This is a genomic window from Microbacterium sp. AK009, from assembly GCF_013410955.1.
Taxonomy (GTDB): Bacteria; Actinomycetota; Actinomycetes; order Actinomycetales; family Microbacteriaceae; genus Microbacterium.
The window spans coordinates 276,781-333,524 of record NZ_JACCCG010000001.1; the positions used below are offsets into that span (position 1 = coordinate 276,781).

54 protein-coding genes (2 of these 54 only partly in view) are annotated in these 56,744 nt (G+C 68.7%); 33 read left to right on the forward strand and 21 right to left on the reverse strand.

Features of this window, described 5'->3' with window-relative positions:
• Nucleotides 1-1,229, reverse strand: the 5' portion of a protein-coding gene (locus HDC37_RS01405; protein ID WP_179558608.1) for a CocE/NonD family hydrolase. It extends 529 nt beyond the left edge of the window; only the first 1,229 of its 1,758 coding nucleotides appear in the window; its start codon is at nt 1,227-1,229; its stop codon lies beyond the left edge, outside the window.
• 155 nt (nt 1,230-1,384) lie between these two features.
• Between HDC37_RS01405 and HDC37_RS01410 the strand changes: the two genes are divergently transcribed.
• Together HDC37_RS01410 and HDC37_RS01415 are read left to right on the forward strand one after the other, a co-directional pair.
• Complete coding sequence (locus HDC37_RS01410) at nt 1,385-2,164, forward strand: MerR family DNA-binding transcriptional regulator (protein WP_179558609.1); 780 nt, start codon at nt 1,385-1,387, stop codon at nt 2,162-2,164.
• Nucleotides 2,161-2,847, forward strand: coding sequence for a GPP34 family phosphoprotein (locus tag HDC37_RS01415; protein ID WP_179558610.1), 687 nt, complete (start codon nt 2,161-2,163; stop codon nt 2,845-2,847). Before HDC37_RS01410 ends, HDC37_RS01415 begins: the two co-directional genes overlap by 4 nt.
• Here the strand turns inward: HDC37_RS01415 and HDC37_RS01420 are convergent.
• Complete coding sequence (locus HDC37_RS01420; protein ID WP_179558611.1) at nt 2,819-3,211, reverse strand: helix-turn-helix domain-containing protein; 393 nt, start codon at nt 3,209-3,211, stop codon at nt 2,819-2,821. The two genes, HDC37_RS01415 and HDC37_RS01420, sit on opposite strands and share 29 nt — an antisense overlap.
• Nucleotides 3,212-3,312: 101 nt before the next feature.
• Between HDC37_RS01420 and HDC37_RS01425 the strand changes: the two genes are divergently transcribed.
• Genes HDC37_RS01425 through HDC37_RS01440 form a run of 4 tightly spaced genes read left to right on the forward strand, consistent with a single transcriptional unit; the run spans nt 3,313 to nt 5,735 of the window.
• A complete protein-coding gene (locus HDC37_RS01425) occupies nt 3,313-3,714 on the forward strand; it encodes a RidA family protein (RefSeq protein ID WP_179558612.1) in 402 nt (133 codons plus the stop codon).
• Between the two features lie 31 nt (nt 3,715-3,745).
• Nucleotides 3,746-4,357, forward strand: coding sequence for a DUF3887 domain-containing protein (locus HDC37_RS01430; RefSeq protein ID WP_179558613.1), 612 nt, complete (start codon nt 3,746-3,748; stop codon nt 4,355-4,357).
• Complete coding sequence (locus HDC37_RS01435) at nt 4,354-5,376, forward strand: CPBP family intramembrane glutamic endopeptidase (protein ID WP_179558614.1); 1,023 nt, start codon at nt 4,354-4,356, stop codon at nt 5,374-5,376. The genes HDC37_RS01430 and HDC37_RS01435 overlap by 4 nt, the downstream gene beginning before the upstream one ends.
• On the forward strand, nt 5,373-5,735 hold the full coding sequence (locus tag HDC37_RS01440; protein ID WP_179558615.1) for a hypothetical protein: 363 nt from the start codon (nt 5,373-5,375) through the stop codon (nt 5,733-5,735). Before HDC37_RS01435 ends, HDC37_RS01440 begins: the two co-directional genes overlap by 4 nt.
• A gap of 294 nt (nt 5,736-6,029) precedes the next feature.
• Here HDC37_RS01440 and HDC37_RS01445 read toward each other — a convergent pair whose 3' ends face one another.
• The gene (locus tag HDC37_RS01445; protein WP_179558616.1) at nt 6,030-7,595 is read right to left on the reverse strand and encodes a GMC family oxidoreductase N-terminal domain-containing protein; all 1,566 of its coding nucleotides are present in this window, start codon (nt 7,593-7,595) and stop codon (nt 6,030-6,032) included.
• Entirely contained in the window at nt 7,595-8,191 is a 597-nt protein-coding gene (gene mftR, locus HDC37_RS01450) for a mycofactocin system transcriptional regulator (protein WP_218869253.1), read from the reverse strand. Before mftR ends, HDC37_RS01445 begins: the two co-directional genes overlap by 1 nt.
• Before the next feature lie 98 nt (nt 8,192-8,289).
• Between mftR and mftA the strand changes: the two genes are divergently transcribed.
• The 12 genes from mftA to mftF all read left to right on the forward strand — a co-directional run bounded on the left by mftA (nt 8,290) and on the right by mftF (nt 18,866).
• Complete coding sequence (gene mftA / locus HDC37_RS01455; protein WP_179558617.1) at nt 8,290-8,388, forward strand: mycofactocin precursor MftA; 99 nt, start codon at nt 8,290-8,292, stop codon at nt 8,386-8,388.
• A gap of 4 nt (nt 8,389-8,392) precedes the next feature.
• Entirely contained in the window at nt 8,393-8,659 is a 267-nt protein-coding gene (mftB, locus tag HDC37_RS01460) for a mycofactocin biosynthesis chaperone MftB (RefSeq protein WP_179558618.1), read from the forward strand.
• Nucleotides 8,656-9,942, forward strand: a complete 1,287-nt coding sequence (mftC, locus tag HDC37_RS01465) for a mycofactocin radical SAM maturase (protein ID WP_179558619.1) — start codon at nt 8,656-8,658, stop codon at nt 9,940-9,942. Before mftB ends, mftC begins: the two co-directional genes overlap by 4 nt.
• Before the next feature lie 66 nt (nt 9,943-10,008).
• A complete protein-coding gene (locus HDC37_RS01470; RefSeq protein ID WP_179558620.1) occupies nt 10,009-10,818 on the forward strand; it encodes a mycofactocin-coupled SDR family oxidoreductase in 810 nt (269 codons plus the stop codon).
• 31 nt (nt 10,819-10,849) lie between these two features.
• Complete coding sequence (locus HDC37_RS01475) at nt 10,850-11,710, forward strand: mycofactocin-coupled SDR family oxidoreductase (protein WP_179558621.1); 861 nt, start codon at nt 10,850-10,852, stop codon at nt 11,708-11,710.
• Nucleotides 11,711-11,729: 19 nt separating this feature from the next.
• Nucleotides 11,730-12,542, forward strand: a complete 813-nt coding sequence (locus HDC37_RS01480) for a mycofactocin-coupled SDR family oxidoreductase (RefSeq protein ID WP_179558622.1) — start codon at nt 11,730-11,732, stop codon at nt 12,540-12,542.
• A gap of 15 nt (nt 12,543-12,557) precedes the next feature.
• On the forward strand, nt 12,558-13,388 hold the full coding sequence (locus HDC37_RS01485; RefSeq protein WP_179558623.1) for a mycofactocin-coupled SDR family oxidoreductase: 831 nt from the start codon (nt 12,558-12,560) through the stop codon (nt 13,386-13,388).
• An 11-nt stretch (nt 13,389-13,399) separates the two neighbouring features.
• A complete protein-coding gene (locus HDC37_RS01490; RefSeq protein ID WP_218869254.1) occupies nt 13,400-14,338 on the forward strand; it encodes a MoxR family ATPase in 939 nt (312 codons plus the stop codon).
• 6 nt (nt 14,339-14,344) lie between these two features.
• Complete coding sequence (locus HDC37_RS01495; RefSeq protein WP_218869255.1) at nt 14,345-15,322, forward strand: VWA domain-containing protein; 978 nt, start codon at nt 14,345-14,347, stop codon at nt 15,320-15,322.
• Nucleotides 15,323-15,356: 34 nt separating this feature from the next.
• On the forward strand, nt 15,357-16,664 hold the full coding sequence (mftD, locus tag HDC37_RS01500) for a pre-mycofactocin synthase MftD (protein WP_179558624.1): 1,308 nt from the start codon (nt 15,357-15,359) through the stop codon (nt 16,662-16,664).
• 7 nt (nt 16,665-16,671) lie between these two features.
• The gene (gene mftE, locus HDC37_RS01505) at nt 16,672-17,391 is read left to right on the forward strand and encodes a mycofactocin biosynthesis peptidyl-dipeptidase MftE (RefSeq protein ID WP_179558625.1); all 720 of its coding nucleotides are present in this window, start codon (nt 16,672-16,674) and stop codon (nt 17,389-17,391) included.
• Between the two features lie 2 nt (nt 17,392-17,393).
• Nucleotides 17,394-18,866 carry a mycofactocin biosynthesis glycosyltransferase MftF gene (gene mftF, locus HDC37_RS01510; RefSeq protein ID WP_218869256.1) on the forward strand — a complete coding sequence of 491 codons (1,473 nt, stop codon included), beginning with the start codon at nt 17,394-17,396 and terminating at the stop codon, nt 18,864-18,866.
• Nucleotides 18,867-18,888: 22 nt separating this feature from the next.
• On the opposite strand, the gene HDC37_RS01515 is transcribed toward mftF, so the two are convergent.
• Genes HDC37_RS01515 through HDC37_RS01525 form a run of 3 tightly spaced genes read right to left on the reverse strand, consistent with a single transcriptional unit; the run spans nt 18,889 to nt 20,881 of the window.
• A complete protein-coding gene (locus HDC37_RS01515; RefSeq protein ID WP_179559073.1) occupies nt 18,889-19,506 on the reverse strand; it encodes a response regulator transcription factor in 618 nt (205 codons plus the stop codon).
• Entirely contained in the window at nt 19,506-20,579 is a 1,074-nt protein-coding gene (locus tag HDC37_RS01520) for a histidine kinase (RefSeq protein ID WP_218869257.1), read from the reverse strand. The genes HDC37_RS01515 and HDC37_RS01520 overlap by 1 nt, the downstream gene beginning before the upstream one ends.
• Nucleotides 20,580-20,632: 53 nt before the next feature.
• Nucleotides 20,633-20,881, reverse strand: a complete 249-nt coding sequence (locus tag HDC37_RS01525; RefSeq protein ID WP_179558627.1) for a hypothetical protein — start codon at nt 20,879-20,881, stop codon at nt 20,633-20,635.
• A 108-nt stretch (nt 20,882-20,989) separates the two neighbouring features.
• Between HDC37_RS01525 and HDC37_RS01530 the strand changes: the two genes are divergently transcribed.
• Nucleotides 20,990-21,652: a hypothetical protein gene (locus HDC37_RS01530; protein ID WP_218869258.1), complete on the forward strand. Its 663-nt coding sequence runs from the start codon at nt 20,990-20,992 to the stop codon at nt 21,650-21,652.
• Nucleotides 21,653-21,734: 82 nt separating this feature from the next.
• Here HDC37_RS01530 and HDC37_RS01535 read toward each other — a convergent pair whose 3' ends face one another.
• Nucleotides 21,735-21,998 carry a helix-turn-helix transcriptional regulator gene (locus tag HDC37_RS01535; protein WP_179559075.1) on the reverse strand — a complete coding sequence of 88 codons (264 nt, stop codon included), beginning with the start codon at nt 21,996-21,998 and terminating at the stop codon, nt 21,735-21,737.
• 81 nt (nt 21,999-22,079) lie between these two features.
• On the opposite strand from HDC37_RS01535, the gene map reads away from it, so the two are divergent.
• Nucleotides 22,080-22,874 carry a type I methionyl aminopeptidase gene (gene map / locus HDC37_RS01540; protein WP_179558628.1) on the forward strand — a complete coding sequence of 265 codons (795 nt, stop codon included), beginning with the start codon at nt 22,080-22,082 and terminating at the stop codon, nt 22,872-22,874.
• A 10-nt stretch (nt 22,875-22,884) separates the two neighbouring features.
• Here the strand turns inward: map and HDC37_RS01545 are convergent, their stop codons facing one another.
• The 3 genes from HDC37_RS01545 to HDC37_RS16995 are packed head-to-tail and all read right to left on the reverse strand — an operon-like array spanning nt 22,885 to nt 25,244.
• Nucleotides 22,885-24,183, reverse strand: coding sequence for an MFS transporter (locus tag HDC37_RS01545; RefSeq protein ID WP_179558629.1), 1,299 nt, complete (start codon nt 24,181-24,183; stop codon nt 22,885-22,887).
• Between the two features lie 39 nt (nt 24,184-24,222).
• Entirely contained in the window at nt 24,223-24,903 is a 681-nt protein-coding gene (locus HDC37_RS01550; RefSeq protein WP_179559077.1) for a cation diffusion facilitator family transporter, read from the reverse strand.
• Nucleotides 24,900-25,244, reverse strand: a complete 345-nt coding sequence (locus HDC37_RS16995; protein WP_308472047.1) for a metalloregulator ArsR/SmtB family transcription factor — start codon at nt 25,242-25,244, stop codon at nt 24,900-24,902. The genes HDC37_RS01550 and HDC37_RS16995 overlap by 4 nt, the downstream gene beginning before the upstream one ends.
• Before the next feature lie 262 nt (nt 25,245-25,506).
• On the opposite strand from HDC37_RS16995, the gene HDC37_RS01560 reads away from it, so the two are divergent.
• The 6 genes from HDC37_RS01560 (at nt 25,507) to HDC37_RS01585 (ending at nt 32,497) form a co-directional block, all read left to right on the forward strand.
• On the forward strand, nt 25,507-26,835 hold the full coding sequence (locus HDC37_RS01560) for an extracellular solute-binding protein (protein ID WP_179558630.1): 1,329 nt from the start codon (nt 25,507-25,509) through the stop codon (nt 26,833-26,835).
• Between the two features lie 152 nt (nt 26,836-26,987).
• Nucleotides 26,988-27,872 (forward strand): carbohydrate ABC transporter permease, encoded by an 885-nt coding sequence (locus HDC37_RS01565; RefSeq protein WP_179558631.1) that lies wholly within the window; start codon nt 26,988-26,990, stop codon nt 27,870-27,872.
• Nucleotides 27,869-28,705, forward strand: a complete 837-nt coding sequence (locus HDC37_RS01570; RefSeq protein WP_179558632.1) for a carbohydrate ABC transporter permease — start codon at nt 27,869-27,871, stop codon at nt 28,703-28,705. Before HDC37_RS01565 ends, HDC37_RS01570 begins: the two co-directional genes overlap by 4 nt.
• Before the next feature lie 23 nt (nt 28,706-28,728).
• Nucleotides 28,729-30,099 carry a NosD domain-containing protein gene (locus HDC37_RS01575; protein WP_179559078.1) on the forward strand — a complete coding sequence of 457 codons (1,371 nt, stop codon included), beginning with the start codon at nt 28,729-28,731 and terminating at the stop codon, nt 30,097-30,099.
• 25 nt (nt 30,100-30,124) lie between these two features.
• On the forward strand, nt 30,125-31,168 hold the full coding sequence (locus HDC37_RS01580; RefSeq protein ID WP_179559079.1) for a LacI family DNA-binding transcriptional regulator: 1,044 nt from the start codon (nt 30,125-30,127) through the stop codon (nt 31,166-31,168).
• Nucleotides 31,169-31,267: 99 nt separating this feature from the next.
• The gene (locus HDC37_RS01585) at nt 31,268-32,497 is read left to right on the forward strand and encodes a glycoside hydrolase family 32 protein (protein WP_179558633.1); all 1,230 of its coding nucleotides are present in this window, start codon (nt 31,268-31,270) and stop codon (nt 32,495-32,497) included.
• Nucleotides 32,498-32,555: 58 nt separating this feature from the next.
• Here HDC37_RS01585 and HDC37_RS01590 read toward each other — a convergent pair whose 3' ends face one another.
• The 5 genes from HDC37_RS01590 to HDC37_RS01610 all read right to left on the reverse strand — a co-directional run bounded on the left by HDC37_RS01590 (nt 32,556) and on the right by HDC37_RS01610 (nt 40,118).
• Nucleotides 32,556-36,278 (reverse strand): phosphodiester glycosidase family protein, encoded by a 3,723-nt coding sequence (locus tag HDC37_RS01590; protein WP_179558634.1) that lies wholly within the window; start codon nt 36,276-36,278, stop codon nt 32,556-32,558.
• A 184-nt stretch (nt 36,279-36,462) separates the two neighbouring features.
• Nucleotides 36,463-36,885, reverse strand: coding sequence for an organic hydroperoxide resistance protein (locus HDC37_RS01595; RefSeq protein WP_179558635.1), 423 nt, complete (start codon nt 36,883-36,885; stop codon nt 36,463-36,465).
• A gap of 70 nt (nt 36,886-36,955) precedes the next feature.
• Nucleotides 36,956-37,405: a MarR family winged helix-turn-helix transcriptional regulator gene (locus HDC37_RS01600; RefSeq protein ID WP_179558636.1), complete on the reverse strand. Its 450-nt coding sequence runs from the start codon at nt 37,403-37,405 to the stop codon at nt 36,956-36,958.
• 211 nt (nt 37,406-37,616) lie between these two features.
• The gene (locus tag HDC37_RS01605) at nt 37,617-39,068 is read right to left on the reverse strand and encodes an HNH endonuclease signature motif containing protein (protein WP_179558637.1); all 1,452 of its coding nucleotides are present in this window, start codon (nt 39,066-39,068) and stop codon (nt 37,617-37,619) included.
• A gap of 207 nt (nt 39,069-39,275) precedes the next feature.
• On the reverse strand, nt 39,276-40,118 hold the full coding sequence (locus HDC37_RS01610) for a DUF2690 domain-containing protein (RefSeq protein ID WP_179558638.1): 843 nt from the start codon (nt 40,116-40,118) through the stop codon (nt 39,276-39,278).
• Nucleotides 40,119-40,500: 382 nt separating this feature from the next.
• Between HDC37_RS01610 and HDC37_RS01615 the strand changes: the two genes are divergently transcribed.
• On the forward strand, nt 40,501-41,541 hold the full coding sequence (locus HDC37_RS01615; RefSeq protein ID WP_218869259.1) for a hypothetical protein: 1,041 nt from the start codon (nt 40,501-40,503) through the stop codon (nt 41,539-41,541).
• Between the two features lie 238 nt (nt 41,542-41,779).
• Here the strand turns inward: HDC37_RS01615 and HDC37_RS01620 are convergent, their stop codons facing one another.
• Complete coding sequence (locus HDC37_RS01620; RefSeq protein WP_179558640.1) at nt 41,780-42,514, reverse strand: hypothetical protein; 735 nt, start codon at nt 42,512-42,514, stop codon at nt 41,780-41,782.
• 311 nt (nt 42,515-42,825) lie between these two features.
• On the opposite strand from HDC37_RS01620, the gene HDC37_RS01625 reads away from it, so the two are divergent.
• Nucleotides 42,826-45,066, forward strand: coding sequence for a hypothetical protein (locus tag HDC37_RS01625; RefSeq protein ID WP_179558641.1), 2,241 nt, complete (start codon nt 42,826-42,828; stop codon nt 45,064-45,066).
• A 34-nt stretch (nt 45,067-45,100) separates the two neighbouring features.
• Here HDC37_RS01625 and HDC37_RS01630 read toward each other — a convergent pair whose 3' ends face one another.
• Complete coding sequence (locus HDC37_RS01630; protein WP_179558642.1) at nt 45,101-46,189, reverse strand: LacI family DNA-binding transcriptional regulator; 1,089 nt, start codon at nt 46,187-46,189, stop codon at nt 45,101-45,103.
• Nucleotides 46,190-46,328: 139 nt separating this feature from the next.
• Between HDC37_RS01630 and HDC37_RS01635 the strand changes: the two genes are divergently transcribed.
• The 4 genes from HDC37_RS01635 to HDC37_RS01650 all read left to right on the forward strand — a co-directional run bounded on the left by HDC37_RS01635 (nt 46,329) and on the right by HDC37_RS01650 (nt 51,441).
• Complete coding sequence (locus HDC37_RS01635; RefSeq protein ID WP_179558643.1) at nt 46,329-47,597, forward strand: extracellular solute-binding protein; 1,269 nt, start codon at nt 46,329-46,331, stop codon at nt 47,595-47,597.
• A gap of 62 nt (nt 47,598-47,659) precedes the next feature.
• The gene (locus HDC37_RS01640; RefSeq protein WP_179558644.1) at nt 47,660-48,622 is read left to right on the forward strand and encodes a carbohydrate ABC transporter permease; all 963 of its coding nucleotides are present in this window, start codon (nt 47,660-47,662) and stop codon (nt 48,620-48,622) included.
• Nucleotides 48,622-49,503, forward strand: coding sequence for a carbohydrate ABC transporter permease (locus tag HDC37_RS01645; protein ID WP_179558645.1), 882 nt, complete (start codon nt 48,622-48,624; stop codon nt 49,501-49,503). Before HDC37_RS01640 ends, HDC37_RS01645 begins: the two co-directional genes overlap by 1 nt.
• Before the next feature lie 21 nt (nt 49,504-49,524).
• Nucleotides 49,525-51,441, forward strand: a complete 1,917-nt coding sequence (locus HDC37_RS01650; protein WP_308472048.1) for a beta-L-arabinofuranosidase domain-containing protein — start codon at nt 49,525-49,527, stop codon at nt 51,439-51,441.
• 18 nt (nt 51,442-51,459) lie between these two features.
• On the opposite strand, the gene HDC37_RS01655 is transcribed toward HDC37_RS01650, so the two are convergent.
• Nucleotides 51,460-51,792, reverse strand: a complete 333-nt coding sequence (locus HDC37_RS01655) for a hypothetical protein (RefSeq protein ID WP_179558646.1) — start codon at nt 51,790-51,792, stop codon at nt 51,460-51,462.
• A 411-nt stretch (nt 51,793-52,203) separates the two neighbouring features.
• Here HDC37_RS01655 and HDC37_RS01660 point away from each other — a divergent pair, with 411 nt between their 5' ends.
• Nucleotides 52,204-53,355, forward strand: a complete 1,152-nt coding sequence (locus HDC37_RS01660; RefSeq protein ID WP_179558647.1) for an acyltransferase — start codon at nt 52,204-52,206, stop codon at nt 53,353-53,355.
• Between the two features lie 609 nt (nt 53,356-53,964).
• Here HDC37_RS01660 and HDC37_RS01665 read toward each other — a convergent pair.
• A complete protein-coding gene (locus HDC37_RS01665; RefSeq protein ID WP_179558648.1) occupies nt 53,965-55,275 on the reverse strand; it encodes a UDP-glucose/GDP-mannose dehydrogenase family protein in 1,311 nt (436 codons plus the stop codon).
• 256 nt (nt 55,276-55,531) lie between these two features.
• Nucleotides 55,532-56,744, reverse strand: the 3' portion of a protein-coding gene (locus HDC37_RS17000; protein WP_179558649.1) for an O-antigen ligase. It continues 179 nt past the right edge of the window; 1,213 of the gene's 1,392 nt are visible here — the last part of the coding sequence; its start codon lies off the right edge, out of view — the gene reads right to left on this strand; the stop codon is at nt 55,532-55,534.

Here is a 56,744-nt window from a genome sequence, read left to right on the forward strand (position 1 = left end):
TCCAGGGAGATGTCCACGGTGGCATCGACCACCGGCCAGCTGTCCTGCGCACGCCACGTGCCGGTGTTGTCCTGGATCACGAAGGCGGGGTAGTCCTCGGCCGGAGCGACGCCCTTCAGGTGCTCGTCGTAGAAGGCCATGACCTCGTCGAACCACCCCTCGCGACCGGTCTTGACCGTTCCGTCCTCATCGACCTCGTTGCCTCGGATGTGGTCCCAGGGACCGAACCAGCCCCGGACGGGGCCGTCGTGGTTCGCGAGGAACTCCTCCATCGCCTCCGACTCGGTGTTCCACTCCGCCCACCCCTGGGTGAACAGCAGCGGGGTCGTCGACCCCTCGACGCGGGCGGCGAAGTCGCGGCTCGTCCAGTACGGCGAGGCCGGATCCGCGGTCTGCGCGCTCAGGGTGTTGATCGCGACGCACTCGGGATGTGTCTGCTCGTACGCGGCGTTCTCGCGGTAGCGCTCGGTGTCATCGGGCAGCTGTTCCAGAGTCGCTATCTCGTTGTAGGTCTGCACGGCAACGGTCAGTGGCAGACGGGGGACGCCGCCCGAGCGGTTGTTGCGGTACTTGTCCCACATGGGTGCCTGCGCCACGACCGCCCGGAGGCCCTCCGGCTGAAGCACGGTGCCGACGATCCCCGTGATGGCGTCGTACGACTTGCCGTACATGCCCACGTCGCCCGTCGACCATGGCTGTGATGCCGCCCACTCGATCGCCGCGGCGACGTCGGCCTGCTCGCCGTCACCCATGAAGTCCAGGCATCCGGTCGATCCGCCGAAGCCGCGGAGGTCCACCATCACGAACGCGTAGCCCTCGTCGAACAGGTCGCCGCCCTCGATGAGGTCGGCGAATCGGTCCGACGGGCCGGCATGCGTCCAGTCCTCGTCGGTGATCTCGCCGGAGTGGCCGAAGTACGACCCGACCGAGAGGATGACCGGCACGCGCTCGCCCTCGGCGAGGTCGTCGGGAAGCAGGACGTCGGCGTGCAGCTCGACCTCCTCACCGTCCAGGCCCGGTGCCGAGGGGAAGTAGTGCTGGGTCCAGGCCGCGCCCTCGGGGACGCGGTCGTTCTCGCCGTGGGTGACGGCATCGGTGTCGCCCGCGACCTTCGCCGCGGGGGCCTCGGTGCAGGCTGCGAGACCGATCGCCAGCGGGAGCGCTGCGGCGAGGGCGATGATGCGGCGACGCCGCGAGAGGGTGCGCATGATGTACTCCTTGGAGGTCATCCGTGCCAGGCGAGGGCGCGGGCGAGGTGGGTTCAGCCGCATCCACTCCAGACCGTGCCCCTGGGGCACGGTCAAGTCCGGGCCGAGTGTTGACCGTGCCCCAGGGGCATGGTTTGGAATGGATGCTGCGCACCACCGATCGCGAAGGATCGACCATGGCTTGGAGCACACGACAGCTCGCCGACCTGGCCGGCACCACAGTGAAGGCCGTCCGGCACTATCACAAGGTCGGGCTCCTCGATGAGCCCGAACGTCTGTCGAACGGGTACAAGCAGTACCAGGTGCCGCACCTCATCCGGCTCATGCAGATCGTGCGACTGTCCGAGCTCGGGGTTCCTCTCGCCCAGATCGCGACGCTCGACCGAGCCGACGACAGGCTCGACGATGCGATCTCGGTGCTCGATGCCGAGTTGGCGGGCACGATCGAGCGGTTGCAGCGCATTCGCGAAGAGCTCGCCGTCATCCTCCAGCACAGCTCCCCCGCCTCGCTTCCCGCGCGTTTCGCTCCGCTGGCCGACCGGCTGACCGAGCCGGATCAGTCGCTGGTCATGATCTATTCGCGCGTCTTCGACGATCGCGCCATCGATGAGCTGGAGCGGATGATCCGCGAAAATCCGGTGTCAGCGGCCGAGCTGGCGCTCGCGGCGTTACCGGCCGACGCCGACCGCGCCACGCGGCGCCGCCTGGGCGAGGAGCTGGCGCCGGATCTGGCTGAGGCGCACGGGGCCTACCCGTGGCTGCGTGACCCGGGTGCGTACGCCCGCCGCGATGCGGCGCACGCCGAGGCGACCGTCGGCCAGGCGATCGGCCAGCTCTACAACGTCGCCCAGCTCGAGGTGCTCCACCGCGCGAATCTGATTGCCACCGGACAGACAGAGCAGCTCGAAGAGTTCGAGCGGGCCGTGGCAGCGACAGGAAAGGACGACGAACGATGACCACTCCGAGTACATCCGCTCCACCGACGCTGGCGGAGGACCTGCTGCTGCTCCTCTTCCAGCCCGATTCGGGCACCATCGCTGGCGAGAACACGCTGTTCTACGTGCTCGGCGGGGCCGTTCTCGCCCAGCTCGGCCTCGAGGCGCGCGTGACGACCGAGAAGACGAAGACGGGCACGGTGAACATGTCCGCCGTCGCCGACAAGGCGCCGTCCGACGAGATCCTCCGCGCTGCGTGGGCGTCCGTCCAGGACAAGCCGCGCGGGGTGCAGACGGTGCTTCCGGCGATCGGTCCGACGCTTCGTCAGCCCCTGATCGATCGCCTCGTCGCACGGGGGGATCTTCGACAGGAGAAGGCCAAGGCCCTCGGGATCTTCCCGACGACGGCGTTGAAGGACGGTCCGTCCGGCCGCCGCGACGAACTGCTCGCCGACGTCCGAGGTGTTCTCGTCGATGGGGTCGCGCCCGCTCCGCGGCTGGCCGCACTGACGGGATTGCTGTCAGCGAGCGGCACGCTGCCCCAGTTCGATCCGAGCATCCCCTGGAACTCAGCGGTCTACACGCGGGCGGAGGAACTCGAACGCGGCGACTGGGGTGCCGCGGGCGCCGGCGAGGCGGTGGAGCGCACGGTCATGGCCATGATCGTCGGCAACGTCACGATCGCCACGTTCGCTCTGCGATAGCGGCGTCCTGCCGGTCGTCGTAGGCGTCGCGAGCGCCCTCGACGGCCGGCAGCGCCGCCGTCGCCCATTCCTGCAGCGCGGTGATCGGCGCTTCGAGAGTGCGGCCGAGGTCGCTGATGCGGTACTCCACCGCGATCGGTGACGCGTCGATGACGCGACGGTGGATCATGCCGTTCCGCTCCAGTCGTCGCAGGGTCTGCGAGAGGGACTTCTGCGTGATGCCGTCGATCTCCGCCCTCAGGCGGCCGAAGCGCTGCGGCCCGTCGCAGAGCACGGCGAGCACCGAGATCGACCACTTGTCGAGCGTCTGGTCGAGCAGCTCGCGTCGTGCGCCGGTCAGGCGACTGAGTTCCTCGCGTGACATCGGTATCCCTCATTTCACCTGGTCTCGTTGAGGTATCCCGCAGATACCCGATATCACGGAGATACTACTCGGGCGTCGTCCGAGAGATCGAAGGGATTCTCATGACCGTCACGCTTTCCAACCCGGGCGACCTCCTCGCCACCGATGCCTATCACCACGTCGCGGTCGCGACCGGGAGCAGGCACGTGCACGTCGCGGGCCAGGTGGGCTGGGATGCCCAGGGCGAACTGGCCGCCCCCGACCTCGCGGGCCAGGTGGCGCAGGCGTATCGCAACGTCGCCACCGCGCTCGCCGGCGTCGGTGCGTCGTTTGCCGATGTCGTGCGCCTCACCGTCTACGTCGTGGACTGGGATGTCGCTCAATACCCCGGCTTCGCCGACGGCGTCGCCCGGGTGGCCGACGAGATCGGCTTCACCGCTCCGCCGGCGTCACTCATCGGTGTCGCAGCGCTCTTCGCGCCGGGGATCCTCGTCGAGGTGGAAGCGACGGCTGTCCTGGATTGACCAGTTGCGTCTGTCAACGTAGCCTTGACAAATGCAACTCACCGTGACAGACGCGCTCAACGCTCTTCGAGCTGAGACGGATGCGTTCCTCGCCGCTCCCGTGCTGCAGCAGCAGCCGGACGCTGCCGGGGCGATCCGGCGGGCTCTCCAGATGCGAGCAGCAGCCGACGCCGTGGTGCGTGCGGTCGTGGTCGACGCTCGCGCGTCGGGTATGACCTGGCAGGCGATCGGCGAGGCGCTGGGGGTGACGCGGCAGGCGGCGTTCCAGCGCTACGGCAGGCCGACCGATCCCGCGACCGGGCAGCCGGTCGATGCTTCTCCGATCCCGGATGCCGCGGAGCTCGCCTCCGCTGTCATCGACGACCTGGCGAGCGGCCGATGGGCCCGCGTCACCGAGCGGTTCGACCCGACCATGCGCGCCGGGCTCTCGGAAGACGCGCTCGCCGCCGCGTGGGCGCACATCCAGGCGCTCTCGGGCGTCCTCGAGCGGGTCGGCGAGACCGACGTCGTGCGTGCCGCCGCCGTCACCCTCACCACCACACCCCTGGCCATGGAGGCCGGCGATTACGCGGCGCGCATCGCATTCCGCGACGACAGGACCATCGCCGGCCTGCACCTCATCGAAGCGAAGGAGACGACATGACCATCACCGACACCTCCCGTGACCGGGCGACACGGCCACGCCTCGCGCCCGGCGACGGCCGCCTGATCGCCATCTTCCTCGCGATCTCGTTCGCGCTGGCGTGGCTCTTCGCCCTTCCCCTGTGGTTCGGAGACGGCCTCGCATCCCCCTGGTTCACGGCCGTCGCGGTGGCCACCATGATGACGCCCGCGATCGCTGCGCTCATCGTGGTGTTCTTCGTCGAGCGCCCCGCGCGAAAGGCGCGGGCCCTCGGCCTCACCCCGTTCCGCCCCCTCGGTCGCTTCATCGCCTACTGCGCCCTCGGCATCTTCGTGCCGATCGCCCTCGTGCTGGTGGCGCTCCCTATCGGGGCGCTCCTCGGGGTGTACCCGGCGGACGTCGTGAACTTCTCGGCGTTCCGCGAGGTCCTCGACGCCCAGCTCGCCGCGGCCGGCGGGGGCGAGCTGCCGATCCCCATCGGTGTCATCATCGCCCTGCAGCTGGCGATGCTTCCGCTGACGGCCTTCATCAACCTCATCCCCGCCCTCGGCGAAGAGCTCGGCTGGCGCGGCTGGCTCCTCCCGAAGCTCCTGCCGCTCGGCACGCTTCCCGCGATCCTCATCTCCGGCGTGATCTGGGGGCTCTGGCACGCACCGCTGATCCTCCTCGGCTACAACTACCCCGACGCGCCGGGCTGGCTGGCCCTGTCCGCCATGGTCGCGATGTGCATCGTGATCGGTGCGGTGTTCGGATGGCTCCGCATCCGCTCCGAGTCGGTCTGGCCCGCCGCGCTCGCCCACGCCGCATTCAACGGCGCCGCCGGATCGTTCCTGCTCTTCGCGATGGTCGGCGAAGAGATCGACACCACGCAGGCCACGGTGCTCGGCTGGAGCGGCTGGATCGTCCCCGCCATCCTCGTCGTCATCCTGGTCGTCACGGGCCAGTTCCGTCCGGCGCGTCCCGCGGTCGAGCAGGCAGCAGAACAGTCGGATGCCGCGGCACAGCCCCTCGCAGACACCACGTCGGGAGCCCGCTCGTGAGCGGCACCCGTGTCACCGTGACCGGCGGCAACCTCGTCGTCGAGCCGAAGGGCCTCGACAAGGTCTGGTCGCTCACCCGCCGCATCGTCGTGCCAATGTCGGCTGTCAAGGGCGTCTCGGTGCGCCCCGCCGCTGCCGTGCGGCCGCGTGGGCGGCGATGGCCGGGTCTGCGCCTCTTCGGCAAGGTCTCGGGCAGGTTCGTCTCCGACGGCAGGCGGCAGTTCTGGAACGTCTCCGGCCGCGGCGACGTCGTGGTCATCCGTCTGGCCTCGGAGTCGCGGTTCGACGAACTCGTCCTCACCGTGGATGATCCTTCGGCTGTCGCGGGCGAGCTGCACCGCCAGGTCTCCGCGCGCTGACGCTCACCCCGCTGACGCCCAACCCGCCGACCCTGCCACGACGGATCGAAGGCGGCCCCCTCGAGCGCAGTACCGACGAGGGATGCTCGAGGGGGCCCGACTCCACGTCACGGCCGCGGGTACGGGTGCCCGCGCGGCGCGGTCAGCCGGGGGAGCGCTGACAGCGTCACCGATCAGGAGAGTCTCCGGTCAGCGTATTGGTCGCCGCCCGGGCCCCACCACGATCGGGCGGCCGATCCCCGTGTTTCTCATCTGAACCCAGCGCCCACCGCTGGCTTCACAAGGGCCGCCTCGTCACTCCTCGCGCATCGCGCGGGCGATGATCTCGCCGACGAGCACCGCCGACGCGGCGGGCCCGCGGGTGGGGACGACGGGGAGGATCGAGGTGTCCGCGACGCGGAGGCCATCGACGCCGTGGACGCGACCGGCGCCGTCCACGACCGGGCCCATCGGCGCCGTGCCGCACATGTGGATCGCCGTGCCGAGGTGCGACCGCATCCACGCGTCGAGCGCGTCGTCGTCGAGGTCCGACTCGCTGAGCTCCGTCATCCGGCCGCCCATGTCGCGCACGAGCGCAGCAGCCTCCCGGATCCCGGCGCGCAGCCGTCGGCGGTCCTCGCTTTCGGCGAGGTAGCGGTACTCGATGCGCGGCGGTGCCTCGGGGTCGGGGGACTGGAGGGCGAGTGCCCCCCGGCCGACGGGGGACTGCAGGCCGACGATGAGCGGCAGGTCGTCTCGGTGCGCCACCTGCATCGCCGCGCGCCGCGCCGAGATGCCCGTCACCGCACGCGCGGTGCGAACCGGATGCCGCAGCGCGGCGCCGAGCCCGCCGGCGAGGGTGCGGGTGCTTCCCGTCAGCAGGTACCCCAGCGGTTTCACCGACAGCAGGATCTCCACGTCGGCGTCGGGATGGCCACCGGTGTCGATGTTGGCGGCAGCGGGGAAGGCGAATCGTTCGGCCGGGTCGATCGTCGGGCCATCCGGTCGCCACGAGAGGGAGATGTCGGGATGATCCGAGAACGCCGTTCCGACGGGAAGGTCGGCGCGGACCCGGATGCCGAGGCGTTCCAGGTCGGCTGCCGGCCCGACACCGGAGGCAAGCAGGATCCGGGCCGATCCGATCGCGCCCGCCGAGAGCACGACGTCGCCCGCTCGGATCTCGCCGCGGGAGGTCTCCACCCCGACGGCGCGGCGTCCCTCGAGGATCACGCGCCGCACGGTGGTGCGATCCTGAATTCGCAGCCCGGGGCGGGCACGCACGAGGTCGGGCAGGTACGCCATCGCGGCGTTCACGCGGATCCCGTCCTGGATGTTCGAGGGCACGGGCCCCGCGCCGGGTGTCCCCTCACCGTTCTTGTCGACCTCGTCCGCGTGTCCCCGCCCCCGCGCGGCGTGGAGGAAGGCCCTGGCGAGAACACCCGGCGCGGGCCGCCGCACCGGCATCGGGCCCGTGGCGCCGTGAACCGGAGAGTCGGGGAAATCGAGGTCGGATTCCATCGCGCGCCACACCGGCAGGGCCGCGTCGTACGACCATCGGTCGCCGCCGGCCTGGGCCCACCGGGCATGATCGCCCGAGCGAGCGCGAATGAAGTAGGCGCCGTTGATGGCGCTCGAGCCGCCCAACATCCGTCCGCGCACGACCGTGTAGGCGAGGTCGGGCGTCAGGTGACCGAGAAAAGACCAGTTCGCAGGATGTCCGGGCATCGCGCCTCGGATGCTGGAGGCGTCGCGCACCTCCGGAGCGAAGTCCGGATCGGCAGGGCCCGCCTCCACGAGGATCACATCGCGTCTGTCGTCCTCGGTCAGGCGGGCCGCCAGAGCCGACCCCGAGGATCCTGCACCGACGATGAGCGTGGTCATCAGCTGGCGCTCCACACGTCGCCGAATCTGACGAAGGCCTCGTCGATGAGAGCCAGGAGGTCGGCATCGGGGTGCGCCAGCCACTGCTCGTACGCCGCGAGCGACAGACCCAGGCACGCCCACGCGATCGCCTGCGGTTCGATCGCGTCGGGGGGATCGCCCAGCCGCTCGGCGACGAACTCGGCGATCACCTGCCGCCACTCCGCGTACCGCAGCGTCGAGTGGGCGGTGAGGCTCGGCACGTTGAACAGGAGCCACATGCGCTCCCGGTGGACGGGGATCTCGACGTCGGGGAACCGGTTGAACTCCACGACCGCCGTGCGGAGGGCATCACCGAGGGGCAGGTCGCGCGGGAGCCCGGCGAGGTGGGCGCGCATTCCCGCGAGCATGTTCTCGAAGTCGCCCCAGGGCAGATCGTTCTTGGATCGGAAGTACCGGAAGAACGTACGGCGTCCGATGCCGGCGGCCTCGACGATGTCATCGACGGTGGTCTGCTCGAAGCCGCGCTCCAGGAAGAGGGCGAGCGCGATGTGGCTGAGCTGGCCGTGCGTTGTGGCGGGGGTGCGGCCCATACGCGCGCGGGTTTCGGAGGTCACCGGCAGGACTCACCCTTCCATTCGGCACTGAGTGTCATTAGTATCGGCCTCAGCAACGGATCCGCCAACGGCGGCGGATCGCTGAGGAGGAGCTTTCCATGGATCCTGCACAGACCGAGGCCCCCGATCCGGAGATCGTCGAGACCGACTCCCTCGTTGAGGAAGTGTCCATCGACGGCATGTGCGGCGTCTACTGACATCATGGACGCGCACGCCCCGTGGCGGCTCAGTCCCCAGGTGTCGGTGCGGCCCGAGCCGTTCGGAGCGCTGCTCTACCACTTCGGCACCCGGAAACTGTCGTTCCTGAAGGACCGCACGCTGCTGGCGGTGGTCGAGCGGCTCGAGAGCTCTGACACCCTCGAGGCCGCGTGCGACGCGGCGGGCGTCGCGGTCGCAGATCGTCCGCGCTACGTTCAGGCACTCCAGACCCTCGCGTCGTCAGCGATGATCGAGAGGCGCTCGTCATGACGCTCCTGGCCGACGCTCCGGCATCGCGCCCCACTCGCCTGGTCGACCACTTCGAGCGGGGCTTGGACGCCCCGATCTGCCTGACGTGGGAGCTCACGTACGCGTGCAACCTCTCGTGCGTGCACTGCCTGTCCAGCTCCGGTCGGCGCGATCCTCGCGAGCTCAGCACCGAGGAATGCAAGTCCATCATCGACGAGCTCGAGCGGATGCAGGTGTTCTACGTCAACATCGGCGGGGGTGAGCCGACGGTCCGCAGTGACTTCTGGGAGCTCGTCGACTACGCGACGGCACACCACGTCGGCGTGAAGTTCTCGACCAACGGGGTGAAGATCACCCCCGACGTCGCCGCCCGGCTCGCCGCGAACGACTACGTCGACGTCCAGATCTCGCTCGACGGCGCGACCGCCGACGTCAATGACGCGATCCGCGGTCCGCGGTCCTATGAGACGGCGATGCGGGCGATGCGGAATCTCTCGGATGCCGGGATGCGCGGGTTCAAGCTGTCGGTGGTGTGCACGCGCACCAACATCGGTCAGCTCGATGAGTTCAAGGCCATCGCCGATCGTTACGGGGCGCAGCTGCGGCTCACGCGGCTTCGGCCGTCGGGCCGCGGGGCCGACGTCTGGGACGACCTCCACCCGACCCGCGAACAGCAGCGCGAGCTCTACGACTGGCTCGTCGCTCACGGGGACGAGGTCCTCACCGGTGACTCCTTCTTCCACCTCTCGGCCTACGGCTCCTCACTCCCGGGGCTGAACCTCTGCGGGGCGGGACGTGTGGTGTGCCTCATCGATCCGATCGGCGACGTGTACGCCTGTCCGTTCGCGATCCACGATGAGTTCCTCGCCGGGAGCGTCCGCGACGCAGGGTTCCGGGAGGTCTGGCAGCGCTCCGCCCTCTTCGCCCGCCTCCGTCAGCCGCAGTTGGGCGGCGCCTGTGCGTCCTGCCAGTTCTTCGACTCGTGCAAGGGCGGCTGCATGGCCGCGAAGTTCTTCACCGGTCTGCCGCTGGACGGGCCCGATCCGGAGTGCGTGCGCGGCTTCGGGGAGGAGGAGCTGCGGAAGACGAAAGGCGCCGTGCCGCAGCCGTCGCAGGATCACTCGCACCGCACATCTCCGCCCCGGTCCCGACCCGTCAGGGTCAGCATCGGTCGTCGCGACGACATCACGGCACCGCCCGTGAGCGCCTGTGCGGAGAGCCCGCTCGCCGGCTTCACACCGACTTCCCACCCCGCCCACGAGGGCGCTCATTCCTCGGGAGGTCGTCACTCCCGCACCGCGTGACATCGCTTCACTCGACGACCGCGCCGCGGTCGCGGCGGTGTCGTGCGCCTTGAGAAAGGAACATCCATGGCTGGACGAGTCGCAGGCAAGGTCGCGCTCATCACCGGAGCCGCTCGCGGACAGGGGCGCAGCCACGCGCTCCGGCTGGCGGAGGAGGGCGCCGACATCATCGCCGTCGACCTCTGCGCCCCCGTGCCGAATCTGCAGTATCCGCCGGCGACGGAGGAAGACCTCGCCGAGACGGTTCGGCAGGTCGAGGCGCTGGATCGCCGGATCGTCGCGTCCACGACCGACGTGCGCGACCGGGACGCCTTCAAAGCGGCGATCGACGAGGGGGTCGCGACCCTCGGGAAGCTCGACATCGTCGTCGGCAACGCCGGCATCTGCATCATCGCCGCCTACGACGAGGTGACCCCGCAGATCTGGGACGACACGATCGCGACCAATCTCACCGGGGTGTTCAACACCGTGCAGCTCTCGGCGCCGCACCTCATCGCGGCAGGTGGAGGCTCCATCATCCTGACCAGCTCGGCGGCCGGGCTCAAGGGACTGCCCTTCCTCGCACCCTACGTGGCCTCGAAGTGGGGCGTGACCGGACTGGGCAAGGCCTTCGCCGCGGAACTCGCGGTGCACAACATCCGGGTCAACACCCTGCACCCCACGGGTGTCGCCACGCCGATGGGCGAGATGGGCAACGCCTTCCCGCCCCTGCTGGAGAAGAACCCCAACCTCGGCGGCATGCTGGCCAACATGCTCCCGATCCAGGTCACCGAACCGCGGGATCAGTCCAACGCCGTCCTCTTCCTCGCCAGCGACGAAGCCCGGTACATCACCGCGATGGCGATGACGGTCGACGCCGGAAACACCCAGTACTGACCAAGAACACCCAGAACTGAAGGGACACGACATGGGAATGCTCGAGGGCAGAGTCGCCCTCATCACCGGAGGATCACGCGGCCAGGGCCGTGCGCACGCGATCACCTGCGCGCGTGAGGGCGCCGATGTGATCATCATCGACACCCTCGACCAGATCAGCACGGTCAGCTATCCGATGGCCCAGCAGGCCGACATCGACGAGACCGTGAGGCAGGTCGAGGAACTCGATCGACGGATCGTCCCGGTCGTCGGGGATGTCCGGAGCCAAGCCGACCTCGACCGGGCCGTCGCCGAGGGCCTCGCCGCCTTCGGGCGCCTCGACATCCTGATCGCCAACGCCGGGATCTTCTCCCTCTCACCCGCTCACGAACTCACCGATGAGATGTGGGACGACATGATCGCGGTCAATCTCACCGGGGTGTGGAAATCGGCCAAGGCCGTGCTCCCGCAGATGATGGAGCAGGGCAGCGGCTCGATCGTCATGACGTCGTCGATCAACGGACTCGAACCGGGTGCGAACTACGTCCACTACTGCGCAGCGAAGTACGGCGTCGTCGGGATCATGAAGACGCTCGCCCTGGAGTACGCCCGCCACGGCATCCGGGTCAATTCGGTGCATCCCGGCGCCATCCTCACCCCGATGACCAGTTGGCAGGGGGCGTGGGACATGATGAGCGGCAAACCTGCGGGCGAGGGCACCGAGGAGGACATGCTCGCGGCCGGCTACCACTTCCACGCCCTGAAGGGCCACGGATTCCTCTCACCCCAGCGCATCGCGGACGCCGCGCTGTGGCTCAACTCCGACCTCGCGTCCGCTGTCACGGGCATCGCCGTGCCCGTCGACGCCGGGCACCTGCTGATGCCGGGCGTGAACGCCGACCCCATCCGATAACCGAGAAAGGAAGATGACCATGGGAGTCCTCGAAGGCAAAGTCGCCTTCATCACCGGAGCAGCGCGCGGACAAGGTCGCGCGCACGCCGTTCGTCTCGCCCAGGAGGGCGCGGACATCATCGCGGTGGACATCGCCGCGCAGATCGACTCCGTCGCCTACCCGATGGCGACTCCCGAAGACATGGCGGAGACGGTTCGGCAGGTCGAGGAACTCGACCGCCGTATCCACGCCGTACAGGCCGATGTGCGGGATCGCGCCGCCCTGCAGGCCGCGTTCGACGGCGGAGTTGCCCTGCTCGGCGGAGTCGACATCGTCCTCGGCAACGCCGGCATCGCCCCTCTGTCGATGCATCCCACCGAGCAGGAGTGGTTCGATGTCATCGACGTGAATCTCACCGGGGTCTACCACACGGTCGAGGTCGCGAAGCGGGCGCTGATCGACCGCGGCGGAGGGGCGATCGTGCTCACCAGTTCGACCGCGGGGCTCGCCGGCATCGGCGGTGCCACGCCCGGGGGGCTCGGCTACACCGCCGCCAAGCACGGCGTCGTCGGGCTCATGCGCTCGTACGCCAACCAGCTGGCTCCGCACAGCATCAGGGTCAACACCGTTCACCCGACGGGCGTCGACACGCCCATGGTGGTCAACGACGTCATGCAGGAGTTCCTGCAGAGCGACCCCCAGCTCAGCAACGCGATGGCCAACGCTCTGCCGGTCCCGATGCTGGACGCTGTCGACATCAGCAACGCCATCCTGTTCCTCGTCTCCGACGCCGGCCGCTACGTCACCGGTGTCACCCTGCCGGTCGACGCCGGCTTCCTCAACAAGCGCTGAACAAGGGAGAACACCATGGGACGACTCGACGGAAAGGTCGCGTTCATCACCGGAGCAGCGCGTGGGCAGGGCCGCTCGCATGCGATCCGTTTCGCTCAGGAGGGCGCGGACATCATCGCGATCGATGTATGCGAACGCATCCCGGAGAACCCGTATAACCCCGCCACCGAGGAGGACCTCGCCGAGACCGTTCGGCAGGTGGAGGCGCTGGACCGGCGGATCATGGCCCGCAAGGCCGACGTCCGCGACTGGGACCAGGTGAAGTCCGCCGTCGACGACGGCGTGGCCGAGCTCGGTCGCCTCGACATCGTGTCGGCCAACGCCGGCATCTCCGGACGGCCGAACGTGTCGGAGGAGATCCCCGACGACGAGTTCACGAACATGATCGACATCAACCTCACCGGAGTGTGGCGCTCGGCGAAGGCGGCGATTCCGCACCTCCGCGCTGCCGGTGGCGGGTCGATCGTGATCACCAGCTCGGACGCGGGGCTGTTCGCCTATCCGAACATCTCGCACTACGTCTCGGCCAAACACGGGGTGATCGGACTCATGCGGACGCTTGCGCTGGAACTCGCACCGGCGATGATCCGGGTGAATGCAATCTGTCCCACGACGGTCGACACCGACATGGTGCAGAACCAGGCGATCTACAGCCTCTTCCGGCCGGATCTCGAGAATGCGACGAAGCAGGACTTCGCGGACGCGGCGATCCAGATGAATGCGCTGCCGATCCCGTGGGTGGAGTCCATCGACATCTCCAACGCGCTGCTCTTCCTCGCCTCGGACGAGGCCCGGTACATCACCGGCGTTGCCCTGCCGGTCGACGCCGGCGCAGCGGTCAAGTAGGGGAGAGCACCGTGACGATCGACGCACTGTCCCACGTGGAGGATGCCGACACCCTCCGCGACAACCGTGCGCGGATCGCCGCGCGGCTCGTCGGCCGCGAGCGTGAACTGGAGCTCACGCTCGCGGCCGTCGCCGCGGGTCGCGACATCGTGCTGGAGGGTCCCCCGGGCACGAGCAAGACGACCATCCTGCGCGCGATCACCGACGAGTGGGGCATTCCGCTGCTCTTCGTCGAGGGAAACGCCGACCTGACGCCGGCGAAGCTCGTCGGCCACCACAATCCAGCGCGCGTGCTGCGGGAGGACTACTCTCCTGACAATTTCGTTCCGGGGCCGCTCCTCGAAGCGATGCAGCGCGGCGGGTTCCTCTACATCGAGGAGTTCAACCGCGCGCCCGAGGACACCCTGAACACCCTGCTGACCGCGATGGCGGACCGCTCGATCACCGTTCCCCGGGTGGGGCGCATCGAGGCCCTGCCGACCTTCCGGGTCATCGCGTCGATGAACCCCTACGACAACGTGGGAACGACGCGCCTGTCAACGAGCGTGCACGACCGCCTCAACCGGCTCGCCGTCGACTACCAGAACGCGCCGGAGGAGGAGCAGATCGTGACGCTGCGCACCGGGGCGGCCGGACCGCTCGCCGAGCGGATGGTGGCGGATGCCGTCGCGGTGACGCGTGCCACGCGCGACCATCCGGACGTCCGGCAGGGTTCCAGCGTGCGCGGTGCGATCGACACGACCCTCGTTGCCGAGCGGCTGGCCGCCCTTCGCGGGTGCGTCGACCCGGTCGCGGCCGAGTACCCCGAGCTGATATTTGACGCCATGGTGGTCGCGCTGTCGGGGCGCATCCACCTGGATGAGGCGGTCGAGACGACTCCGGAGGCCGTGCTGCGTGAGATCTGGGAGGACCGCTTCGTGCTCGAACCGCGTCAGGCCGCGCCGGGATGAAGAGAAGTGGCCGCTGACACTCCGCTCCGCTCGGGCCGGCGACGCACGTCGACGACGCGCGGCGCTCCGCTGAAGCGGACGCCGAAGCGGCTCGACGACACGCCCACGGTGTTCGACGCGACCGGCCGAGGAGGAGTGGCCATGCGAAGCGGCGGCGGACGCGGTGCCGCGGCGCTCCCGATGCGCGGCGCGACGGCGCCGGGGGAGACCGATGAGCCGGGAGTGCTCGTCACGGCACCGGCCGAGGTCGCTGAGATCGATCCGGCGGTGCGGGCGACGGCACGTCAGATCGCCTCACGCCTCTCCATGCGCCGGGCGAGGAGGGATGTCACGACGCGGCGCGGCATCGGCGACCTGCTCAGCGTGCCCTACCGGGGCGCCTCGGACGAGATCGACCTCGACAAGACGATCGAGGTCCTCGCCGAGCGGCCGGTGCCCGAAGACGAGGACATCGTGGTGCGCGAGCGGATGCGCACCACCCGATCGGTCGTGCTCCTGGTCGACGTGTCGGGGTCGATGCGGGGAGAGCGGATCAAGACGGCCGCCGCGACGGTGGGGGCGGTGGCGTCGGAGTTGCACGCCGACGCCATCGGTGTCATCGCCTTCTGGTCGGACGCGGCGATCGTGTCGAGACTCGGCGACGTCGTCCGGCCCATGGCGCTGCTCGATGACATCCTCCGCATCCCCGCCCGGGGACTGACGAACATCGCCTTCCCCCTGGAGCTGGCGCAGCAGCAGCTCGCACGAGTGCCCGCCCGTGATGCGCGCGTGCTGCTGCTGTCGGACTGCGTGCACAACGCGGGTCCCGATCCGCGGCCGCTCGCCGCCCGCCTTCCGCGGCTCGATGTCCTCCTCGACGCGACGGGGGAGAAAGATGTCGAGCTCGGCCGGGAATTGGCGGCCAAGGGAAGAGGCATCTGCCGCATCATCCACGGCCATCGCGATGTCGCGCCGGCCGTCTCCGAGATCTTCGCGGGCACATGACCCGCATCCCTACGAGGCACAGCAGAGGAGTCCCATGAAGCTCGACGTGAAGAACCTGTGGCCCTGGCGGCAGAACCCGTGGTTCGAGACCGTCTTGGAAGCGCAGCGGCGGGCGCGCAAGCGCCTCCCGCCGTCGGTGTACGCCGCACTCGTGGCAGGGTCGGAGCGCGGCCGCACGCCCCGCGACAATCAGGACGCATTCGCCGAACTGCAGTTCGCCCCGCACGTGGCGGGCCATCAGGCCGAGCGCGACCTGTCGACGACGGTGCTGGGCATCCCGATCTCGCTTCCCGTGCTCATCTCGCCGACAGGCGTGCAGGCCGTCGACCCCGCCGGTGAGCTCGCCGTGGCACGGGCGGCGGCGGCGCGCGGCACGATCATGGGGCTGAGCTCGTTCGCCAGCAAGCCCGTCGAAGAAGTGGTCGCCGCCAACGGCAACACCTTCTACCAGCTGTACTGGACGGGCTCGAAGGAGTCGATGATCCAACGGATGGATCGCGCGCGGGATGCCGGGGCGAAGGCCCTGATCGCGACGCTCGACTGGTCGTTCTCCATCGGCCGCGACTGGGGAAGCCCGGCCATCCCCGAGAAGCTCGACCTGAACGCGATGGTCAAATTGGCGCCGGAGGCGATCCGCAGGCCGGGATGGACCCTGCGTTTCCTCCGGGAGGGGCTTCCCGATCTCACCGCCCCGAATCTCCAGCCGCCGGACGGCGCGGCCCCGACGTTCTTCGGCGCCTACTACGAGTGGATGCAGACGCCTCCGCCCTCGTGGGAGGACGTCGAATGGCTCCGTGAGGAGTGGGGCGGGCCGTTCATGCTCAAGGGCATCACCCGCGTCGACGACGCTAAACGCGCCGTCGACATCGGAGCCCACGCGATCTCGGTGTCCAACCACGGCGGTAACAACCTCGACACCACGCCGGCGACCATCCGGTGCCTCCCGGCGATCGCCGAGGCGGTCGGCGACCAGATCGAGGTGCTGCTGGACGGCGGCGTTCGCCGCGGGGGAGATGTCGCCAAGGCGCTCGCTCTCGGGGCGCGTGCCGTGATGATCGGCCGCGCCTACCTGTGGGGCCTCGCGGCCAACGGTCAGGCCGGGGTGGAGAACGTGCTCGATCTGCTGCGGATGGGGCTCGACTCCGCCGTGCTCGGACTCGGTCATCGTTCGATCGCCGACCTCAGTCCGAGCGACCTCTGGATTCCCCCCGACTTCGCCCGGGTCCTCGGCGCAGGGTCCCCCGGGGCGCCGGAGACCCCGAAGCGGCGCTCGCCGAAGAAGCCCGCGGTCCGGCCGGAAGATGCCACGCTCGACGGCGAGGTGCCGGCCGGCGCGAAATGATGTGAGGATGCCGCCGCTCGATCCACCGCTTTCCGGGCCACCCCCGCAGGCCGCGCCGCCGCACCGCCTCGCGTCGCACACGTGGGAGTCGGCGGGCGGCATCCTCCTCGTCCCCCTCGGGTCGACCGAGCAGCACGGTCCGCACCTGCCGCTCGCCGTCGACGCCATGATCGCCGAGGCGGTCGCGGACGACCTTGCCCATCGGTGGCGATCACGGGGCACGGCCGCCGTGGTGGCGCCGGTGCTGTCGTACGGGGCGAGCGGCGAGCATGAGGGCTTCGCGGGCACCATCTCGATCGGCACCGAGGCGATGCGGGCCGTCGTCGTCGAGATCGGCCGCTCGGCGGGCCGGTGGGCGGATCGCATCGTCTTCGTCAACGGCCACGGGGGAAACGTCGAGGCTCTCGCGGAGGCGGTCGCGCTGCTGCGGTCGGAGGGGCGAGACGTCCGCTCGGTGGGGTGCGGGGTGCCGGGGTCGGATGCGCACGCCGGCCGCACGGAGACCTCGATCCTGCTCCACCTGTCGCCGCAGAGTGTCCGCGTTTCACGCCAGGCGCCGGGGGAGACCCGCCCGCTGGACGAGATCTTCCCGCTGCTGCGCGAGCGCGGGGTCGCGGCGGTGTCGCCGAACGGCGTTCTGGGTGACCCGACCGGGGCATCGGCCGAGGAAGGAGCGGAGCTCCTCCGTGCCATGAGCGATGCGGCCTGGCAGGTGGTGCGACGGTGATGGTGACCGACGGAGAGGGGCGTGCCTCGTCGCCCGGGCTCCCGGACGGCTTCACCGTGAGGATCGGGCGGCAGACGCAGGTCGTCGACGACGGGGACGTGCTCATCGGTGGGACGAGCGCTCGGGTGGTGCGACTGACGCGTCAGGCCCGGTCGATCGTGTCGGCCGGCACCGTGGTCGTTCGCGATGCGGCATCCCGCACCCTCGCGGAGTATCTCCTCGACACCGGCTTCGCCCACCCGGTGCCGCATGCCCTGCCCGAGATCGGGTTCGACCGTCTGACCGTGGTCATCCCGGCGAAAGACCGGGCGGTCCTTCTCGCGCGGCTCCTGCGAAGCATCCCGGACGAGGTCGCCGAGGTGATCGTCGTCGACGACGGCTCGGATGACCCGGAGGCGATCGCGCGTGTGGCGGATTCTGCGGGCGTCCGGCTGATCGTGCACCCGCAGAACCTCGGGGTGTCGGCGGCGCGCAACTCGGGGATGCGCGCGGCTGCGACCGAGTTCGTGGCGTTCGTCGACACGGATGTGGTGGTGGATGCCGACTGCCTCTCGCTCCTGCTCAGGCATTTCGCCGACCCGCGCCTGGCGTTGGCTGCGCCGAGGGTCGTCGGCATGACGGAGGGCCCGCCGACGTGGATCACGCGGTACGAGGATGCGCGATCGTCACTGGATCTCGGTGTGGACAGCGCACCCGTCGTGCCGCGGACGCGGGTCGCCTGGGTCCCGACGACGTGCGTCGTGGGACGGGTGGAGCTCCTCGGTGACGGCTTCGACGAGACCACGCACGCCGGCGAGGATGTCGACCTCGTCTGGCGGCTCCATGCCGCCGGGCACCGGGTGCGGTACGAACCGGCCGCCGCCGTGCGTCATGAGCATCGCACGCGCGCGTCGCGCTGGCTGGGACGGAAGTTCTTCTACGGCACCGGCGCCCAGCCCCTCGCCGCCCGCCATCCCGAGAACATCGCCCCGGTGGTGCTCGCGCCGTGGAGCGCCCTCGTTCTGGGTGCAGCCCTTGCGCAGCGGAGGTGGTCGTTGCCGGTCATCGTCGGCACCGCGGCGTTCGTGTCGTGGCGGATCGCTCGGCGCATCGGTCACGTGCGACACCCGTACCGCGTCTCGGTGCGGCTCGTCGCCGGCGCGCTGGTGTCCACGGCCGCGCAGGGGATCGCCCTGTTCGTGAGGCACTGGTGGCCCCTCGCGGTCGTGGCCGCCGTCTTCTCCGGCCGCCTCCGGCGCGCTCTCGTCGTGGCGGCGGTGGCGGATGCCGCGTGGGAGTACGTGCGGCTTCGGCCACACCTTGATCCGGTCCGCTTCGCGGTCGCGAAGCGCCTGGACGATCTCGCCTACGGCGCGGGGGTGTGGTGGTCGTCGTTGCGGGCCGCGTCGGTTCGCGCGCTCCTGCCGGCATTCGTGCGCACCGCCCCTCGTCCCCGCGGGGCGCGTCCGCAGCCACCCGACGCGACCCGTCGCTGAGCGGCCCGCCCCCGCCCCGCCCTCACAGCCAGCCGCGGTCGCGGGCGGCCCTCGCGGCGTCGTGCCGGGTGGCGGCCCCGGTCTTCTGCATCGCACTCGAGAGGTAGTTGCGCACCGTGCCGGGGGCCAGGTGCAGTCGTCGTGCGATGTCTCTGACCGAGTAGCCCTCGCGGGTCTCGCGCAGGGCGTCTGCCTCGCGGTCGGTGAGGGGCGAGTCATCCACCACGGATGCCTCGAGCACGTCGTGGGCGATCCATCGCCCTCCCGCGTGGATCTTGTGGATCACCTCGACGATCTCCTCGGGGTCGGCGCCCTTGCTCATGAAGCCGACGATCCCGAGTCCGAGGGCCCGTCGCAGCACCCCCGGCCGCGCGTGCCGGGTGAGCATCAGCACCCGCTGGTCGGGCCGCTCCCCGAGGATGACGCGCACGGCCTCGAGACCGTCCAGCTCCGGCATCTCCAGATCGATGACCACGACGTCGGGGTTGTGCTGCCGCGTCGCGGTGACGGCGTCGGCGCCGTTGTCGGCTTGCGCGACGACCTCGATCGTGCCGTCGAGGGGGAGGAGCGCGGCGAGTGCGCCACGCAGGAGGCGTTCGTCGTCGGCCAGAACGATACGGACGGGTTCCGCGTCGGTCATCACGTCATCTCCTTCATTTGATCGGCGGAACTCGCCGGGATGCGGGCGGTCACGACGAATCGCTCGGGAGTGCGCGTGATGTGCAGGCTGCCGTCTGCGTTCTCCACGCGCTCGCGCAGTCGCGCCAGGCCGCGAAGGCTCATCTCCGTCGCCTCCCCGATCCCGTCGTTGGCGACCTCCACGGCGACGGGGGACGCCGTGATCGACACCGCGGTCGGGTGCGCGTGGCGGAGCAGATTCGTCGTCGCCTCGCGCAGCACCTGGGCCAGGAGCGGATGCGCGGCGGCACCCGGGTCGCCGTCGAAGCGGGCATCCACCGTCAGGCCGGCAGCCTCGCACAGCCGTTTGGCGTTCTCGAGTTCGGCGACGAGGTTCAACTCGTGGTGCGCATACGCCAGCGACCGGGTCGCCGTGATCGTCTCGTCGGCGATCCGACGGATCTCACCGAGCTCCGCGTCGGCACGATCCGGGTCGGTGCGGATCACCTTCCTCGCGAGCGCCGCCTTGAGTTTGATGACGTGCAGGGAGTGGCCCTGGATGTCGTGCAGGTCGCCGGCGAACCGCACCCGCTCGCGGGCCACGGCGAGATCGGCTTCCGTCTGCTTCGCACGCTCCAGCCGCCGGGCGATCAGCCACGCCTGCTCGCACGTGAGGATGACCCCGAAGACGAACAGCGTGCCGATGAGCGGGACGACGACGTATGAGGCGAAGAGGATCCAGGTCGGGGAGCGGAACGCGAACCCGCTGGCACCGATCGCCGCGACTCCGATCGCGAAGAACCCGACCCAGATCCTCCAGCGCCCGGTGCGGAGGAGCAGCATCCCTCCGACGAGGGCGAGGGGGACGAACCCGATGAAGGTCGTGCCCCGCAGCGCGTCGGCGGTCCAGGTCGCCGCGGTGAACGCCAGGGCGAAGATCGCGTGCCGGGGATAGCCGTCCAGGCTCCAGGCCCGCAGCACGCCGAGGGCCAGCAGATAGCCGAACGCCATCGTCAGGCCCTCCCACCACGACCGGGCGGTGAGCGCCACACCCACGATGCTCAGCGGCGCGATCGCGGCGATGGCGCTGAGCATCGACACCCGTCGCATCCGGGCATCGATCGGGGGGTCCTGCTGAACGTGTCGGATCAGTTCTGCTCCCCGCTGCGCTCTCGCCTCATCGCGCGGTCGGTGCGGATCTTGGCGAGCATCGCCGCGACGAGGAGGGCGAGGGCCACGTACATCAGGAAGGGGTTCTCGACGAAGATCCGCGTGATGGCCTCGGGGAGGGTCACGAAGAGACCGAAATCGAAGAAGTACAGACCAATGTAGGCGAGGAAGATGACCGCCGAGACGGCGATGAGTCCACCCAGGAGGGTGCTGCGAAGTCTGGTCACGGTGCCAGCGTCGTCGTGTGCGGCGGGCGGCGGTAGTGACGTGGTGTCACTTCTCGTCGTGACGTGACGCCACTGCACGAAAGCCTTCGCGCGGTGTGCCATGGATGCATGACTTCCACATCGACTGTTCCCGTCCCGACGGCGCGCGTGCCGTTCTGGCGGCGTCCCTTCCGCCTCATCCGCGAGAACGCCCGCGTGTACCTTCTGCTCAACCTCGCCATCTACGGACTCGTCCTGATCGGCTTCGCGATCGGCCTGATGTTCCCCGAGCTCAACGAAGCGCGTATCGCCGCGCTCGAAGAGAACGGCGACGCCGACCTGGTGGCCCGGGTGTTCATGAACCCGGTGCTGTTCGGCCTGGTGATCCTGGGGGTGAACGTGGTCCGGCTGAGCCTGGTCACCATCGTCCTGCCGTCCCTGATCGTGCCCTTTGCAGGGCTCGGATTCTTCGCCTACTGGGCGCTGCAGACCGGGATCACGCTCGCCCCGAGCACTCCCGTGGGATGGGTCGCTCAGATCCCGCACGGACTGACCGTGATCATCGAGCTCCAGGCCTACCTGATGCTCGCCCTGGGCGCCTACCTTCTCGGCAAGCACTGGCTCTTCCCCCGCACCGTGGGGGCGAAGAACCGGCGGCAGGGCTACGTCCGGGGTCTGCAACGGATCGGTCTCCTGGCGCTGCCGGCGCTGGCCCTCCTCGTGATCGGCGCGGTCTGGGAGGCGCTGTCGCTGCGGTACCTGGTCGGGCCGCTCAGCGAGCTGCTTCTCTGAATCGGGTGCCCTGACCTCGGACGCACAGCGGAAACGGGGCGATCGCGTGGGGGCGCGGTCGCCCCGTTTCATCGCGAGGGCGTCACGCCGAGAGCGCGACGTCCTCCCCGCGAGCGTGAGCGGCGATGTCGTCCAGCGACAGGTGCAGCGCAGCGGCGACCGCCGCGACCGTCTCGAACGAGGGGGTGGGGAGGCGCCCCGTCTCGATCTTGCGGAGCGTCTCCGCCGAGACTCCGGCGCACCCGGCGACATCGACGATCGATCGGTCACCCCGAGCCTCGCGCAGGAACGCACCGACGCGTCGGCCGCGCGCGAGGGTCTCGGGAGTGTGGGGCAGGCGCACCATCATGCGGCCAGCCTAGCGGTATTATCGTCCCGGTATTCTTATACCGCCCCGCTCGCCCCCGAAACCCCGAAGGCGCCCCTCATGATCGAGATCCTCAACGCCCGCCAACTCGAGCACGCACGGTCTGCCGGCGCCATCGTGGGGGCGACGCTCCAGGCGCTGCGCGAGCGCGTGACCGCAGGCGTGAACCTCCTCGAGATCGACGAGTGGGCGCGGCAGCTCATCGTGCAGGCGGGCGCGCAATCCTGCTACGTCGACTACGCGCCATCCTTCGGCAACGGTCCGTTCGGTCACTACATCTGCACGGCCGTCAACGACGCCGTTCTCCACGGGATGCCGCATGACTACGCCCTGCAGCCCGGAGACCTCCTCACCCTCGACCTCGCCGTGCTGAAGGACGGCATCGCCGCCGACGCCGCGATCAGCTTCGTCGTCGGGCCCGAAACCCCCGGAGCGAACGGAAACCCCGAAGCCCCCGAAGGCGCCGCCCTCATCGCCGTCACCGAGCGCGCGCTCGCCGCCGGCATCGAGGTCGCCCGTTCAGGCAACCGCATCGGCGACATCTCCCACGCGATCGGCACGGTGCTCACCGATGCCGGATACCTCGTGAACACCGAGTTCGGTGGCCACGGCATCGGCACCACCATGCACGGCGACCCGCACGTGCCCAACATCGGCCGCCCCAGCCGGGGCTACAAGCTGCGCCCGGGTCTCCTCCTCGCGCTGGAGCCCTGGGTCATGGCTGACACCGACGTCCTCATCACCGACCCCGACGGCTGGACGCTCCGCAGCGCCACGGGCTGCCGCACCGCGCACACCGAGCACACCATCGCCATCACCGAGGGCGAGCCTGAGATCCTCACCCTCCCGCGCTAGGGCTCACCCGTCACGTCACGTCGAGAGACGGGTCCGGCCCGGCATCCGAGACGACCTCCGTCGCACCGCTCACCGATGTCACCTCGTCCGCCGGATCCTTCTGAGCGCGGCTGAGAAGAACGAACGGCACCGCGACGGCACTGATCACTCCGCTCCACAGCAGCGACTGCCCGTATCCGCCGATGTCGGCGGCGCGCCCGAGCACCGGCTGCCACACCACACCGCCGCCCGAACCGAGCAGCGAGTCGAACGACAGCACCGTCGCCCGCTGCTGCGACGGGATCATGTCGTTGAGGTAGGCGCGGCGCACGGGGTCGTCGATGGCCGAGACGATGCCCCAGGCGGCGAGCAGCGCGACCGCGACCCAGAAGTTCTGCACGAGTCCGAGCACGACGAGAACGAAGATGCTCCCCACGGTCGCGATGAGGATGACGGTGGTCCGGCGTCGGAACAGCCGCCGCACCCAGGGCGCGAGCGCGCCGCCCACGATCGACGAGCCGGCGAGAAGGGCGGCGGCGAGCCCGGCGATCGAGTACGCCTCCTCGTCGCCCCAGAGCTCGAGCAAGTAGGGCTGCAGCGCGTAGAACACATACATGCCGACCCCGGCGGCGAACGGGCTGGCGAGCATGAGCCACCGCACCGGCCGGTTCCCGAGTCCGTACGTCACTGACGCCCGGAACACCGTCCGTGTCGCCCGCAGCGGCCCCTCGCTGCGGGCGGGTGTGAAGCCGAGGTCGCGCATGAGCAGGGCGGCGACGACGAGCATGACCACGAGGATTCCGCCGCGTACGAGGAATGGCACGCCGAGGTTCGTCAGCTGGGCGATGACGCCGCCGAGCACCGACCCCGCGAGCATCGCGACCCCGCCGACGATCTGGGCCCGCCCGAACACCGTCTCGAGGCTCCCGGTGTACCCGGTCGCGCGGAGCGCATCGACGAGCCACGCGTCGACGGCCCCCGAGAAGAACGTGAATCCCAGCCCCAGCAGCATCGACACCACCGCCCACGCCCAGAACGGCGACTCCATCACCCAGAGCCACCAGTAGAGCGCGGTCGTGATGGCGAGCGTCAGCGTTCCGAGGAGGTATGACACCCGGCGGCCGAGGGTGTCGGCGACGACCCCCGTCGGAATCTCGAAGATCAGCATGCCGGCGGTGAAGAACGCGTTGGCCGCGAACGCCTCGAGGTTGCTCAATCCGGCGTCGAGGAGGAACAGGGTGTTGATGCCCCAGATGAACGAGGCGGCGAGGGTGTTGCCGAGCATGAGCGTGTAGTAGGTGCCCTGCACACGCCGCGGCGATGGTGTCATGTGTTCAGTGTGCTCCTCGCTGCGGACACCCGTCGCGCATCATTGCTGGTGACGATGATCGTGGTCGTCGTCTTCGTCCTCCAGCAGCATCCCCACCGACGTCGCGCACGCATCACCCCGCCATGCCTCAATGCCCTCGCGCACGGCGAACACCGCGATGACGAGCCCGGCGATGGCGTCGGCCCACCACCAGCCCCAGAGGCTGTTCACGGTGAGTCCGAGCAGCACCGCCGCCGACAGGTATGTGCAGATGAGGGTCTGCTTCGAGTCGGCGACAGCCGTCGCGGAGCCGAGTTCGCGCCCGGCTCGGCGCTCTGCCCACGACAAGAACGGCATGATCACGACGCTGAGGGCGGTGATGAGGATGCCGAGGGGGCTGTGCTCTGCCTCGACTCCCGCGACGAGGGTGACGAGCGACGTGGCGGTGACGTAGACCGCGAGGGCGAAGAAGGCCAAGGCGATGACGCGGAGCGTCGGCTTCTCCCACCGCTCCGGGTCGCGTCGTGTGAACTGCCACGCGACCGCCGCCGCTGAGAGAACCTCGATCGTCGAATCGAGGCCGAACGCGATGAGGGCGCCCGACGAGGCGATGCTCCCCGCCGTGATGGCCACGACCGCCTCGACGACGTTGTACGCGATGGTGCCCGCGACGATCCATCGGATGCGACGGCGGAGCGTGTGGGTGCGTGCCTCGGTCGGCGAGGTGGCGTGCGTGCTCATGCGCACGTGCAGGTCGGGCCGGTGCAGCATCCCGGGTCGGTGAGGAGCACGACCTGCAGGAGTTCGCCGAGTGCGGCGGCGATGTGCGGATCGCTCAGGCGATACGACGATCGACGGCCCTCGGGCGTCGCCTCCACGAGCCCGCACCCCCGAAGGCAGGCGAGCTGGTTCGACATCACCTGTCGCGAAACGTCGAGCGCATCGGCGAGATCCGACGGATAGGCGGGGGCATCCCGCAGCGCCAGCAGGATCGCGGCGCGGGTGGGGTCGGACAGCGCGTGTCCGAAGCGTGCGAGCGCAGCCGTGTGGGTGGGGGTTGCGGACAGGATCGCCGAGGTCACGGCTGCGATAGTACAGCAAATCCTGAATAGAGCCGAGGCTTCGCCGCGTTGAGCGCTCACGGGCCGCCTCCCCGAGCGTGAGGTGCAGCAGCAGCGCGGTGCGCGCTTCGGTCGCTCGCGAAAGGGGTAGGCGAGGCCGCGCTTGACACGCGCGGTCACGTCCTCCATGATCGTGCCAAGACGTTTTGCCAATACGATTTGCCAAGACGTTTTGCCAGGAGTCTGCAACTCACCCGATCACATGAAGAATGGAGACGAAGTGATGGCGCTTCGTGACAATCACCGTGCTGCAGCAGCGCACGGACGGCGCGGACTCGCGGCAGTCGCCGCATTGGCTGCCGGCGCCCTGGCACTCAGCGGATGCGGGGCGGGCGGTTCCGGCGCGGCTCCGGCCGACGCCGACTCCCTGACCGTCGTCGTGGAAGGCGGCGGCAAGGCTGAGCTGCAGCCGATCGCCGACCTCTACCTCGAAGAGACCGGCACCGAGGTCACGCTCCTCGAGCTGCCCTACGCCGGGCTCTACGACCGGATCTCGTCCGAGCTCAAGGCGGGCACACCGTCCTTCGACATCGCTGCCCTCGACGCGATCTGGCTGACCGCGTTCGCCCCGGGGCTGGCGCCCCTGGATGACCTGTACACCGACGAGGTGAAGAGCGACCTTTTCGAAGGACTCGTCACCGAAGCGCAGGTCGACGGGACCTACGTCGGGGTGCCGGTGTGGACCAACTCGGAGATCCTCTTCTACCGCACCGACCTCTTCGAGGACCCGCAGAACAAGGCCGACTTCGCTGCGAAGTACGGCTACGACCTCGTACCGCCGACGACGTGGGAGCAGTACCGCGACGCGGCGGAGTTCTTCACCCGTGACACCGACGGCGACGGCGAGATCGATCTCTACGGCACAGACGTCAAGGGAGCGGTCGAAACCGAATGGCTCGCCACCGTCTCGCAGGCGGGTGAGGAGCACATGGTGATCGATGCCGAGTCGGGCGAGGTGACGATCGACAGTGCCGCGCACAAGGAGGCGCTGGACTACTACGTGAGTCTGCTGCCCTTCGCGCCTGCAGGCGCCGCCCAGCTCGACTGGGCCGGCTCGCAGAACCTCTTCTACCAGGGCAACCTCGCCATGATGAGGTTCTGGGGTCACGCCTACCGTCAGACCCCCGAGGACTCGCCCGTCAAGGACGACATCGGTGTCGCGCCGATGATCGCCGGCCCCGGTGGCATCGCCGGCGTACCCGGGGCGTGGTACCTGTCGGTTCCGGCGTCGGGTTCGAAGAACGAGGCGGCCACCGACTTCATCCAGTTCGCCTACGAGAACAACGATCTGTCGGCCGACACCTCCCTGGGCCTCGTGGCACGCAAGAGCGCCTTCGAGAGCAAGGCCGGCGAGGCCGGCTTCGAGAACTATGCGGCACTCCTCGAGACCCTCGAATCAGCCCAGACCCTGCCGCGGCCGGCAACGGCGGAATGGCAGGAGATTACAGATTCCGTCTTGATCCCGCTGATCCAGAAGGCCGTCGAGCCGGATGCTGACACGGCGGCGCTCCTCTCCGAGGCCAAGACCCAGATCGAGCAGATCACTCAGTAGTTCCGGCTTCGGACGACAGACGCGAGGACACATCCATGCACACACGAACCACGGGAGGGGTGGCCTCCGCCGCCCCTCCCGCGGGGGTGGCGTCGAATCCGCCGCAGCCCGCACCCCCGGCGGCGGCTCCGCGGCGTCGGCGGCAGAGCCGGATGAGCGATCGGCGTTTCGCGCTCCTGCTCATGCTGCCGGCGGGAGCCTTCCTCGCCGTCTTCGTCCTGTGGCCCCTCGCACGCTTCGTCTACGACAGCTTCTTCGTCATCTCGCCGTTCGCGGGGGCTCCCCGCGAGTTCGTCGGCTTCGCCAATTACGCAGCTGCCTTCGCATCCGAGGCATTCCAGAACGCGTCGGTGCGAACCGTCGTGTACACGCTCATCGTCGTGGTCGCCGAGTTCACCCTCGGGTTGGCGGTCGCCCTGCTCTTCACCGCTCTCGGTCACCGCTCGGCGGTGTTCCGCACGATCTTCATGTATCCGCTCATGATCGCCCCGGTGGTCGCGGGCCTGCTGTGGCGGTTCCTGCTGATCGACAACTTCGGCATCGTCAACGAACTGCTCTTCCGCGCCGGCATCCTGTCGAGCCCGGATCAGATCCAGTGGCTCAGCGACCCGAACATCGCCCTCTTCGCGGTGGCGCTCCCCGACATCTGGCTGACGACGTCGTTCATCACGCTCGTCCTGTTCGCCGGCCTGCAGAACATCCCCGGCGAGGTCGTCGAGGCCGCGCGCATCGACGGCGCCCGCTACCCGCGACTGTTGTTCAGCATCATCATCCCGCTGCTGCGTCCGGTCATCGCCGTCGCGCTGATCGTGCGCGGTATCGACGCGGCGCGCGCCTTCGACATCATCCTCATCCAGACGGACGGCGGTCCGCAGGGGAGTACCACCACGCTCAGCCTGCTGATCTACCGCACGATGACCCGTTTCGGCGACCCCGGCCTGGCGAGCGCCATGGGCACCGTCTACCTCTTCGTCATGCTGGCCGTCGCAGTCGCCGCCATCATGCTCATCTGGCGACCCGGGAGCACGGTGCGATGAATCCCCTCGAGACGCGCGGCCGAAGCCGCATCCTCCTCTGGGTGCTCCTCGCGGCCACCCTCATCCTCTACGGCTTCCCTTTCGTCTACCTGCTGCTGACCTCGTTCAAGACGCCGCTGGATGCGATTGCGGTGCCGCCCACCGTCTGGCCCGCACAGTGGACCCTCGAGAACTACGTCTCGGCCCTGAGTCGCGAGGGCGTTCCCGCGGCACTGATCAACAGCGTGGTGACCGCGGCGATCTCCACGGTGCTCTCCCTCGTGCTCGCGGTGCCCGCCGCCTATGCGATCACCCGTTTCCGCACGCCGAGCGGCCGGGTCTTCATCATCGCGGCCCTGGTGACACGGATGGTGCCGACGATCGCGGTGGGTGCGCCGCTCGTGGAGATCATGCGCAGCATGGGGCTGACCGACACCTCATTCGGGTTGGCACTCGCGCACACGACGATCTCACTGCCCCTGTCGATCTGGCTCATGGCGAGCTTCTTCGAGGCGGTGCCTGATGAGCTCGACGAGGCGGCGAAGGTCGACGGATGCAGCCGCCTGCAGGCTCTCTGGCGTGTGGTGCTCCCCGTCGTCACCGGCGGGCTCGCCGTCACGGCGATCTTCGCCTTCCTCGCGTCGTGGAACGAATTCCTCTTCGCCCTCCTGCTCACCTCGGTGCGGGCGCAGACCACCCCGGTGGTGATCGCGAACTTCCAGACCCAGTTCGGTCTGGACTGGGGTGGGATGACGGCGCTCGCCGCCGTCTACTCGATCCCCGTCATCATCCTGACCCTTTTCCTTCAGCGTCAGATCGTCGCGGGGCTCACCCTCGGCGCGGTCAAGGGCTGAGACCGATGAACGAACCGAGAAGCATGCCGAGCAGCAACACGTACGACGTCACCACCTGGCCGCATGGCGACCCCCACGGCGACATCGGCGCGGTGATCAACAGCATCATCGCCGACGTCAAGGCGCGGCAGTCCGACGTCGACCGCGACGGGGGCGGAAAGCCCGGCGCCGTCATCCACATCCCGCCGGGAGATTATCGCCTTCGTACTCAGGTGCGGATCGACCTCAGCTTTCTGCGGATCCAGGGCGCCGGACACGGGTTCACCTCCTCCAGCATCCGGTTCAACACTCCCCACGAGGAGTGGCCGGAGCTTCATGAACTCTGGCCAGGAGGAAGCCGCATCATCAACGACCTCCCGGCGCCGATCCCAGGCGCTGAGGCCGACGGCGCGGCGTTCCTCGTCGCGCGTGCCGGGAGTCCGCGGATCAGCTCGGTCGAGTTCGCCGACTTCTGCATCGACGGGCTGCATTTCGAGTCCGACGGAACAGGGGCGCACCCCGAGAACACCTACCGCAACGGCAAGACCGGTGTCTTCGTCGCCGACGCCAACGACTCGTTCCGCGTCACCGGCATGGGGTTCGTGTACCTCGAGCACGCGCTGACCGTCTACAACGCCGACGCCCTGTCGATCCACGACAACTTCATCGCCGAGTGCGGCACCTGCATCGAACTGCGGGGGTGGGGTCAGGCGTCGAAGATCACCGACAACCTCATCGGCGCTGGGCCGTGGGGTCGTTCCGTGTATGCCGAGCACCACGGCGGACTGCTCATCACAGCGAACAACGTCTTCCCCCGTGGCGCGAGCAGCGTTCACCTGCACGGCGTGACGAGGTCGAGCGTGACCAACAACCGGCTTCACTCCTTCTATCCGGGCATGGTCGTCTTGAGCGGCGGCAGCTCGGAGAACCTGGTCGGTTCGAACCACTTCCTCCGTGACCGCGAGCCGTGGACACCGTTCCTGAACGTCGACAACGGGCTCGACGACACCTATGGGCTGCTCGTCGTCAGCGGCGACGACAACTCCGTCATCGGCAACCACTTCTCCGAGATCGTGTCGACCGATGACATCCGCCCGCCGGGGGCGTCGCCGGTGATCATCCGCATCGCTAAGGGGACCGAGAACTACGTCGCGACGAACCACATCGTCGCCACGGATGTCGCCTCTGCACCCAGCGACTCGTGTTTCGAGGCGCAGGTGGATGCGCTCCTGACGACGCGGGGATCGCGGCGACTCGAGATCGTCGCCGTCCTCGTCGACGACGACGCATCACACACTGTCGTTCTCGACTCCGGCACCGATGACGAGGTCGTGATGGACAGGCACCGCAACGCCTTCCGGGCCACGCCGGCCGTCGCGATGGCCCCGGGGGCCGGAAAAGTGGTACGAACGTGAGGGATCGATGACGACGGGGAATCGCATGGCGGAGAAGACGGCGGGAATCCGCGATGTCGCGGCTCACGCCGGCGTCTCGCAGACGACGGTCTCGCACGTTCTGAACGCGACGCCTCACACTCGGGTGGCCGAAGACACGGCCGCGCGGGTCCGCGCTGCCGCAGAGAAGCTCGGGTACAGGCCGAACCGGTTCGCGCGGGGCCTTCGAACCCACGCTTCCGACATGATCGGTCTCGTCACAGAGGAGATCGCGACGACTCCGCACGCGGGACGGATCATCCTCGGCGCTCAGGAGGAGGCGACACGGCGCGGGCTCACCCTCGCCATCATCAACTCCGAGTTGAATCCCGACCCCGAGGTCGACTCCGCGCAGGTGCAGACGTTCCTCGACCGTCAGGCCGACGGCATAATCTACGCCACGGTCTACCACGACGAGATCGTCGCACCCGAGAATCTGCGCGCCCGTCCCGCCGTGCTCATCGGCGCACGCGACTCGACGGGAACCATCCCGGCGGTCATGCCCGATGAGCAGGCCGGGGCCGTGTCCGTGGTCGAGATGCTCCTCGCACGGGGGCACCGGCGCATCGCCTTCGCCGCGAGTGAGGAAGACGTGCCCGCGACGCGGGGGCGTCTGCTCGGGTACCAGCACGCGATGCGCGCCGCCGGCCTGCCGATCGACGATCTCGTGGCGTTCGGCACCGCCGATGCCCGGGGCGGCTACGCGGCGACGCTCCAGCTGCTGGATCACGAGCCGACCGCCGTCTTCTGCTACAACGACCGCATGGCCATGGGGGCGTATCGCGCCGCGGGGGAGCGGGGCCTGACGATCCCCAGAGATCTGTCGGTCGTCGGCTTCGACGATCAGGCCCCGATCCCCGAGAGCCTGTTCCCGACCCTCACCACGGTCACACTTCCGCACTACGAGATGGGTGCGTGGGCGGTATCGACCCTCGATGCGCTCTTGAACGGGAAGGGCGAAGATGCGCTGCTGGCGGCGCATCCGACCCTGCTCGCCTGCCCGCTGCTCGAGCGCGAGTCCGTCGCGCCGCCGCGCGTCGCCGGATCCTGAGCCAGACCCCCGACGGCGCCTTCGCCAGAGACCGGAGGGGTCCGGCGCGCGAAATGCAGACTCCGCGCCCGGACTCCTCCCTCACAGAGAGGACTGCGGATGAGACCCGCCTTCCATTTCACCCCGACGTCGGGGTGGATCAACGACCCCCATGGCATCACTTACCGCGACGGCGGCTACGACACGTTCTTCCAGTACGTCCCTGATCGCACGACCTGGGCGCCTTCCTGCCACTGGGGCCATGCGCGCGGTGCGGACCTGTTCTCACTGACCGAGCTGCCCGTCGCGATCGCCCCGGGCGAGGGTGACGGCGGCATCTGGACGGGCTCGCTCGTGACTGACGCCGCCGGTGTGACGAGAATCTTCTACACGTCCGAGTCCGAGTACGACTTCGGGATCGGACGGGTGCGGGTGGCCACGCCCGACGACGGCGAGTGGCTCTCCTGGACCAAGGGCGACGTCGTCGTCGACGCCCCGAGCGACCTCGACCTCGTCGCGTACCGTGACCCCTTCCTGCGATCCGACCCCGACGGCTGGCGCATGTTCATCGGCGCAGGCGACACCGCGGGTACCGCGATGGCGCTCAGCTACCGCTCGGACGATCTGAAGACATGGGCCTACGAAGGGCCTGCCCTCCAGCGGTCGACGAAGGAGACGGCCGACGTCTGGATGGGCGCGCTGTGGGAGTGTCCTCAGATCGTCGACGTCGACGGCCGCGCGGTCATGGTCTCGTCGGTGTGGCAGGACGACGTGCTGCACTACTCCGGCTACGCGCTCGGCACCTATGAAGCGGGGCGCTTCGTCGCAGAGCACTGGGGCAGGCTCACGTGGGGCGACAGCTACTACGCGCCATCCTTCTTCCGCGACGACGAGGGAAGACCGTGCGTGGTGTTCTGGATGCGGGGGGTCGCCGACCTCGACGAAGGCTGGGCTGGCGCGCACAGCATCCCGTACGTCCTCCACGTTCAGGATGCCGCACTGGTCGCGACGCCGCATCCCGACATCGAGCGCTACCGGTCCACCGGTACGGCCGGCGCCGCCCTCGACATCGTCTGGACCCCGGACGATGCGGGTCTGCGCATCACCTCTGGCGAGCAGCCCATCGTCTCCCTGGAGCGTTCCGGCGAGACGGAACTGATCGTCCGTTTCGGCGATGCCACACAGGTTCTTCCCCTTCGCCGGGAGGTGCGCGTGATCATCGACGGCCCCGTCCTGGAGGTCTCCAGTGGTGGCGGCCTGTTCGGCGCTCCGATCGCTCCGCCCGCGGACGGGGTCGACGTGAGCGGCGGCGACGCGGCGGAGATGACGGTGCACGTCCTCGCGCGGTAACGGCGAAGAAGAGCCCCCGACGCCGCAATCGGCGCCGGGGGCTCTGTCGCTCGTTGCGTCAGATCTGCTGCCGGATGGCGCGGCGAACGCGCCAGGTTCGCAGACCCGCTCCCGCGCCGACGAGAAGGAGCGCGATGAGCGCCGTCCACATCAGCGGGGTGCTCTCGAATCCGGTCGTCGCGAGATCGTCCTCGCCGGCACTCGTCGGCTGAGCGCCCGAGCCCGCCCCGTCGTCACCGTTCGCCGGAGCTCCTCCGTCGCTGGGCTGACCGCTGGGCTCGCCGCCGGGCTCCCCGGGCTGGCCGCCGGGCTCCCCGGGCTCCCCGGGCTCTCCAGGCTCCCCGGGCTCACCCGGTTCCCCCGGCTCGCCGACGATCGTCACGTCGACCGCCTGGGTCACACCGTTCACCGTCACCGACAGCGTCGCCTCACCGGCGGCGACAGCGGTCACCTCACCGGTCGCCGGGTTGAGGCGCAGCGCGCCCTCGGCGGCGGCCTCGAGCCGAGAGGACGTGTCGACCGTCTCGCTCATGACATCGACGCCGTCGCCTGCCCAGTCGGCCGACACCGGCCATGCGACCGGAACCACCCGACCGCCGTCCTGCTCGAAGCTCGCCGACACCGCAGCGGTCTCGCCGACCTCCAGCACCGTGGGCGCCTCGAGGTCGACCGCCGACACCCGGGGCTTGGTCTCGGCCTGCATCCAGCGCACTCGGTCGACGACCACCTCGGGCGACGCGCCGACGACACCGGCACCCGGGTTGACGCCGAGCATCGTCCAGCCGGTGAAGCCGCCGGCATCCGGGGTTCCCGACGGACCCTTGCCGGCGTTGCCGCCGAGCACGCGGCTGACGCCGTCGTAGCTGGTGGCGTCGAAGACGCCGACGTGCCCGTTGACCATTGCGGCCGACTTGCCGGTGTCTGCCCGGAACTGTGTGAGCGTCTCGACGAACTGCGCCGCCTCGAAGCGGTCGGCGAGCTGGCTCGCCTTCGAGGGCAGCGGATCGTCGGCCGGGTGGTGCGAGAACACCAGCACCCCGGTGACCGACGAGTCGGATGCCGCGTGGGCGAGCTGCTCGTTGAGGAACCGCAGCTGCTCCAGGCCCGAGGCCCGGAACGACCCCGCCGCGCTGTTCAGCGTGATCATGCGCGTGCCGCCGAGGTCGACGGAGCGGTACGGATCGCCGAAGGCGTCGATGAAGTTCGAGATGGCCCCGCCCATGATCTCGTGGTTCCCCGGCACGTAGATGTAGGGGATCTGGTCGCCGATCTCCTCCTCCAGGATGCGGGCGGCGAGCTCGAAGTCGGCGACGGACGCCTCATCGACCAGGTCGCCGTTGATGACGAGGTAGTCGGGGTCTGCCGCCACGATCTCGCGGAACGTCTCCCGCGCGGCCTGAACGAGCTCGCTGTCGGGGTTCCGGGCGACGAACTGGGCGTCGCTCATCACGGCGATGCGCTGCGCGCGGTCGTCGACCGTGCCGTCGGTGACGATCACCGGGTCGAAGACGCGGGGTGCGATCGGCTGCTCCACGTCGGGTGCGACGACCGACTCGAGCGAGGCGATCGTCACCTCGCCCTGGTAGCTGGCGGCGGGGCGGGTCTCCATCATCCGCACGCGCTGGAACGTGAGCGGATACGCCGTCCCGGCCGGCACGGTGAACCGCGCCTGCTGCCATCCGGTCCAGTCGACCATCGGTCCGTCGAGGTTGATGGTGGTGCCGGCGCCGGTCTTCAGCTGCAGGCGGGGCCATGCGCCCGATCCGTCACCGTGCATCCACATCGTCAGCGCCTGGGGCTGGCCCTCGAGCACGCGTCCGCCGGTGGCGGATTCGCCCGGAACGATCGCGTAGTACCCGCGGGTGCCGGTGGAGGTGGTGAAGTCGTACGACAGGGTGAGCGCGGGCTGCCCCTCCGGACCGGTGGCGGGGGTCAGGGTTCCGGTGGCGCGCGCGACGCCGGCGGTCCACTCGGCCGCGTCGGCGAAGTCGGCGACGGAAAGGGTGTCGTATCCGATCGTCACCGCGACGTCGACACTGCGGCCGCCGGCAGTGAAGGTCACCGTCGCCGAGCCGCTGTCGACCACCGGCGAGACGGTGAACTCACCGAGTCCGGTGGCCTCGACCGCGACATCCTCGCCGTTCTCGACGGTGACATCGCGCGCCTCGATCGGGGCGGTGAAGCCGTCGGCGTCGAGCCCGGTGAGGCGCACGGTCGCGGTCTGCCCGGGCTCGGACAGGGCGATCACCGTCGCGCTCGGGCGGATCCGCTCGAGTTCTCCGAGCACCCGCACCTGGGTCGAGGCGCTCTTGCCCTCCGCCGTGAAGGCGACGGTGGCTGTGCCTGGGGTGACACCCTTCACCACGACAGACGCGTCTCCTTCCGGGGTGAGCGAGACCGCGGCATCCGTCGTCTCGAACGCACCCGTGACCGCGACGCCTGAGAGGTTGTCGTCGAGGCCCGTGCCGGCGAGCGTGCGGTGCAGCCCGGGGAAGACCGCGTCGGCGTCGGTGGCGTCGAGCGCGGGTGCGATCCGCACGTCGGAGACGACCCCCGCCGGTGCGGAGGAGAAGAACGCGAGGCTGTTGGCGACGACGCGCTCGGTGCCGTCGGACGGACGGTTGTGGAGGGATGCGTCGCTCTCACCCGGCTCGCGGACGGCGAGCATGGTCGAGCCGCCGCCGTCGAGGTTCACGGCGTTGTGCACGCCGAGGTCGAGCATGAGGTCGCCGAGCTCCCGCAGCGTCATGCCGCGGCTGTCGCCCGTGCGTCCATCGATGGTGACGACGGTGATCTCGGTGCCGTCACGGCTCACGCCGATGGCGGTGCGCGCGGCCTCGACCTGTTCGGCGTCGGTCTGCACGCCGTCGATGATGAGGCGCTGCGCGCCGCTCACGGCGAGATCGACGTCGGCGGATGTCGCGACGGCGACGTCGACGGCGTCGCCGACCTCGAGCGCGGCCAGGGTCGCAGCGCCGGCTTCGCGTCCGATGAGCACACCGGTGCCGTCGGCGATCGCGGTCTCGCCGGTGACGGATGCGGGGTCGGTGCTCACCTCGGTGACCACCCCGTCCTGCACGGTGGCGGTGGCCATCGGCGAGGCGAGCGCGGCGGGTGCGCCCAGAGCGCGGGCGAGCGGGTGCGTGCCCCACGCCGCGGTGTACCACCCGATGCCGTTCGCTCCGATTGTCGGGCTGTTCACGCCCGAGACGCGGTGCGAGGTGCCGTCGATCGTCACCGTCGCCGCAGAGGTCAGCGCCTGCACCGCCGCAAGCCCGTCGCTCAACGTGAAGGCCGGGCGCTCATCGGGGGCCGCCGAGCGCACGCCCTGCGTCGGCGACACGTTGGTGCCGACGGGTGCGGTGGAGTTGTTCATGTCGAAGTAGTCGCCGTTGATCGCAGCGATTGCACCGGTGCCCGCGATCTGCTCGCTGAGCGTCGCGCCTCCCGACACCGTGCCGGCGTCGAGGACGTCGAGCGAGAGGGTGGGCGTCGTCAGATCGGCGCGCATGACGTGACCGGTCACCCACCCGGCCGGCTGCAGACGGCGGAAGTCGGTGAGCTCGAGTCCGGGGGCGAGCGTCTGCGAATCAGCGGAGAGAAGGGTGGAGTCTCCGCCGGCGAGGTCGAGGCCGGCCGTGTCGGGCGCGGCGACCGCCGGCGTCGGAGCGAGCGTCCCGACTCCCACGCTCGTCGCGGTGACCACCGACACGAGCAGCGCGGCGGCGAGGCGTCGCCGCGGGGGAGCAGCGGAGGAAAGGGGTGTTGCAGGCGCGGGCAAGCGAAGTACCTTCCGATTCGATGAGGGGAGGTCGTGCCCCTTGGTTCACGGGGCCGACCCGGCGACCCTACGGAGGTGCCCGCGTCGGGAGGTGTGGGGGCGGTGTCGGCGAGGTGGACTCGGCGTGAACGAACGGTGGTTTCCGCCGACGTCGCCCGGCGGCACGAGCCCGCCGCCCGACCTCTCAGTCGTCGACGACCGAGACGGTCACGTCGATGTTGCCGCGCGTCGCGTTGGAGTAGGGGCACACCTGGTGGGCGGCGTCGGCGAGCTGCTGCGCGACCTCACCGTCGACACCGGGGACATTCACCTCGAGCAGCACGCCGAGTTGGAACCCGCCGCTGCCGTTCGACACCAGCGACACCCGCGACCCGACGCTCGATCCGTCGACCTTCACCTTCTGCGCCCGCGCGACGCTCTGCAGCGCACTGTGGAAGCAGGCCGCGTATCCGGCGGCGAACAGCAACTCGGGGTTCGGTGCGCCGCCGGCGCCCCCGAGCTCCTTGGGCACGCGCACCTCGGTGTCGAGAATGCCGTCGGCCGTGCGCACGTGCCCGTTGCGTCCTCCGCCGGTGGCGAGGGCTTCTGCGGTGTAGAGGGCGTCCATGGTTGTCCTTTCGTGGGGGGATGAGGAGATGCCGGATGCCGCGGCGAACCCGTTCCGGCTCACGAAGCCGCTACGAAGCCGCGCGCAGTTCGGTGGCCAGCGCGCGCATGTTCGCGGTGATCGCATTCAGCTGCGCGAGGAGCTCTGGCACACTGCGACCGCTGTCGAGGAATCCGGGCACGAGGCATCCGGCGGCCGCGACGACGTCTGCGTAGACCGAGCGGCCTTCGTCGGTGAGGCTGACCCGCACCACGCGCTCGTCGGTGTCGTCGCGCCGACGGTCGACGAAGCCACGTGCCTCGAGCCGGCGGAGCAGAGGGGACAGGGTTCCCGAGTCGAGGTGCAGCTCCTCACCGAGCGAGCTCACGGTCCGCTCGCCGGTGGCGAGCACGACCATCGCGAGGTACTGCGGATACGTCAGCGACCACGGCTTCAGCACCTCGCGGTACGCCTGCGTGGTCGCGTGCGATGCGGTGTACATCGCGAAGCAGACGAAGTCATCGAGCGCAACGGCAGCCATGGCCAAAGCATTGCGCGCAATTGAATTGTACGCAACTGATTGCGAGATCAACCGAGGCCTCGCCGAAGACATCGGTGCGCCGACGAACTCGACGCGGTCGACTCGGCCGACCCGTACTGCGCTCCTCCGCGCCAGGAAAAGGTGGAAGGGGTCATGCGCAAGCGGGGGATCGGGTCGCCCTCCGGGCTCACACCTCGCCGGGCAGGTCATCTCAGAAGGGTGCGACCGCGTATTCGCTGTCGTCGGTGGGGACGAAGGCGACCCGCGATGGTGGGTGGCTGTCATAGATCTTCCCGCCGGGGCTGGTGAACTTCAGGACGCCGCCGGGCAGCTGTTCGACGTGCCAGTTCGTCGCGTGCTTGAGCGTGTGGTGTCTGGCGCACTCGTTGCAGAGGTTGTCGTTGCAGCTGGGCCCACCCAGAGCGAAGTCTTTCGAATGATCGATATGGCAGAGCTTCGCCGGTCTTCGGCATCCCGGTGTTCGGCAGGTGACGTCTCTCGCGTTGAGGAACCGGGTCTGGGATGGATGCAGCTGGTATCTGTCCACCGCGGTGACCACCCCAGTGACGGGGTCGGTCATCACCCGCTCCCAAATCTTCGCGGTCCCGGCCATCCGTCGGGCGGTGTCGGGGTCGACGGGGGTGACCCCGTTCAGTTCCGCCCCGGAGTTCGTGACGCCGGTGAGGGTGGTGATGGGGATGGTGATCTGCACTTCGGCGCGGATGGCCCCCAGCCCGCCCGCCCGCCCGTCGGTGGGGTCGATCACCGGGGATCCGGCGAGGAGCATGTCCAGGGCCAGGTCGCACCGGATCTCGTCCAGGGTGCGGTCATCAAACCACGGCTCGCTGCCCTCGCCGAGCGAGGGGCCGCCGTCACCACCACCGGTGCCGGTGCCGGTGCCGGTGCCGGTGCTGTTGCCTGTGCCGTTACCGCCGCCGTCGCCTCCGCCGGTCCCGCCGGTCTTCTGCGCCGTGCCCTGCCCGGCGGCGTAGGCGCGACGCCTTGCGCGGTCGACGTCCTTGACCGTCGTGCCCTGCCCGGTGAGGCGGTGGTAGGCGCCGTGGATGTAGACGTTCCCGCCCACGATCGTCAACGCCGACAGGGTGTCATCCAGGTCCGTGACCCACACCCGCCGCTCCCGGATCGCCGTGTCATGCCGCTCCTGTATCGGCCGTGGGTCCAGCACGGCGGCGCGTTGGATGGCGTACTTCTTCGTCCGCGGCACCGTCTGCCGCTCCGCCTCCACCAGCACGATCCGCTCGAACGACGCCCGATCCACCGGATCATCGATCACCCGTCCCGCGTCCTGGATCACCTGCGCATGCGCCCGCGACACCCGACCCTCCGAAAGGGCCGCCATCGTCTGCGGGAACCCGTGCACCAGCTCGTGGGCGTCGTGCATCTGCGTCTGCATCGACCGGTCGTTCACCCGGACCGCCATACCCAGCTCCAGCGCCATGGACCGTAGCGGCATGTCCCGCTCCCGCGACGACGCCGACCCCACCCGCGACCGCTGCTCCAGCGTCAACGCGTACGCCTCCGCCAGCAGCCGGGTCTCCTTCGCCTCCAACGCCGCCCGACGCCGGCGCAGCTTCGCCAATTCGTCCGCGAACACCCCGGCGCGCTTGTCCTCCGCCCGCCGCCGCTTCTCGTCCGCGTCCACTGGAAACCCCTTCTCGATGACCTACCCACATCATCGCAGGGGGTTCCGACATTGCACCCTAGGAGTACTCCACAGAATCGAACTAATGTTCCAGAGGATCGAACCCATCCATCGTCCCCGGCCGCTGGCTCAACGGCGGGACGCCAATGCTGCGCCATCACCCCCACCAGCCGAGCGAGACCTCCGCCGCCCCGGCTCGATAGCGCATCAGATGCAGAGCGGATCGCCGAGATCTATCCGTTCACCGTCCACCGTGAAGCTGCCCTCGGCGCACAGAAGCGTGTCGGGGCTCGGGCGAACGACAAGGGTTGTGTACGCCCCTTGAACATCGTGTTCCGTCGCCTCCTGCCGTGAAGGCCCGTCCGGCGACGTCTCAGGGTAGATCGCGATGGTGACGGTGTTGCCCTGGGCGAGCCCGTCGTATCGCGTGACACGGCCCCACCCCGCCTGGCACTTGTCCGACCAGACGATCTCGAGCAGCGAGTTGTCGGCCCGGGTGTCGCCGGTTGCGACGCGTGCGTCCTCCACGCAGGCCGTTGCGGCAGGGTCTTCGCCGGTCTCGACCGTGATCTGGGGAGACCCGGGCCCGGCAGCAAGCGCGTTCGAGACGACAAGCGTCGTCGTCACGGCCGATCCGGCGACTCCGGCAAGGAACGTGCCGGCAGCGAGCAGCACGGCCGCGCGCCGTGAGATTCCGGTCGTCGAGGCTCGCGGTGCCGTTGTCTCCACGTTGCTCGTCTCGCGGCGCGTGGCCAGGGTGTCGCGCCGGTCGAGCCACGGTCCGGGGTCTTCGCCGCATGCCCGCACGATGCCATCGACAGTCCTCGCGGTCGGGAGCTTCGCGCCGTTGAAGGCCTCGGACAGTACGGTGCGGGAGATGCCCGTTTCTGCCTGCAGGCGTGCGAGCGTGGGATTGTCCGCCTGCAATCGGAGCCTTCCCAGATCCCGAGCGAACTGTTGAACCGAATCCCCATTGGCTTCGATGTCGGCGTATTCCGATTCGGACACCTGTCCCCCTATGCTGCGTCCTCTATGCGCTCCCCCGAGCACGTCATATGTATACCACCGCATGCGTACGTCCTCCGATAAGCGGTTGTTGACAGCGGCGGGTAGTCGACGGAAACGCGCGAATCCTCCGTTCCGTGCACTTTCGGCGTCTCAGCGGAGTCGATGTGCGCAAGCCTGGTCTATGCCCGAATGGGGACCGATCGCGGAGCGAGAGTGGGCAGGACGGATGCCGCGGCACGGCGCAGGCCGGGGGAGTCAGCCGTGCGGGGGCGCGGCATCCGTCGACTCCAACGCGCGATGAATCGTGGAACAAGCTCAGAAGCGGAAACATGGGGGTTCGTCAATGTCGGAAGGTGTCAGCGACGCATCGGGTACCCCGTCGTCAGCGCCACGTGCTAGCGATGGCGATGGAGCGCGACGACGCGTGACGAGGCGCCGTTGGATCGGGGTCGGCGCGGTGACAGCTGTGGTCGCAGGGCTTGCCGTCGCGGCCGCGGTTCTCGGGGCACAGCAGAGCGCCAGAGAGGAGCGGCTGGCCACAGCAGAAGCCGACTTCTCCGCATTCATTGCGGCGAGGTCCGACTGGGAGTCCAACCGAGATGAGTACGTGTCTGCGGTGCTCACGACCGCAGCCGAATCGGCCGTCTACAGCGCGATCTCGGAAAAGGTCCAGACGACCGCCGCGGCATTCGATCCGGACGCGATCGCGGGCTTCGAGCGTGCCGTCAGCGAGCTGAGTGCCATCACTCCCAGCCCTCTCGAAGGTCAGGACGTCGGCGAATGGGAGAAGTCCGTCCTAGAAGACCCCGCAGCGACGATCGGGCTCGAGGAGCCGACCCTCCCGACGCTCATCGAGCGGGATGTGGTCGAGGCGTACGCGGCGGATGACGAGGCGTCTCGGGCAGTCCGAGCGAGTGTGACCGGTGCTGTCAGCGCCCTCTCCGGAGCGACCGCGGAGGTCACGGCGGCGCGGGAAGAGTTGGAGGCGGCCCACCAGCGTGCAATCGAGGCGGGTACCGCACTGGCAGCGGCGACGACGCTCCTGCCCGACACCGTTCTTGCGGAGTCGGCACTCGCTTCGGATGACTCGAAGGCGACGTTCGTCGCCGCTCACGCCACTCTCGGCGCTTTCGACACCGGCGCCGACGCGCAAGAGCTCTTCGAGGCGGTGACGGGCTATCTCGCGAGCCATGCAGCTCTCAGAGCGAGCAACGACGAGGCTGTTGCCGAGGCGGAGCGGATCCGACGGGAGCAGGTGGGCACGATCACCGTCCGGACGGACTTCATGTACTACCTTCCGTACGACCAGTGCATCCAGGCACCCGGGGTTGCGTATACGCAGACGTTCGATGTCAGCGGCGGTCAAAACCACACCACCGCTCCCGACCCCGCGCAGGATTTCGACATCTGGACGTACACGATCAGCGGCGGAACGGTCTCATACCTCCGCTGCTACGCCGACTGACCTCCCGACCCTTCCACGCCTCTGTCGTTCTCGTCCGGAAGAGGCGAGAGGCGTCGCGTGATTGCACGGACCCTTCGCTCCGTGCGCCCAGAGATGAAATGGCGAGGCGCCCGAGCGCTCGATCCGGTGGCGTGCCCGATTCGCGAGAGACGCCGTGCGCCCGGGGGTGCCAAGCATCTTGCGACGAGGCCTGCGCTCGCGCCTTTGAGCGCGCGCGGGCGCTCCTCAGGGAGCCGGTTCATGGCCGCCGGTGTCGACGGCTCATCTGTGTGGCGGCGAGGACAAGACCACCCGTCAACGCGATCACGCCGATGAGCACGCCCGGCGTCGCGCCCGACGGGCCTGTCGCCGCGAGTGCTGTGGCCGAGGGACGCGGCGTCGGCAGGTTGCCGCCGGCACCCGCGCTGTCGACCGGTGAGGCCGATGTGGAAGGCGAAGGCGTTGCCGACTCGCTGGGTTCAGGCGACGATGCGGTCGGCGTCGGCGTCGGCGTGGGCGTGGTGGTCGTAGTGGGCGATGGTGACGGCTGTGGTGCGGCAGGTGCGACGACAAACGTGAAGGGTTCGACAAGGTCATCTAGCCCAAGGCAGTCGCCTCCGCAGACGACGCCGCCCCTGATGTACCGCGTGTAGGTTCCCGGAGGCAAGGTGGCGGATCTCTCGATCGTCCCTGGGCCGCTGACGGTGTAGTACTCCGGGTAACCCAGCCCGATGTACTCGTCTCCACTCAACAGGTACACGGAGATGATCGACTGCTCCACGCCCGAGACAAGCTCGTATGAGAATTCCAGCTCATATTCGCCGTTGGCGCCGACGGTCTGCTGTGGCTCGCTGGTCAAACGCACTTCGGCCTCGCCCAGCTGAGGGGCAGCGTGAGCGACGGTTGCTCCCGTGCCCGCCAGCAAGACCGCCAGAACAGTGGCGCCGAGTGTCAGTGCCCGCCGCCGTGGACGAGTCGAAATCGAAGTCTGCATTTTCTCCCCAGAGGTCTTCCGAAGGACGGGCGCCCGTGTGCGCCCATCGGCGCTGCGCGCTCGGACGTCCCAAGGCTAGAAGCGGCGCGATCGCGCCGGGGTTCGGATGCGTCCGGACTGATCACTTCCGACGCTCGAGTTCCTCTGGCGATCGACGCGCGACTGCCGCGTTGTGCTCCATCTCATCTGTCACCGACGAGGGGCGAACAGCCGACGACGCCGGATCGCGACTCCTCTGGTCACCGTGCGGGTATCACCAGACCTGCTCCCTCCTCTGATAGAGCGAAGGCCATCACCCGGCAGGAGACGCAATGACGCTCGAACTCCAGATCCGCGAATCCGTGATCTCGCACGCAATCGTCCAGTGGGTGCAAACCCGCCTGTTCACCCTGTGCGTCCCCACCCCGCTCCCGGTGATCGTCGACCATCTCGATACGGTCGGCGCAGTCGGATTCACGGTGAGGGATGACGGTGCCGTCGCCGCCTCACTCGCCGCGCGCATCTTCGTGGTGCTCGAACCCGACCTCCTCGTGAACCCGGGTCACCCCGCGTCCCAGCCCGCAACCGCCGACCTCACCGTCACGATCGGTCTCGGCATCCGCGATCGAGCCCTCGTCATCGTCGACGCAACCGCCGAACCCTCGGACAACCTCCCCGACGTGGTGAGAGACGCCGTCGTCCCGCTCCTGAACGACCTCCTCGACCCCCTTGAGGGGCAGCAGCTCTTCGACGTCGCCCCGATCATCACCGCCCTCGAGGCCGCGATCCCGAGCGCCGAGCCCGACCTCGCCCTGGCCGATGGCGTGCTCGCCCTCCGCTTCGGCGCCGACGGCCCCTTCACCCCGCAGCTCAGTGCGAGCCACGACTGGGGAGTCGTCCTCGACGTCGAACAGGCCCTCGGCCTCCTCCGCCGCCGCATCCCCGACCGCGTCCCGGTCACGATGCAGTGGCGACCCGACGGCGCCACCCCGACGATCGACGCCGGACTCTCCTTCAACGCCGAGGTCATCGGCCTCGAGATCGCCGGCATCACTGCGGTCGTCACGGCCCGGCCCACGTTCGTCGAACCCGCTACCCTTCGCCTCGCGGCATCCTGGGGACTCGACCTCACCGGAATCGCGAGCATTGCCGAACCCGCCGTTCGCCGATTCGTGCGCGGCGAAGTGCGGCGCATCTTCGCCGACGCCACCCACGATGGCGCCCAGTCGCTGTACTACGACATCCCGCTCCCGGTGCTCCCCGACATCCTCGGTTCCCTCCCCACCTGGGGCGGCATCGATTCGAGCCCAGCCGGGATGACGCTGGGCGGCCCCGTCCGCCCCGTCAAGCTCGCACCTCGAGAACTCCTCACCACCAGCGTGTACCGCTTCGGGCGCCCGATCTGGTGGGGGCGGTGCCGCGAGCGCGCTCAGGCAGGGAGCGGCAACCCGCCGCGCAGCTTCGCCGCGACCGATGCCGGCGTGCGCGTGCAGGCGGGTGTGACCTTCTTCGATGCCGGCGCACTCTGCGGCGTCACCCTTTACCCGCCGAGCGGTGACCTGGCGTCGCGTCTTTCGGCCGATGCGACGGGAGCGGGCTTCGACCTCACCGTCGGGCAGGGCCGGCGGATCACATCCGACGTGCGGATGCTCGTCCGCACCGCGCGCGGAGCGCGGGTCATCAACCTCGGCCGCCCGTCGATCCGCGAGAACGGCGACGGCACGCTCGACGTGCAGGTGAACTTCATCAACGACTGCCTGCACCTGTCGGGGGTATGGCTCAAGCTCGCCCTCGGCGAGGCGGTGAACCCCGAGGACTTCCGGCCGGGCCCGGTCGACGAGGAGGACTGGATCACGGTTCTGGGCGCCCGCCGCGGCTTCAACAGCCACATCGTGACGCTCGGCGGTCTCGACGCCGGCGAAGCCGTGACGGTGACCGCGCACGGCCTGCGGGTCACGGTCTTCGCCGACGAGGCCGGGCAGGCGGTGGTGCCCGCGTTCGTCGCGATCGGCGAGACGCTCCACGACGTCACGCTCGCGCGTGCGTCGCACCTGCCCCTGCCTGCCGAGATGAGCGTGGAGACGACCGAGTTCCATTGGCTTGCCGACGTGGGAGAAGCGGATGCCGCGGCCACACGCGCCATCGATGGCGCGGTGCTCATCGCGCGCGACCTCGCCGGCGAGGCGTTGCTCGACGAGTGGCAGCCCGACGGCGAGACGATGCTCCTTCGACGCGATGGCGGCGAGGTAGAGCTCAATCCTCAGCCGCTGCCGCCGGAACCGCCCGAGGCCGCGCGCCTCGCAGCCGCGGCAGGGCTTGACGACGTCGTCTCGGCCCAGGTCGTCCCCGGCTTCGATGCGCGTCTCGCCATCGTGCAGACGCAGGAAGGTCGCGGCGTGATCGTCGCCCCCGGCTCACGCGCGAACGTCGTCGGCGAGTGGGAGGGCCCGCTCATCGGCGTTCACGTCGAGGGAGGCTACGCGCTCGCACGCAGCGGCGGTGCGGTGCAGCTCTTCTCGGTCCGCCGGCCGGGGCGGGTCACGTTCCGCGACCGGATGCCCGTCACCGGTTGACCGCCCGCCCCGCACCGCGAACGCCCCACAACGCTCATGTGCTCTCCCGAGCCACCACCCTGCCGCGCACACGCCGAATCCCCGGCTCGACCGGCCCGGCCATCGAGGCGAACAGCAGCTCCGCCGCCTCCCGGCCGAGCTCCTTCAGGTTGAGGTCGACGCTGGTGAGCGTGGGGGACGCCCCCGACGTCATCGGCTCCCAGTTGTCGACGCCGATGATGCCAACGTCGCGTGGCACGTCCCGACCAAGGTCCTTCAGCGCATCCAGAGAGCCGCGTGCGATCTGGTCGCTTGCGCACACGATGCCGTCGATCTCGGGGTCGGCCTCGATGAGGCGCCGCGTCGCGGTCCGCCCCCACTGCTCCGACCACGAGCCGAACAACGGCCGGCCCAGCGAAAGCGCCAAACCCTCATCGCCCAGCCGCCGCTCGACGCCACGGGCGCGATCGGTCGCCGCTGTGTAATCGGGGTCGCCAGAGATATGCGCGATACGCCGGCGCCCGGCGGTGAGGAGGTGATCGGCGGCGAGCACCCCGGCCGTCTCGTCGTCAGGGATCACCGACACATCATCGGCCGACTCGCTCGGCGCATAGGCGTAGACGACAGGAACCGGGAGCGACTCCGGCAGCGGCACCCGCGGGTTCGTGCGGTACCCGACGACGATGATGCCGTCGACGTTCCGGCGCAGCAGCGCGTCGAGGTGGTACTTCTCGCGGATCGCGTCGCCGCGCGCGTCGCAGAGCAGCACCGAGACGCGCCCCGCCCCGAAGGCGTCCTCGGCTCCCATGAGGATCGGGAGGCTGAACCGGCCCTCGAGGTCGCCGGTGATCAGTCCCACGGTGCCCGTCTGGCCGGCGAGCAGGCTCCGTGCGGTCTCGTTCGGGGTGAACGACAGCAAATCTGCCGCCTCACGCACCCGGGCGCGCGTGGTCGCACTCACGTGCTGGCGGTCGTTCAACGCCTTCGACGCCGTCGCGACCGAGACCCCGGCGCGCTGAGCGACGTCGCGCAGCGTGGCGCGCTTCGCCCCGGCATCCGTCACTTCGCCTCCGATGTCATCCGCGAACCCCACCCGACCCCCACCCGACGCCCGCGCGGGCACCGCAGGGGGTTCAGAAATCATAGACCGATGTTTCCGAAACCCACCTGTTGACAGCGCGCAACACCCGGACATAACCTACAGAAATCCTTTTCGGAATGTTTCCGAACGTGCGACGTCCCCCGTCGCCCGCATCAATGAAGATCAGGAGCAGCACCCGAGCATGAACAGCGCATCTCGAGTCCAGGGTCGCATCCTCGTCGCGTCAGCAGCGGCGGTCGCCCTCACTCTCACCGGTTGCACCCCCAGCGCCCAGACCCCGTCCGGCGACGGCAGTGGCGACGGCGGCGGCGCCCAGACCCTCACGGTCTGGCACTACTTCAGCGACGACAACCAGGTCGCGATCCTCGACGAGTACAAGGCCATGTTCGAGGAGGCCAACCCCGACGTCACGGTCGAGAACGTCTTCGTCCCCTACGACCAGCTGAACCCGCGCCTGATCTCCTCGGCGGCCTCGAGCACCGGGCCCGACGTGGTCGTGTTCAACGGCGCCGACATGAGCACCCTCGCCCTCGGCAACGCACTCGCACCGCTCGATGACTACTGGGCCGACTTCGCCGACGCCGATCAGTTCCCCGAGTCGGTCATCCACTCGCTCGACGACACGGTGTACGCCGTGCAGGGCTACGTCAACCTCCTGGGCCTCTGGTACAACGCCGACGTGCTGGGCGAGATCGGCGTCGAGCCGCCGACGACGATCGAAGAATTGGATGCCGCCCTGACGGCCGCCGTCGATGCGGGACAGGGGGGTATCACCCTCTCGGGCCTGCCCAACTCGCAGGGTGAGTGGCAGGCCTACCCGTGGCTGTCGTCGTTCGGCTTCACCTACGACGACCCGCAGCGCGAGCCCCTCGTCGAGGCGTTCTCGATGATCCAGCGGTGGACCGAGTCGGGCGCCCTCACCCGCGAGGCCTCCACGTGGGACCAGACCGTTCCCTTCCAGACCTTCGCGGCCGGCGGCCACGCCTTCGCCGAGAACGGCAACTGGCAGATGGGCACCGCCGAGTCGACCGCCGAGTTCTCGTACGGCGTCGTTCCGCTGCCGATCGGTGCCGAGGGCGGTGTCTACCTCGGTGGTGAGGGCCAGGCCATCGGCGCCTTCAGCGAGCAGCCCGACCTCGCATGGGACTACCTCGAGGCGACCTACTACAGCGAAGAGGGCGGCGTCATCGCCGCGGAGCTCGTCGGCAGCATCCCGGCCCGCTCCGACGCGGCAGGCTCCGAAGCCGTCACCGGCAACGACCTGATGGCGCCCTTCGCCGACTCGATCGCGTCGAACGGCACGAACTACCCCGCCGGCGTCATTCCTCCCGAGTCGGTCGCCGACGTCCAGCTCGCCGTCGGGCAGGCATGGAGCGCCGTCATCAGTGGACAGCTGACCCCCGACGCCGCCGCCGACCAGGTGCTCGCGGCCCTCGAGGGCCTGCTCTGACCGCCGGCTGACCCGAGGGTCAGCCCAAGCCCGCCCCCAGCCCCGTCGAACCGAGGAGTCCCGTGTCGAACCTGACCACCGCGCCGCACGCCGGCGCACCCTCCGTCCGACGGGGTGGGGGCGGGCGCACCCCCGCCCGTCGCCGCCGCGTCACCGGCGCCGGCGGTCACCGTCACCTCTTCTTCATCCTTCCCGCCGCCCTCTTCCTCCTCGTCTTCGCGGTCTACCCGGTCGTGCAGCTGGTGCGCATGAGCCTCAGCGATGTGCGGGTCGACAACCTCGGCGCCGACTGGCAGTTCGTCGGCCTCGAGAACGTCATCCGCAACTTCGGCGACGGCGCGTTCGGCGGCGTCATCATCAACACCGTCGTCTTCGTCGCGATCGTGACGGTGCTCGGTCTCGTCGGCGGTCTCGCCGCCGCCATCCTTCTTGCCCCGACAGGAAAGTGGCCGGGCCTCATCCTCGCGCTCCTCGTCTTCGTGTGGGCGCTTCCCCCGGTGGTGAACGGCAGTGTCTGGAAGTTCCTCCTCGGAACGCAGGGGCTCTTCAACACGATCCTCACCGACCTCGGGCTCGCGTCGACCGCGGTGCCGTTCCTCTTCGACGACCGGCTGGCGCTGGTGTCGGTGGCCCTGGTCAACTCCTGGGTCGTCATCCCCTTCAACGCCCTGGTCTACCGGGCGGCGATCATCGGCATCCCCGGCGAGCTCTTCGAAGCCTCGCGCGTCGACGGCGCTTCGCGCTGGCAGGAGATCCGCCACGTGATCATCCCGTCCGTGCGCTCGACGACCATGATCCTGACGGTGCTGACCGTGGTCTACGGCTTCCGGTCGTTCGACTTCATCTACGTGATGACTTTCGGCGGCCCGGGCACGGCGACCACCACCCTGCCCTTCCTCGGGTACCTGCAGGCCTTCGTCCGCTTCGACTTCGGCTTGGGCGCCAGCACGGCGCTGATCGCGGTGCTGATGGTCCTCGTCCTCGCGGTGATCTACGCCCGCAACGTCCGGCAGGAGGAGAAGTGATGTCGACCGTCACCGCAACCCGTACCCTCACGACCGACTCCTCGCGCCCCAGGCGCGCGCCCCGCAAGCTCTTCGCCAGCCCCGTCGCGGGTGCGCTGCGCATCGTGCTCTTCCTCATGTACGCCGTGCCGCTGCTGTGGATCGTGCTCACGTCGCTGAAGTCGCCGTCGGATGTCATCGGGTCGCAGTCATCCCTGCTGTTCCGGCCCACCATCGACGCCTATGTCGCGGCGCTGTCGAACGCCGGCCTCTTCACGGCCATGCAACAGTCGTTCGTCATCGCCGCGGGGACGACGCTGCTCACCCTGGCGATCGCCATCCCGGCGGGTTACGGACTCGCCCGCGTCAACTCGGCGGTGACGACGATCCTCCTCGGTGCGCTCATCGTCTTCCAGATGCTGCCCCAGACCGCCAACGTCATTCCGCTGTTCCAGATCTTCGGACAGTGGGGGCTGCTCGACACCAACCTCGGCCTCATCATCGGCGACACCGCGCTGCTCACGCCGTTCGCGATCCTGCTCATGCGGCCGTTCTTCCGCGCCGTGCCGGTCGCCCTCGAAGAGGCGGCGATGCTCGACGGCGCCTCCAGCATCCGGGTCTTCCGCTCGGTCATGCTGCCGCTCGCACGCAACGGAATCGCCACGACCGGAACACTCGTCTTCCTGCTCGCGTGGGGTGAGTTCCTCTACGCGGTGAACTTTTTCCTCAGCCCCGTCAACTATCCGCTGAGCGCGCTGCTGGCGGCGCAGGTCTCGGCGTTCGGCATCAACTGGCCGGGCCTCATGGCGCTCGCGGTCATCACGTCGGTGCCCATCCTCATCCTCTTCTTCTTCACCTACCGGCTCCTGCGCGAGGGACTCACCCTCGGCGCTGTCAAGTAATCGTCTCGAAAGGTTCGCACCGTGAGCGACGCCCTCCTGCAGTACCCCCATGCCACCACCCCGGTCGACGGACCGGTGAGTCCGAGCCGCGGAACGCTCTCACCGATCGGGGTGACCGGCGTGCGGATCGACGGCGGTTTCTGGGGACGGATGCAAGAGCTGAACGGATCCGCGATCATCCGCCACTGCTACGCATGGATGGACCGGCTCGGCTGGATCGACAACTTCGTCGCCGCGGTCGAGGGGCGTCTGCCGCAGGATCGCACCGGCCGGGAGTTCAGCGACTCCGACGTGTACAAGCTGCTCGAGGCGATGGCGTGGGAGATGGCCCGAGCGGATGACGCGGAACTCGCCTCCCTCTATGACGGCGTGGTGGCGAAGATCGTCGCCGCGCAGGAGGCCGACGGCTACCTGAACACCCGGTTCGGTCGCCCGGGGCAGGAGCCGCGCTACTCCGACCTCGAGTGGGGGCACGAGCTCTACTGCTACGGGCACCTGATGCAGGCTGCCGTGGCCCGCATGCGGACGCACGGTGAGGACGACCTCGTCCGCGTCGCGCGCCGCGCCGCCGACCACGTCTGTGAGGTGTTCGGGCCGGGCGGCATCGAGGCTGTGTGCGGCCACGCCGAGGTCGAGACGGCCCTGGCCGAGTTCGCCCGCGCGACCGGCGAGGCGCGCTACCTCGAGCAGGCGCGCCTGTTCGTCGAGCGCCGCGGCACCGGCACCCTCGCCGACATCGAGTTCGGCCGGGAGTACTACCAGGACGACGTGCCGGTGCGCGACGCCGACGTTCTGCGCGGCCACGCGGTGCGCGCGATGTATCTCGCCGCCGGCGCGATCGATGTCGCTGTCGAACTCGAGGACGACGAGCTGCTGCACGCCGTAGAGCGGCAGCTCGATCGCACCGTCGCACGCCGCACCTACCTCACCGGTGGCATCGGCGCCCATCACGAGGGGGAGTCGTTCGGCGCGGACTGGGAGCTGCCGTCGGAGCGGGCGTACAGCGAGACCTGCGCGTCGGTGGGATCGATGATGACCTACCACCGGATGATGCTCGCGACGGGGGAGGCGCGCTACGCCGACCTGGTCGAGCGGAACCTCTTCAACGTGGTGGCGGCCTCACCGGCCGAAGACGGACGCTCCTTCTTCTATACGAACACGCTGCACCGCCGCGCCCCCGGCACGGTGCCGGCCACCGATGAGGTGAGTCCGCGCGCCGCGGCGAGCATGCGTGCGCCGTGGTTCGCGGTGTCGTGCTGCCCACCCAACGTCGCGCGCACGCTCGCGTCACTCGGAAGCTACGTGGCCGCGACCGATGAGAGCGCGCTCTATGTCGCGCACTACGCCACGGGGCAGGTGACCGCCACGCTCGCGGGTGGGAGCATCACCGTCGACGTCGAGACGGCGTACCCCCACGACGGGCGGATCACCGTGAGGGTGACGGCCGCGCCCGAGGGAGGAGCTGACCTCATGCTGCGGGTGCCGGCGTGGTCGGAGTCGAGAGCGACGTTGACGACGCGCGGGACGTCTGAGCCGGTGGCGGTCGGCTGGGCTCGGGCCGAGTCGGTGCAGGTCGGCGACGAGGTCGTTCTCGACCTGCCGATGGCACCGCGGGTGGTGTCTCCCGATCCGCGTATCGACGCGCTTCGCGGGCAGGTCGCCGTCGAGCGTGGACCGCTGGTGCTTTGTCTCGAGCGCTCCGCGGATGCCGACTACAGCGCGGAGGAACTCCGTGTCACGGGCGATCCGATCGACACAGAGGAGGGCGTTGTCCTCCCCGTGGTGCCGGTCGGGTTCGACGATAGGCCGTGGCCGTTCGGTGCGCCCGCGGCGCAGCCGCTCGGCGAACCGATCATGGTCGCGTTGGTCCCGTACCACCGGTGGGGCAACCACGGTCCGTCGACGATGCGGGTGTGGATGCCGGTGGCGGCAGGCTAGCTGCGAACACGCTGGCCGTCAGGTCAGGCTTTCTTTCGCGCTACGAATGGCGGGACTGGCATCGGTGGCGGCCTCCTTTTCGAGTCCGGACCGCTCCAAGACTCCCACTGGCTTGCGCGCCTCGGTGCCCGCCACGGCTTCAACAGTCACAGCGTCATCCTCGACGCCGTGACCACAGGGCGACCCGAGGCGGCGCGGCTCGCCGTCGCCGACCTGGACGAAGTCGTCCCCGCCCGGGTCATCTCTTGCTTCGACGCGCATCTCGCGGTCGCTCAAACGACCGAACGCCGCGGCGTGATCGTCGCGCCCGGCTCGCGCGCTCGGCATCAGCGAGTAGGACGGTTTGCTCAAGGGCGTTATGGTGCAGAGCGGTGACGCGCTCGCGCGCGGCGGGGCGCGGTGAAGACCCGCCAGGCGCTTGTATCAGGTTCAGCCGAGCCGCTGAGATCCCGTCTTGGGGAGCAGCACGCCAATGTTGGGAACTCGGGCGGTCCGGTCATCGATGCGAACTCGGAGGAGCTCGTTGGCACCGTTCAAGAGGTGTCGAGCGGCCGAAGGACTAATTGCCCCCAGCACCGAGCTACGCGATTTGGCAGTTGTAGCTGCACAGCCACGCTCCAGCGTCACCGTGATGGTCGTCGATATGGGTCTGCTTCTCGCCTTCATCGCAGAACTGGCGGCGGTTTCACATGGCACGACAATCCTTGACGCCAACGCAGGTATCGGCCAGACGCGATAGTCGGGTGCAGATACGATGCATTCGTGTCGGGTGCCACTACTTTCGCGCGTGAAGCGCGCTCAGCTCTCGCGAGCAGCACGGACTTGATCGTTGGTCGCGACGGTCGACGACCGTGGCTAGATGTCGTCCGCGGCGTGGCTGTCGGTCTTGTCCTGCTTCGGCACGCATGGCCCACCGTTTTCCCTGCAGCGGGCATCGTCGGAGTGACGATGTTTTTTGCTCTTAGCGGCTACCTGATCACAGGCCTTCTAATCCGCGATCTTGATGCGCGAGGAAAAATACAGTGGGGACGTTTCTATGCGCACCGCCTCCTCCGTCTATATCCCGCCCTTCTCCTCCTAGTCGCGATGTTCGGTCTAATGGAGGTCCTCTGGGATCCGATCGGGTCGCGCGACCAGCTCGGCGCAAGTATCCTGATCGCACTCTCATACACCGCTGACCTCCCTTTTGCGCACGACCTGAGCGCCTCGATCTCTCACCTGTGGTCGCTTGCAGTCGAGGAACAGTTCTACCTTGTTTGGCCTGCGCTCCTATTGCTCGGATACGTCCGCTTAGCACGTCGACACCTGACCGTCTATCTGCTAACCCTGGCCGGGATCTTCACCGCCGTGTGCTGGACGAGTGCCGTGATGTTGCGGCCGGCCGACATCTATCAGTTGCCAACCACGTGGGTGTCCGCGATGGCCATTGGTGGTGCAGCGTTCCTGGCCCGTGAGCAACTCATGAACATGTCGCGGCCGACGTACGGCGCGCTGGGTGCGCTCGTCCTCGCCGCGCTCTGCTTCTACCCCAACGCGAAGGACTCAAGCCTTGCATACTTCATCCTGCCGACCGCAATAGCCGCCGCAACCATCGCCGTGATTATCGCGACCGAACGCCTAGGTCTCCCCGCTGGTCGGGCGCTCTCCATCCCCCTGCGCGCTCTGGCTGGCCTGGGGGTGATCTCGTACGGCGTGTACCTGTGGAACCTGCCGATCGTCGTGTGGTGGCGCGAAGCCAGCGGGCTCGGCGGAGTTTGGTACGCGGCGACGATTCCCCTTTCGATCGCCGCCGCGCTGGTCAGCTGGTACACCGTTGAAGCGCTTGGCCGTCGCGGACGACGACTCTTCGACCAGCAGTCAGATCGTGCGCGTGAACTTCAGGCCCGACAGCCGGGCGTTGCACCCGGTCGCTGACGGGTTCTTCGACGCCACGCGAACACGGACGGACCGGGCGCCCCTGGCGACGTTGACGCCGGTGGCAGTGGCCCGCAAGCGCGCCGCGATGGACGCATGGCCTTCGATCTGGGCCGTCGTGTCGATCGACCGGAGGGCCACGGCTGTGGTCGCGCTGCAGCAGCGTATCGACGGCGTACGCCCGGCTGGCGATGGCCGCCGAGGCAGTCGGAGCTGAGACCCATCTCTTTCGACAGGCGCGTGCCACCGTTGGTAGTCATACTGTGGCGGGTGTTGGTGACGATGGCTGAGTGGAACACGCCGTCGCGCGCAGGGTCGGAGCAGCTGACGCCACATCCGAAGTTTGAGCTGGCCCGGTCGTCGATGAGGCTGGCGATCCATTCCCCTAACAGGCCACCAATAACGTCAGTCCACTACACACCTCCGCGACTGGGAATCAGCGCCGTGGTGATGCGGTAGCGCCGGTGCAGACTAGGCGTCGCCCAGCAGCCGCGGTCAGAGCTGAAGGTATCGCCATCGAATCGTCCGCTGTGTCGTTGCCGACAGCTTCGAACTGTTGTGGTGTGACCGCTGAAACGAACGCACTCGTGGCAACCCCAACCGTGGGATCTAAGGTCTGCCCATCCCGAAGTACTCCCAATCCGCCGCCCGCCAAGCTCCTGCGTCGAGGCAGTTTCGGCCGTCGACGACGACCTTTCCCCGCACCAACGACCCAGCGTGCTGCGGATCCAACTCACGCCGGTACTCGTCCCACTCCGTCACCACGATGACCGCGTCCGCCTCGCGTAGCGCCTCGTCGCGATCCTCGACGTAATTCAACTGCGGGTGCACTCGCTGCGCGTTCGCAATCGCTGCGGGGTCGGTGATCGTGACCCACGCGCCTAGGCCGTGCAGCCTCACCGCAACGTCCAGCGCCGGCGAGTCGCGGATATCGTCACTGTGCGGCTTGAACGCCGCGCCCAGCACGGTGATGTTCTTCTTGAACACCGACCCGCCGAGAGCTTCGACCACGAGCTGTGCGGCGCGATCCCGGCGACGCAGATTAATCTCGTCGACCTGGCGTAAGAAGGCCACCGACTCCCCGCGCCCGAGCTCTTCCGCACGGGCCGAAAAGGCACGAATGTCCTTCGGCAGGCACCCGCCGCCAAATCCGATGCCAGCGCCCAGGAACCGACGCCCGATTCGCGCATCGTGCCCGATCGCGTCGGCCAGTTGGGTGACGTCCGCACCGGTGACCTCGGCGATCTCCGCCATGGCGTTGATGAACGAGATTTTAGTCGCGAGGAAAGCATTGGCCGCCACCTTCACCAGCTCGGCCGTGGCGTAATCGGTAACGATGAACGGCGTGCCCTTCGCCACTGACGGGTGATAGACCTCGCGAAGAACGGATGCCGCGGTCTCGCCCTCTTCACCAGCAGGAACGCCAGCGACGAGGCGATCCGGGTCGATCGTGTCCTGTACCGCCCAGCCCTCGCGGAGGAACTCAGGGTTCCACACCAGCGTCGCCCCCGTCGCCGTCACGCGTGGTGCAAGCCCGGCCGCGGTTCCCACTGGCACCGTCGACTTGCCTGCCACGATTTCGCCCTCGGCGAGGTAGGGGAGCAGTTCATCGACGGCGGCGTTCACGTAGGTCAAGTCAGCGGCGTATCCATCCTTGACCTGCGGGGTCCCCACGCCGACGAAGTGAACCTTGGCGCCCCTAGCCGCGGACATGTCGGTCGTAAATCGAAGATTTCCCGAAGCGATGCCGTCCGCGAGGATCTCCTGCAGTCCGGGCTCGAAGAAGGGTGCCTCCCCCTTCGACAGCGACGCGATCTTCCGGGGATCGACATCGATGCCGACCACCTCGTGGCCGATCGACGCCATCGCGGCTGCATGAACAGCTCCCAAGTATCCGCAGCCGATAACGGACAGACGCATTAGCGCTCCTTCGAGAGTGTGAGCAGAGGGTGGGGCCTGTCCTTCCTAGCAGATGTATGTTTCACTTTCGAACTGGCATTCACCCATCCGTGTCAGCGTCCAGCGCCAACAAGGGCTTGTTCCTGAAGCGGAGTACTTACGACTGACTCAGGCCGACCGAGCAACCGCGGCGCGCCGTATCCGCGGAATCTGCCGATGGATGTCCCCGCGCCGTGACGGCACAAAACTGCTGCGGCCCCTCTCTCCTTGAGGCGGTTCAGCCCTCTTGAGTGTCCGCGACCGAGCGCGCACTCATCCGCCCTCGCGGCGCGCGACGCTTCGTCCGAACGTTTGTATGGATTCGACTGATCGCGAGGGCATCGTCCCGGCCTCTGACTCGCAGCTCTGCGAGGACGAGACCGGAGGCGAGGATCAGGCCAACGACCGCAGAACCATTCGGATCGAACGGCGTCGGAGAGCCAGCGCTGATGACAGCGACCGCTCCCGCTATCGCAATCGCCGCACCGCTGGGCGCTCGCAGGCATGGGTCGAAGAGAGCTGAAACCATGCCTCGGGCAGAAAGGAAGAACGCTACTGCAAGAGCGAGGCTTCCTACGATACCGAGCTTGACCAGCGCCCAAAGATAACTGTTATGGATGTAGGTCAGCCCGTACGAGTCTCTGAAGATCTCACCAAAGAGGTACGTGCGATAGGGCGATCCTAGCCCTGAGCCGGTGATGAAGTGATTTGAAACATAAGAGAGTGCTGCTTCGGCTTCACGATCTCTCCATCGAGCGCTGGCGTCCAGTGCGATGGCCTCGGGTGTAAGCCCATTCAGTACCCTGCCGGAAAAGGCCTCAAAGGACGCAGCGATCGACCGCCAGATGTTGAGATGGAACGACTCCGACGCCAAGAAGAGCGTAAGCAGGACCAGTGCAGTTGCCCCGAGAACTGTCAGCACGGTGCGGAGCACGGCGACCCGGTTCGGACCTAGAAGCAATAGGAGCAGCGGCCCGATGAGCATCACTAGGAATAGGCTTCGCGAGTAGCCAGTAACCGCCACAAGTGGGCCGCAGGCGACCAGCAAGCTCAACTGCCAGCGTTTGAAACCAGGTAGAGGTAGGTTTGATGAAGCGGCTATTGCAGCCACGCTCATAATCGCCAAGAACTCGCTGCTGGGAAGCGAGACTCTCGTTTGCTCGCTGAGCGAGCTGAAGTTGCCCGCCCAGAGGTTGGCTGTTTCGGTTCGGAGTGAAAACAGGTCAAGACCTGAAAGTGTCAGCAGGAGAGCGCCGAGTGAGAAGACAGCGATACATGTCGCGATGCGAAACATGAATGCTATTGATCGTCGGGCGCCAAGTCGGTCGACCACTGCAATAGCAATAGATATTGTTGCCGCCACCCGCAGCAAAGGTCGCGCGTCCCCAAGAAGGCGGCCGATGTCTGGGACACCCTGGAGAAGTCCAACGACTGACCAGCCGATCGTTACT

Coding starts and splice junctions, on each gene's coding strand:
- HDC37_RS01410 (WP_179558609.1), top strand. CDS start 1,385: ATGGCTTGGAGCACACGACAGCTCGCCGACCTGGCCGGCACCACAGTG.
- HDC37_RS01415 (WP_179558610.1), top strand. CDS start 2,161: ATGACCACTCCGAGTACATCCGCTCCACCGACGCTGGCGGAGGACCTG.
- HDC37_RS01420 (WP_179558611.1), bottom strand. CDS start 3,211: ATGTCACGCGAGGAACTCAGTCGCCTGACCGGCGCACGACGCGAGCTG.
- HDC37_RS01425 (WP_179558612.1), top strand. CDS start 3,313: ATGACCGTCACGCTTTCCAACCCGGGCGACCTCCTCGCCACCGATGCC.
- HDC37_RS01430 (WP_179558613.1), top strand. CDS start 3,746: ATGCAACTCACCGTGACAGACGCGCTCAACGCTCTTCGAGCTGAGACG.
- HDC37_RS01435 (WP_179558614.1), top strand. CDS start 4,354: ATGACCATCACCGACACCTCCCGTGACCGGGCGACACGGCCACGCCTC.
- HDC37_RS01445 (WP_179558616.1), bottom strand. CDS start 7,595: ATGACCACGCTCATCGTCGGTGCAGGATCCTCGGGGTCGGCTCTGGCG.
- mftA (WP_179558617.1), top strand. CDS start 8,290: ATGGATCCTGCACAGACCGAGGCCCCCGATCCGGAGATCGTCGAGACC.
- mftB (WP_179558618.1), top strand. CDS start 8,393: ATGGACGCGCACGCCCCGTGGCGGCTCAGTCCCCAGGTGTCGGTGCGG.
- mftC (WP_179558619.1), top strand. CDS start 8,656: ATGACGCTCCTGGCCGACGCTCCGGCATCGCGCCCCACTCGCCTGGTC.
- HDC37_RS01470 (WP_179558620.1), top strand. CDS start 10,009: ATGGCTGGACGAGTCGCAGGCAAGGTCGCGCTCATCACCGGAGCCGCT.
- HDC37_RS01475 (WP_179558621.1), top strand. CDS start 10,850: ATGGGAATGCTCGAGGGCAGAGTCGCCCTCATCACCGGAGGATCACGC.
- HDC37_RS01480 (WP_179558622.1), top strand. CDS start 11,730: ATGGGAGTCCTCGAAGGCAAAGTCGCCTTCATCACCGGAGCAGCGCGC.
- HDC37_RS01485 (WP_179558623.1), top strand. CDS start 12,558: ATGGGACGACTCGACGGAAAGGTCGCGTTCATCACCGGAGCAGCGCGT.
- mftD (WP_179558624.1), top strand. CDS start 15,357: ATGAAGCTCGACGTGAAGAACCTGTGGCCCTGGCGGCAGAACCCGTGG.
- mftE (WP_179558625.1), top strand. CDS start 16,672: ATGCCGCCGCTCGATCCACCGCTTTCCGGGCCACCCCCGCAGGCCGCG.
- HDC37_RS01515 (WP_179559073.1), bottom strand. CDS start 19,506: ATGACCGACGCGGAACCCGTCCGTATCGTTCTGGCCGACGACGAACGC.
- HDC37_RS01520 (WP_218869257.1), bottom strand. CDS start 20,579: ATGCTCAGCGCCATCGCCGCGATCGCGCCGCTGAGCATCGTGGGTGTG.
- HDC37_RS01530 (WP_218869258.1), top strand. CDS start 20,990: ATGACTTCCACATCGACTGTTCCCGTCCCGACGGCGCGCGTGCCGTTC.
- HDC37_RS01535 (WP_179559075.1), bottom strand. CDS start 21,998: ATGGTGCGCCTGCCCCACACTCCCGAGACCCTCGCGCGCGGCCGACGC.
- map (WP_179558628.1), top strand. CDS start 22,080: ATGATCGAGATCCTCAACGCCCGCCAACTCGAGCACGCACGGTCTGCC.
- HDC37_RS01545 (WP_179558629.1), bottom strand. CDS start 24,183: ATGACACCATCGCCGCGGCGTGTGCAGGGCACCTACTACACGCTCATG.
- HDC37_RS01550 (WP_179559077.1), bottom strand. CDS start 24,903: ATGAGCACGCACGCCACCTCGCCGACCGAGGCACGCACCCACACGCTC.
- HDC37_RS01560 (WP_179558630.1), top strand. CDS start 25,507: ATGGCGCTTCGTGACAATCACCGTGCTGCAGCAGCGCACGGACGGCGC.
- HDC37_RS01565 (WP_179558631.1), top strand. CDS start 26,988: ATGAGCGATCGGCGTTTCGCGCTCCTGCTCATGCTGCCGGCGGGAGCC.
- HDC37_RS01570 (WP_179558632.1), top strand. CDS start 27,869: ATGAATCCCCTCGAGACGCGCGGCCGAAGCCGCATCCTCCTCTGGGTG.
- HDC37_RS01575 (WP_179559078.1), top strand. CDS start 28,729: ATGCCGAGCAGCAACACGTACGACGTCACCACCTGGCCGCATGGCGAC.
- HDC37_RS01580 (WP_179559079.1), top strand. CDS start 30,125: ATGGCGGAGAAGACGGCGGGAATCCGCGATGTCGCGGCTCACGCCGGC.
- HDC37_RS01585 (WP_179558633.1), top strand. CDS start 31,268: ATGAGACCCGCCTTCCATTTCACCCCGACGTCGGGGTGGATCAACGAC.
- HDC37_RS01595 (WP_179558635.1), bottom strand. CDS start 36,885: ATGGACGCCCTCTACACCGCAGAAGCCCTCGCCACCGGCGGAGGACGC.
- HDC37_RS01600 (WP_179558636.1), bottom strand. CDS start 37,405: ATGGCTGCCGTTGCGCTCGATGACTTCGTCTGCTTCGCGATGTACACC.
- HDC37_RS01620 (WP_179558640.1), bottom strand. CDS start 42,514: ATGCAGACTTCGATTTCGACTCGTCCACGGCGGCGGGCACTGACACTC.
- HDC37_RS01625 (WP_179558641.1), top strand. CDS start 42,826: ATGACGCTCGAACTCCAGATCCGCGAATCCGTGATCTCGCACGCAATC.
- HDC37_RS01630 (WP_179558642.1), bottom strand. CDS start 46,189: ATGATTTCTGAACCCCCTGCGGTGCCCGCGCGGGCGTCGGGTGGGGGT.
- HDC37_RS01635 (WP_179558643.1), top strand. CDS start 46,329: ATGAACAGCGCATCTCGAGTCCAGGGTCGCATCCTCGTCGCGTCAGCA.
- HDC37_RS01645 (WP_179558645.1), top strand. CDS start 48,622: ATGTCGACCGTCACCGCAACCCGTACCCTCACGACCGACTCCTCGCGC.
- HDC37_RS01665 (WP_179558648.1), bottom strand. CDS start 55,275: ATGCGTCTGTCCGTTATCGGCTGCGGATACTTGGGAGCTGTTCATGCA.